Genomic DNA, 46181 nt, shown 5'->3' with positions numbered 1-46181 from the left:
AACACCGCGCTGTGCACGGTCGGCAAGACCGGCAACGATCTGCACTACCGTGGCTACGACATTCTCGACCTCGCAGAGGCTTGCGAATTCGAGGAGATCGCGTACCTGCTGGTGCACGGGAAGCTGCCGACCCAGGCCGAACTGACGGCCTACAAGACGAAGCTCAAGGGCCTGCGCGGGCTGCCCGCGAACGTCAAGGCCGCGCTCGAATGGATTCCCGCGGCCGCGCATCCGATGGACGTGATGCGCACCGGCGTGTCGGTGCTCGGCACCGTGCTGCCGGAGAAGGACGATCACAACCTGGCGGGTGCACGCGGCATCGCCGACAAGCTGATGGCCTCGCTCGGCTCGATGCTGCTGTACTGGTATCACTACGCGCACAACGGCAGGCGCATCGAGGTGGAGACCGACGACGACTCGATCGGCGGCCACTTCCTGCATCTGCTGCACGGCGCGGCGCCGTCGAAGTCGTGGGTCGACGCGATGCACGTGTCGCTGAACCTGTACGCCGAGCATGAATTCAACGCGTCGACCTTCACCGGCCGCGTGATCGCGGGCACGGGCTCGGACATCTACTCGGCGATCACCGGCGCGATCGGCGCGCTGCGCGGGCCGAAGCACGGCGGGGCGAACGAGGCCGCGTTCGAGATCCAGTCGCGCTACCAGAGCCCGGACGAGGCGGAAGCCGACATCCGCCGGCGCGTGGAGAACAAGGAAGTGGTGATCGGCTTCGGCCATCCGGTGTACACGATCTCGGATCCGCGCAACAAGGTCATCAAGGAAGTCGCGCACAAGCTCTCGAAGGAAGCGGGCAACACCAAGCTGTTCAGCATTGCCGGGCGGCTGGAGTCGGTGATGTGGGACGCGAAGAAGATGTTCCCGAATCTGGACTGGTTCAGCGCGGTGTCGTATCACATGATGGGCGTGCCGACGGCAATGTTCACGCCGCTCTTCGTGATCTCGCGCACGGCCGGCTGGAGCGCGCACATCATCGAGCAGCGCATCGACAACAAGATCATCCGGCCGAGCGCGAATTACACCGGACCGGACGACCTGCCGTTCGTGCCACTCGCGAAACGCGTCTGACGGCGATCCGACGGCGAGCGAAAGCGTTCTCACGTCGTTGCCCGCGTAATCGCAAAGTCGCGCGAGCAGGTCCGCGCCGTTGCTTCCCGGCGTTGCATCGCGGTCGCGTGATGTAATGAAGTTGGCCTTGACTCGCCGACACCCGACGCCTCGAGTCAAGGCCGCTCTTTACGGCGGTTCAGGCAGCGGCATGGGCAACCATGCAAACGAGTGGCTGCAAATCAGCGCGCTAAACTACTGAAACTATCCGACCACTATCCGATCGATCCGCCAGCGAAGCGCCGCCCACCAATGCACCGCTGAGTATGATCGGCGCCGGCATGTCCCGGCTCATTACTGTTCTGTTCCCTACGCCATGAATACAGCAAACCGCAAACGCCTACCCGGCACCCAACTCGATTTCTTCGACACGCGTGCCGCGGTCGATGCGATCGAGCCCGGCGCCTACGACAAGCTGCCGTACACGTCGCGCGTGCTGGCCGAAAATCTCGTGCGCCGCTGCGATCCGGCGACGCTGACCGCGTCGCTCAGGCAGATCATCGAGCGCAAGCGTGAACTGGATTTCCCATGGTTCCCGGCGCGCGTCGTGTGTCATGACATCCTCGGCCAGACCGCATTGGTCGACCTCGCGGGCTTGCGCGATGCGATTGCCGCGCAAGGCGGCGACCCGGCGCTGGTCAATCCGGTGGTGCCGACGCAACTGGTTGTCGATCACTCGCTCGCCGTCGAGTGCGGCGGCTTCGACCCGGATGCGTTCGCGAAGAACCGCGCGATCGAAGACCGCCGCAACGAAGACCGCTTCGACTTCATCAACTGGACCAAACGCGCGTTCAGAAACGTCGACGTGATTCCGCCGGGCAACGGCATCCTGCATCAGATCAATCTGGAACGGATGAGCCCGGTGGTGCAGGTGAAAGACGGCGTGGCCTTTCCCGATACGCTGGTCGGCACCGACTCGCATACGCCGATGGTGGACGCACTCGGCGTGATCGCGATCGGCGTGGGCGGTCTCGAAGCGGAAAGCGTGATGCTGGGCCGCGCGTCGTATATGCGCCTGCCGGACATCGTCGGCGTGGAGCTGACGGGCAAGCCGGGCGAGGGCATCACCGCGACCGACGTCGTGCTCTCCCTGACCGAATTCCTGCGCAAGGAAAAAGTGGTCGGCGCGTACCTCGAATTCTATGGCGAGGGCACGGCGCGGCTCACGCTCGGCGACCGCGCGACCATCGCCAACATGGCGCCCGAGTTCGGCGCGACGGCCGCGATGTTCTATATCGACGAGCAGACCATCAAGTACCTGAAGCTCACGGGCCGCGACGACGAACTCGTCAAGCTGGTGGAAACCTACGCGAAGCACACCGGCCTGTGGGCCGATACGCTGAAGCACGCGGAGTATGAACGCGTGCTGAAGTTCGACCTTTCCAGCGTGGTGCGCACGCTGGCCGGGCCGTCCAACCCGCATCGCCGTTTGCCGGTTGCGGAGCTGGCGGCGCGCGGCATCAGCGGCAAGGTGGAGAACGAGCCGGGCCGGATGCCGGACGGCGCGGTGATCATTGCCGCGATCACCAGCTGTACGAACACCAACAATCCGCGCAACATGATCGCCGCCGGCCTGCTCGCGCGCAACGCGAACCGGCGCGGACTGACCCGCAAGCCGTGGGCGAAGACCTCGCTCGCGCCGGGCTCGAAGGCGGTCACGTTGTACCTCGAAGAGGCCGGGCTGTTGCCGGAGCTGGAACAACTGGGCTTCGGCGTGGTCGCGTATGCGTGCACGTCGTGCAACGGCATGTCGGGCGCGCTGGACCCGGCGATCCAGAAGGAAGTGGTGGAGCGCGATCTGTATGCGACCGCCGTGCTGTCCGGCAATCGCAACTTCGACGGCCGCATCCATCCGTACGCGAAGCAGGCGTTTCTCGCGTCGCCGCCGCTCGTGGTGGCGTATGCGATTGCGGGCACGATCCGTTTCGACATCGAGAAGGACGTGCTCGGCGTCGACGCCGACGGCCATGCCGTCACGCTGAAGGACATCTGGCCGTCGGACGAGGAGATCGATGCGATCGTCGCGTCGAGCGTGAAGCCGGCGCAATTTCGCAAGGTGTACGAACCAATGTTCGCGGTGTCCGCGGATACGGGCGTGCAAGCCGATCCGTTGTACGACTGGCGCGAGATGAGCACTTACATTCGCCGTCCGCCGTATTGGGAAGGCGCGCTCGCTGGTGAGCGCACGCTCAAGGGGATGCGCCCGCTCGCGGTGCTGGGCGACAACATCACGACGGATCACCTGTCGCCGTCCAACGCGATTCTGCTGGACAGCGCGGCGGGCGAATACCTCGCGAAGATGGGCCTGCCGGAAGAGGACTTCAATTCCTACGCGACCCACCGCGGCGATCACCTGACCGCGCAGCGCGCGACCTTCGCGAACCCCACGCTGAAGAACGAGATGGTGTTCGAAGACGGCGAGGTGAAGGCCGGTTCGTTGGCGCGCATCGAGCCCGAGGGCAAGATCACGCGCATGTGGGAAGCGATCGAAACCTACATGGAGCGCAAGCAGCCGCTGATCGTGATCGCCGGGGCCGACTACGGCCAGGGGTCGTCGCGTGACTGGGCGGCTAAAGGCGTGCGCCTTGCCGGCACCGAAGCGATCGTCGCGGAAGGGTTCGAGCGCATTCACCGCACCAACCTGGTGGGGATGGGCGTGTTGCCGCTGGAGTTCAAGCCCGGCGTGAATCGCATCACGCTTGGCATCGACGGTACGGAAACCTTCGATGTGATCGGCGAGCGCAAGCCGCGCGCCGATCTGACGCTGGTGATCCAGCGCCGCAACGGCGAGCGCGTCGAGGTGCCGGTGACGTGCCGGCTCGACACCGCCGAAGAGGTCTCGATCTACGAGGCGGGCGGCGTGTTGCAACGCTTTGCGCAGGACTTTCTGGAGTCGACCAAGGCGGCTGCTTGACACCGGTCGAGGCCGGTTGAGACCGCTTGAAACCGGTTGAGGCTGACCGAATCAGCCCGGCTTGAGCAGGCCGCCCGAAACGCCGGCACAGGCGGTTCAGCGACGAACATAACGCAGCACGGGGCGGTGTGGCATTGCATGCCATACCGCCCGCTCACATCAGGACACGACTTTCATGGCTCACCAACCCCAGATCAGGATTCCGGCCACCTATATGCGTGGCGGGACCAGCAAGGGCGTGTTTTTCCGCCTGCAGGATTTGCCCGAAGCGGCCCAGATGCCGGGCGCCGCTCGCGATGCGCTGCTGATGCGCGTGATCGGCAGCCCCGACCCGTACGGCAAGCAGATCGACGGGATGGGCGGCGCGACGTCGAGCACCAGCAAGACGGTGATCGTTTCCGCAAGCAATCGGCCCGATCACGACGTGGACTATCTGTTCGGTCAGGTGTCGATCGATAAGGCGTTCGTCGACTGGAGCGGCAATTGCGGCAATCTCTCGGCCGCCGTCGGGCCGTTCGCGATCAGCGCGGGCCTCGTCGACGCGAGCCGCATTCCGCGCGACGGCGTGGCCATCGTGCGTGTCTGGCAAGCCAACATCGGCAAGACGATCATCGCGCGTGTGCCGATCACCGATGGCGCGGTGCAGGAAACCGGCGACTTCGAACTCGACGGCGTGACCTTTCCCGCAGCGGAAGTCCAGCTCGAATTCATGGACCCGGCGGCGGAAGAAGAGGGCGCCGGGGGCTCGATGTTCCCCACCGGCAAGCTCGTCGACGACCTCGAGGTGCCGGGCGTCGGCACGTTGAAGGCAACCATGATCAACGCGGGCATTCCGACCATCTTCGTCGACGCGCAGGCGCTCGGCTACACCGGCACGGAGTTACAGGACGCGATCAATAGCGACGAGAAAGCGCTGGCCAGGTTCGAGATCATTCGCGCGCATGGCGCGTTGCGCATGGGCCTCATCAAGCATCTCGACGAGATCGCGACGCGGCAGCACACGCCGAAGATCGCCTTCGTCGCCAAGCCGGCCGATTACGTCGCGTCGAGCGGCAAGCGCGTCGGCGCGGGCGACGTCGACCTGCTGGTGCGGGCGATGTCGATGGGCAAGCTGCATCACGCGATGATGGGCACAGCGGCGGTCGCGATCGGCACGGCCGCGGCGATTCCGGGAACGCTGGTGAATCTGGCGGCCGGTGGCGGCGAGCGCGAGGCGGTGCGCTTCGGGCATCCATCGGGGACGTTGCGCGTGGGCGCGCAAGCGAGCGAGAGCGGCGGCGAGTGGACCGTGACGAAGGCCATCATGAGCCGCAGCGCGCGGGTATTGATGGAGGGCTGGGTGCGGGTGCCGCAGGAACGGTGAGATGCCCGTCCGGATCAGCGGCACGGAAGGCTACGCGGACGAGGCGGAGCCGCTGATCGCGTCGTAGCAGGGCATTTCGAATCCGCTCAATGCTCCCCCATGCCCGCATCACCCGGCAAGATGCGGGCGCTGTCGCGCAGACACTCGACCGCCAATGCCACGGCGGCCCGCTCGACACTATCGGCACGCCAGTACATCGATACCGAGCCGGCGCCGGACAGCTCGATGCGCAGAATCCGCAATGTATTGAGCCGTTCGAAGCGCAGCGCCGCGCGATGCGACGCGACCCCGAGCAGATCGGTGTGATTCAGCAACGTGATGTTCAGCATCGACGAGTTGGACTCGACGAAATGGCTTGGGATCGATCGTCCCGCTTCCGCGAGCGCGGCGTCCATCGCGTTGCGCACCGGTGTGCCCTGCGGCCACACGATCCACGAATATGCCGCCACGTCGTCCCAGCTCAACGCATTACGCGCGACGAGCGGGTGCCCCGGCCGGGCGACGAAATGGATCGGTTCCAAGTAGAGCGTTTCCGCACACACTTGCGGGTCGTCGCAGGCCTGCGCCGAACGGCCGACCACGATATCCAGCTCGCCACGAATCAATTGCGGAAACAGCAGGTTCATCGTGCTTTCCTGGAGCCGCACCTGTGCGCGCGGCATCTGCTGCAATAGCCGCGACACCGCGAGCGGCACCGTATCGGCTGCCGCGACCCCCGATGTGCCGATCGTCACCAGTCCGCTGCCGCCGTCGCGCAGCGCCTGCATGTCGTCGCGCGCATTGTCCAGCCGCGCCTCGATTCGCCGCGCGTGCTCGATCAGCGCCTCGCCGTAAGCCGTAGGCCGCAACCCGCGTGCGTGACGCTCGAAGAGCGGCAAGCCCACGTCTTCCTCGAGTTCCTTCAGCCATTTCGACAGGCCGGGCTGCGTCGAGTTGAGCGCGGCCGCGGACTGGCTGAGGTTGCCCGTCGCCGCGAGGCTCAGCAGCACTTGCAAGTGCCGCAGACGCAGCCGGTAAGTCCAGTCCATGATTGCTTCCCTCGATAAGGTATGTCCAAAAAATTATAGGAGAGAACATTTCATTATTTTACCGGTTATGGCTGAATGCTCTATAAATGCATCACAACGATCCCGTTCGCACTGGCGGCCCCACTACCAGGCCCGCCGCCGGCGCTGCCCCAATACCGGAGACACGCATGAATGCACCCACTCAGCACGCGCAACGCTCGGCCTACTACGAAGCCATCGCGCGTCAGCGTCTGACGCCGCTGTGGGAATCGCTGCACAACCTGGTTCCCAAACAGCCCTGTCCGAAAGCCCAGCCCGCAATCTGGAAATACGCGCAGGTGCGCGACCTCGTGATGCAGGCGGGAGCCGTGATCAGTGCGGAAGAAGCGGTGCGGCGCGTGCTGGTCCTCGAAAACCCCGGTTTGCCCGGCAAATCGAGCATGACGCCGAGCCTGTACGCCGGCTTGCAGTTGATCCTGCCCGGCGAGATTGCGCCGAGCCACCGGCATACGCAGTCGGCGCTGCGCTTCATTGTCGAAGGACAGGGCGCATGGACGGCAGTCGACGGCGAGCGCACCACGATGCATCCGGGCGACTTCATCATCACGCCGTCGTGGACGTGGCATGACCACGGCAACCGGTCCATCGAAGAAGGTGGCGAGCCGGTCGTCTGGCTCGATGGCCTCGACATTCCGCTGGTCGCGAGTCTCGACGCGGGCTTTGCCGAGAACTATCCGCAGGCGACGCAACCGGTGTCGCGCCACGAAGGCGACAGCTTCGCCCGCTTCGGTCACAACATGGCGCCGGTCCGGCATCGCGTTACCGATCCGACTTCGCCGATCTTCAGTTATCCGTACGAACGCAGCCGGGAAGCGCTCGACGCGCTGTATCGGAACGGCGAGCTGGACGCGTGGGACGGCGTCAAGCTTCGCTACGTGAATCCCGCGACGGGCGGCTGGCCAATGCCGACCATGGCGACCTTTATGCAGTTTCTGCCTGCGGGCTTTGCGGGCCGCTCGTACCAGAGCACCGACGCGACCGTCTATTGCGTGGTCGAAGGGCGCGGCACCGTGCACATCGGCGAGAGCGAATTCGCGTTCGACGCGCACGACGTATTCGTCGCGCCGTCGTGGCAACCCGTGCGGCTGTTTGCGTCGCAGGACAGCGTTCTTTTTAGCTACTCGGACCGGCCTGTGCTCGCGGCGCTCAATCTGCTGCGGGAGCAACGCAACTGAGCGACGCAACTGAGCGGCGCAACTGAGCGACGTATCTGAGCGACGCAACCGGGCAGCGCATCCAGACAAGTCCATCAACCACGGCGCGCGGGAGCAGCGTAATGCTCCGCGCCCACGTTGGGCACGTCCTTCTCCACCAATTTTGTCAGCAAGCGAGATCCGAAACATGGCATTCGTCTTTACACCCGAGGCGCCCATCGCCGTTCCTGTCGCCGGTAGCGACGATCACTTCGCAGTCCGTCGTGTCTATTGCGTCGGTCGCAACTACGCAGCGCATGCGCGTGAGATGGGTTTCGATCCGGACCGCGAGCCGCCGTTCTTCTTCTGCAAGCCGGCCGACGCCGTCGTGCCGGTGGCGGATGGCCACACGCTGGAGCTCGCGTATCCGTCGCAAACCCAGAACTATCACTTCGAGGCGGAGCTGGTTGCGGTGATCGGCAAGGGCGGCTCGGATATCGCGCTCGACGATGCGCTCGACCACGTATGGGGCTATGCAGTCGGTCTCGACATGACCCGCCGCGACCTGCAGATGAAAATGCGCGAAATGGGGCGACCGTGGGAAATCGGCAAGGCGTTCGACCGCTCGGCGCCAATCGGTCCGATCCATCGCGCGAGCGAAGTCGGACACTTCGTGCAGGGCGGCGTGTGGCTGAACGTGAATGGCGAGACGAAGCAGAAGAGCGACGTGTCGCATCTGATCTGGTCGGTCGCGGAAACGGTCGCGGATCTGTCGAAGTTTTTCCGTCTCGAACCGGGCGACGTGATCTACACGGGCACACCGGAAGGCGTGGGTGCGGTCAAGCGTGGCGAGCTGATGACGGTCGGCGTGGAGCGGCTCGGTGAACTGAACGTGCGGGTGGTCTGAGTCGTCCGCCAATCAGCATCGACTCCGGCGGCAATACGAATCGGAAACAGGATTTAATCGTGCAGCTTTATAGTTTTTTCAACAGTTCGACGTCGTACCGCGTGCGCATCGCGCTGGCGCTCAAGGGTGTCGCCTATGACTGCGTGCCGGTCAACATCCGCATCGGCGAACAGCGCGACGCGCAGTACGTCGATGGCGTCAACCCGGGCGCCGCAGTGCCGGCGCTCGTGGACGGCGAGTTCAGGCTTGGCCAGTCGCTCGCCATCATCGACTATCTCGACGCCCAGTATCCGCAGCCGCGTCTGATTCCGTCGGGGTCCGTCGAGCGCGCACGCGTGCTCGAAGTGGCGGACCTGATTTCCTGCGACATCCATCCGGTCAACAATCTGCGCGTGCTGCGTTATCTGCAGGACGTGCTGAACGTGACGGCCGAGCAGAAGGATGCGTGGTATCGGCACTGGATCGCGCAAGGTATGACGGCCGTGGAGCGGCTGCTCACCCGTTCCGGCGATGCCGGGCCGTGGTGCTTCGGCACGCAGCCGACGCTCGCGGATTGCTGTCTCGTGCCGCAAATCGCGAACGCGCAGCGCATGGGTTGCGATCTGAGCCCGTATCCGCGCAGTCTCGCCATCTATGGTCATGCGCTCGAACATCCGGCGTTCGCAGCCGCACAGCCACAAGTTCAGCCGGATTACATCGCTTGACGCTTTGTAGCTTTGCATGGGACCGGAGTAAGAGCTTTGCATGGGACCAGAGTAAGGCGCTAAAGCGCCAACTCCGGCCGACCGCTGAGGGCCTGGAGTAAGCGCTGAAGCGCTAACTCCAGTCAGACCTCAGCATAGGACCAGAGTAACGCGCTGAAGCGCGAACTCTGGTCGACCGCTGAGGGCCTGGAGTAAGCGCTGAAGCGCCAACTCTGGTCGACAGGAGACAGACATGAGCAACACACATCCGCACCAACGACGCGTAATCGTAGTAGGCGGCGGCATCGGCGGCCTTGCCGCGGCGCTCGCGCTGGCCCGCCAGGGCATCGCGGTGCAATTGCTGGAACAGGCGGCGCAGATCGGCGAGATCGGCGCGGGCATCCAGCTTGCCGCCAATGCGTTCAATGCGCTCGACGCATTGGGTGTCGGCGAGGCGGCGCGCAGTCGCGCGGTGTTCACCGACTTCATGAAGATGATGGACGCGATCGACGGCCGCGAAATCGTCCGCATCGACGTCGGCGCACCGTATCGCGCGCACTTCGGCAATCCGTATGCCGTCATTCATCGCGCGGACATCCATCTGTCGATTCTCGAAGCGGTCCGCGAGCATCCGCTGATCCAGTTCCGCACCAACACCCAGGTGAAAACGATCGCGCAGGACGAAACCGGCGTGACCGTGATCGACCAGCACGGCGAGCGGTATCGCGCCGATGCGGTGGTCGGTTGCGACGGCGTGAAGTCGGCCGTGCGCGACGCACTGATCGGCGACGCTCACCGCGTCACCGGACATGTCGTCTATCGCGCCGTGGTCGAGGCGGACAACATGCCGCCGGACCTCAAGATCAACGCCCCCGTGGTGTGGGCTGGACCCCATTGCCACCTCGTGCATTACCCGCTGCGCGGCGGCCAGCAGTACAACCTGGTCGTCACGTTCCACAGCCGGGAACAGGAGGAATGGGGCGTGCGCGAAGGCAGCAAGGCCGAAGTGATGTCGTATTTCGAAGGCATTCATCCGCTGCCACATCAGATGCTGGACCGCCCGACTTCGTGGAAGCGCTGGGCGACCGCGGACCGCGATCCGGTCGAACGCTGGAGCTTCGGCCGGGCGACGGTGCTCGGCGATGCCGCGCATCCGATGACGCAATACCTCGCGCAAGGCGCATGTCAGGCGCTCGAGGATGCCGTGACGCTCGGCGCCGCGGTCGCCGCCACCGACGGCGACTTCGAAGCGGCGTTCGCGCTGTATGAGAAGGCGCGGATTCCGCGCACCGCCCGCGTGCTGTATTCGGCGCGCGAGATGGGCCGCATCTATCACGCGAAAGGGGTTGAGCGACTCGTGCGCAATTCCTTGTGGACCGGTCGCATGCAGGCGCAGTTTTACGACGCGTTGCACTGGTTGCACGGCTGGCGTGCGCAAGACTGCCTGAAAGACGCGCTGTAGCGCGCACGGCAGGCGTATCGCGAGATCAACGCGAGATCAACGCGAGATCAACGCGAGATCAATCCATAAACCCGGAGGAGACACCCATGACCGAGCAACACGCCCGCTCGCACCCGCCGCAGACCGCGCGGGTCCTCAATATCGCCGATGTGATCGACCGCAACGGCGTATCACGCTTTCAGGCGGTGATCGTCGTTCTGTGCTTTCTGATCGTCGCGATCGACGGTTTCGACACGGCCGCGATTGGCTTCATTGCGCCGGCCATTCGTGCGCAGTGGCAGCTTGCGCCATCACAACTCGCGCCCGTGTTCGGCGCGGGGTTGGCCGGACTGATGGCCGGCGCGCTGCTATTCGGGCCGTTCGCCGACCGGTTGGGCCGCAAGCGTCTGCTGCTGATTTGCGTGCTGGGTTTTGGCGTGGCGAGCGCCGCGTCCGCATGGGCGAACTCGCTGGGCGCGTTGATCGCGTTGCGCTTTCTGACGGGCATGGGTCTCGGCGCCGCGATGCCCAACGCGATCACACTGACTTCCGAATACTGTCCCGCCGCGCGCCGTTCGTTCCTCGTGACGACGATGTTCTGCGGCTTCACGGTCGGCTCCGCGCTCGGCGGACTCGTCGCGGCCGCGCTGATCGAACACTACGGCTGGCGCGCAGTGCTGCTGACGGGCGGCGTCGCACCGTTGCTGTTGCTGCCGGTGCTCGGCGGGTGGTTGCCGGAGTCGGTTCGCTATCTGGCTGCCACCGGCTGCCCGGCGCAGCAGATTGCGGCCATTTTGCGTCGTATCGCGCCGCAGGAGGATTTCACGCACGCGTCGTTTGTGACCTCGGACGCTAGCGCGGCCGGCTCGCCGATCGCGGGGCTGTTCCTGCCGAGTCTGCTGCGCGGCACGATCCTGCTGTGGCTGACGTTCTTCATGAGCCTGCTCGTGATCTATCTGTTGTCGAGCTGGCTGCCGACGCTGCTGCGCTCCACCGGTGTGACACTGCAAACGGCGGCGCTCGTGACCGCGATGTTTCAGGTGGGCGGCACGGTCGGCGCGATCGTGCTGGGCTGGCTGATGGACCGGGTGAATCCGCACCTTGTGCTGGCCGCGAGTTACACCCTGGCCGGGTTGTTTATCGCGGCTATCGGCAACCTCACGGCAACGCCGTGGCTGGCTGCGCTGGCCGTGTTCGGCGCGGGCTTCTGCGTGTCGGGGTCGCAGGTCGGCGCCAATGCGCTGTCGGCAGCCTTCTATCCGACCGATTGTCGCGCGACTGGCGTGAGTTGGGCCAATGGCGTTGGGCGTAGCGGATCGGTGGTGGGTTCGATTGCCGGCGGCGCGATGCTCACGGCCGGCATGACGATGCCGGCGCTGTTTATGACCGTCGGGGTGCCCGCTGTGATCGCCGGCGTGTCGATGCTGATGTTCGGTCTGTTCAGAGGCAGCCAGTCGCACGCTGGGCCGGCGACGCCGTTGATCGAACGGACGGCGTCGCGTTGATGACGCGGTGTCGTCAGTGGTGGAAATAGAAAAACAAAATTGCTCCATCATGGCTATCGTGTTCCGGTGCTGATCGTCTATTGCGCCGCTCGGTGATCGTTCCGGTTTGACCCGAGCCCGCGCGATATCGACTACTTGATCTTCGCGCACGGTACCGAACCGGGCATGCTGCGGCTACGAAAGCCGCGGCATCGCTGCTGCCAATGCTTCTTCAAACTGTTGCTGCGCGGAGTCGCTGCGCGCGCAGGATCGCCGCCCACCCATTGCACCACTGCCGAGCATGAAGGCCGACATGCAGGATTCGCCGGCGTCGCACGACTCGTCCGGCCGAATGCCCAATAGGTGCGCGCACAGCCCTATCTAACGAATCGGTTTTCAATTAAATAATGAATATGATTTGCGTCTTCTCTTTGCAAAATGTGCAAAATGATTTTTAACAATTAATGGTTTTAACTTTAATCCAACTCCCAAAAAGTATCCATTGCTTATAAAACATTGAAGTTCACCAGGTTGTGTGATAAATACGAGTTCCTCGGTATTTTTCTAGCTGCTTGAGTGATGCGGAAAAGCGCACCTCCCACTTCATGCTATTTGATTAGTTATGCGAATCGAATTGACGATTGTCAATTTTTAAATGCGATTCCAGTTGTGATTCTGGCCTCGTGTGCGGATGTGCTGGTTTGCCTTAATACTTTCTGGTGATAAAAATGATTAGAAAATTATTGATTGCATTCGGTAGTCTGGCCGTGCTCGGATATCTGGGTCTGTCGGGCTACGCGTATTTCCACGACACAAGCTATGCGGAACGGTCGATACCGCAGGCGTCAAATGTGGTGGAAGGTGGCCAGATCAGGAGATTGCTGGACGAGAAGGCCTGTTATTACTGTCACTCCCGGCAAACCGTGCTGCCCGCCTATGCACGCTTGCCGGGCATGAGCCAGTTGTCCCGCTACGATGTCGAACGGGGGCTGAAAAATTTCCAGATCGATGCGCTATTCGACAACCTGCGCGATGGGACGCCGCCTGCCGAAGCCGATCTCGCGAAGCTCGAGTTCGTGGCCAGCGACGGCTCGATGCCGCCCAGACTGTTCCGATCGGTGCACTGGAGCACCGGTCTGAGCGACAGCGACCGGCGCATGCTGCTGGACTGGATCGCCAGCCAGCGCAAGGCGTACTACGCAACGCCGGGTGTTGCGCCGGAGTTCAGCAACGAACCGGTCCAACCGTTACCGAAATCCATTCCCGTCGACGCTCGCAAGGTGTCGCTCGGTAGGGAGCTTTTTCATGATCCGCGTTTGTCGGCGGACAACACCATATCGTGCGCGAGTTGCCATGCGCTGTCGAAAGGCGGTGTCGATGGACGCAAGACCTCGCTCGGCGTGGGTGGGCAGGTGGGCCCGATCAACGCGCCCACGGTGTTCAACGCAGTCCTCAATCGTGCCCAGTTCTGGGACGGTCGTGCCGATGGATTGCAGGCTCAGGCTGGCGGGCCGCCGCTCAACCCGATCGAAATGGCGTCGACGTCATGGCAGCAGATCATCGATAAACTGAACCAGGACCCGTCGTTGACCCGCCAATTCGAAGGGGTGTATCCCGATGGTTACTCCGGCAAGAACATTACCAATGCAATTGCCGAGTTCGAGAAAACCCTGCTTACACCAAGCCGTTTCGATGCGTATCTGCGTGGCGACAAGACGGCGCTGAGTGCCGAGGAGTTGCACGGCTATCAGCTGTTCAAGGCGAATCGGTGTGCTACGTGTCACGTCGGGAAGAATCTCGGCGGCCAGTCATTCGAGCGTCTCGGCCTGCATGGCGACTATTTCGCCGATCGCGATACGCCTATGACCACGGTGGACAACGGCCGTGAAAACGTCAGCCACGATGCGCAGGATTTCCATCGCTTCAAGACGCCGACGCTGCGTAACATCGCTTTGACCGCGCCGTATCTGCACGACGGCAGTGTGACCGATCTAAGCCAGGCAGTGCGTATCATGTTGAAGTATCAGGTGGGGAAAGACGCGTCGGATGACGATGTGAAAGCGCTGGTGGCTTTCCTGAACTCGTTGACCGGGAAGTAGCGGCGGTTGGAAACGCGGCCGACGGAAAGCCGATGGCGGCCCAGTTGCCTCCTGGTCTGCAACAACTTATAGTCGCTCGGGTAAGTTCAGGTCGCGTGAAAGGAACGCGTTCGACGACCGTGGCTCATGCGCAGGCCGGGTAGAAGATCGGAGTGGAGGAGGCAACATGCAGGACAGGCTGGATGCGGCGGACGCGGTCAATCCTGCCGAGGCGGCACGTAGCGCGGCAAGGGCCAACCGCGCCGTGCTGGTAATCGCCATCGCCCAGCTGCTCGGCACCTCGTTGTGGTTCAGCGCGAACGGTGCGATGCGCGACTTGCAGATAGCGTGGCAGTTGAACGCGTCCGGGATCGGCTGGCTGACGAATGCGGTGCAGGCGGGTTTTATCGTCGGAACGCTGCTCTCCGCGACCACCGGGCTCGCGGATCGGGTTTCCGCCAGCAAGGTGTTCGGCGTTTGCGGCGTGCTCGGCGCGGCGCTGAACGCGCTCTTTGCACTGTGCAGTACAGGGCTCGCGTCGGCGATCGCATTCCGGTTCGGCGTGGGTGTCGCGCTTGCCGGGATCTATCCGCTCGGGATGAAGCTGCTGGTGTCATGGGACCCGCGCCGGGCCGCGCAGACGCTCGCGTTGCTGGTCGCCATGCTGACGCTCGGTACGGCATCGGTGCATGCGATTCGTGCATTGCTCTCGACCGTTCCCTGGCAAACCGTGGTGCTGGCTTCGTCGATGCTCGCGGTGATTGGCGCGCTGCTGGTCGTTTCGCTCGGCGAAGGGCCGCACGCGCGGCACGCCGGCAAGCGTCGCGCGGGATTGGCGGCGGGAGTAGGGCAGGTCCTGCGGATCCGCGAGTTTCGTGCGGCCGCGCTCGGCTATTTCGGGCATATGTGGGAGCTGTACGCGTTCTGGACGCTCACGCCGCTGCTGGTTCAGCGGGCGTTCGCGGGCGGCGCGCAGGAGCCGGCCAGTGGCATCGCGCTGTGGTCGTTCCTGATCATCGCGATCGGTGCGATTGGATGCCTGCTCGGCGGCAGGTTGAGCAAGTCGGTCGGCAGTGCGCGAACCGCCGCGCTCGCGCTGGCGACATCGGGCACGCTGTGCGCGGTCTATCCGCTTTCGTCGGCGCTTGGAACCGTGGGTCAGCTTGCGCTATTGCTCGTCTGGGGCATCAGCGTGATTGCCGATTCGCCACAATTCTCCGCGCTGTCGGTCAAGGCCTGTCCCGCCGACAAGATTGGCGGCGCGTTGACGCTTCAGAACTGCTTTGGCTTTTTCCTGTCGGCGTGCTCGATCCTGTGGTCGACGAGCGCCTACCATTCGCTCGATGTACGCGTCGCGTGGTTGCTGCTGCCTGGACCGATCATCGGTTTGCTCGCGATGAGGCCGCTATTCCGAAAGCGGCCGCTATGGTGATGCGTCGGGCGGCAGGGCAGTACGCATGCCACGCCGCAGGCGCCTCATTGGCGCGTCAGCGCGGTGGTGAAGCGCTGCTTACTTCGCGCCGTGCTTCGCCTGCCAGCGATGCATGAACGCGATCTCGTCCTGCTGAGCCTTGATGATGTTTCGGGCCAGCCGCTTCAACTCCGGGTCCTTGCCGTATTTCAGTTGCACCTGCGCCATGTCGATCGCCCCCTGATGATGCGGAATCATGTGAGCGACGAAGTCCTTGTCGGCGTCGCCGGTGTATTCAGGCTCGCTCATGCCGTGCATCATCCTGTCGTCGGCGGCTTTGAAGCCTTGCGTCGATTCGTCCGAACCCGCGTGCGCCGGGCCGGACATATGCATGCCGGGCATTGCGGCCGGTTGCTGGGCGTGCACCGGCATGGCTGCCATGGCAAGCGTCAAGCCGCTGAACGAACAAAGGAAACGCAACACGCGAAGGTTTGTCATCGTGGATTTTCCGTTGATAGAAGTGGATAAAAGCCTGGTTGGAGATTGAATGCAGGCTGTTTCGAATGAGCGTGCGCCCGGGAAGCCAAAGTTTAACCAGGCGCGGGCCATTCCCGACTGCATCGGATCTCAAGCGTGGGCCTTGCCATCGCGGTAAGGTCAAGCATGATTCACTAGGTAAAACCTTACCGGTTCTATGTGCGCCAGGTCACCGAGTCAAGGCAAACTTACTCGAAAGTTCCAGTGAGGCTGCTATTCTGGACCGTCTTCGTCGTACCCAAGCCGTGCCGTTGCGAATAACGTCTAAACAATCAGGAGTGCGGCATGTTGAGAAAGGTCGTCGATCGGGCGAAACAGTTCCGACGCAGCGAAGGGTTCAAGCATTCCATCGCCACACCTCGTCGGCTTTCGCTGCACGCAACGCAGCGTTTGAACGGAGGCGTGTTCGCCATCGAGATTCGGGAAAACTCCGGTTTCTTTTCCGTGATGCAGATGGTCCTGTTTATCTTGATGTATTGCGACGAAAAGAGTCTGGTCCCATGCATCAGCGCGCGCCGCGGACTTTACGGCGATCCCGAAGGAAAGCTGGACTGGTTCTCGACTTTCTTCGAGCCGGTGAGGACCCACACGACCGTTGAGGGCTCGCGCAGGGTGAGAACGTCGACGGTTCGCGACCTGGTTCAGTTGGGTTTTCGCCAGCGCTACGAAACCCGGCTTCGACTCCCCAGTGCAAGCGAACTCTTCTTCTCGCATTACCGTGTGGCCGCGCCGCTCGAGCGGGAAGTCGCCGCGATCTGCCACACGCTAGGGATCGGCAAGACGACGCTCGGCGTGCATTTCAGGGGCACCGACAAGAGGCTGGAAGCCGTTCCGGTTCCCTGGCAGGAGTTCTGCCGCCAAGTGGAAGCGACGCTCGCCGACCATCCGCAACTCAAGACCATTTTCGTCTCGAGCGATGAGCCGGCATTTCTCGACTACTTCACCGCGTGGCCGTTTCGCAAGCCGGTTAAAGTCGCGCCGGCAAAACTGCTCGCGCGTGCCGGGTTGCCGGTTCATTTCAGCGGCTATGCCGGACTCGAAATCGGCCGCGAGGCGCTCGTGTCCAGCCTGCTGCTCGCCAATTGCGGATTCCTCGTCAAGACGCCGTCGTATCTGTCCGCGTGGTCGAAGATATTCAATCCGTCGCTACCGGTGAAACTCGTGTCGCCTCCGCGCCTGGACGCATTCTGGTTCCCCGACAGCCGGCTCTGGCTTGAACAGGTGGAGCGAGAGAGGGCGGAACGGGAAAACGAAGAACGGGCAAAGGCAGCTTGAGGTCGGGCCTATTTGCTTATTTTTACTTATTGCCTGTTGCCTGGTGCGTAGTCAGCGGTTAGCAGCGCGCGGCCCCAAGGCGTCCGCTGACGCACGCCTATAATTAGAATTTGCGTCGCGGGTTCGACAGCGAGTTAGCAGAAGAGCCCGCAATCTGCCAACCGCATTGCCATTGCAAAGAGGCCGACAGCATGTATATCGCCATGAACCGTTTCAAAGTGACGCCCGGGTCCGAGGCCGCATTCGAGCATGTGTGGATTTCTCGCGACACCCATTTGAAAGAGGTTCCAGGCTTCATTGAATTTCATCTGCTGAAGGGGCCGCAAAAGGAAGATCACGTTCTGTATTCGAGTCATACGATCTGGCGCGAGCGCGCGGACTTCGAGGCGTGGACCAAATCCGACGCCTTTCGGGCCGCGCATCGCAGCGCCGGCAACGAAAACCGCGTGCTCTATCTCGGGCATCCGGAGTTCGAGGGCTTCGAAGTCATCCAGACCGTGAAGTAGTCCACGTCGCTGGCCATGCTGACGATTTCGGTCGACAACGCGTCGCTCGGCGCGACGTTCGACCGGCAAGCTCAGTCTTCACTGCGCGGCACGCTCTGCGGTGCGAGCCGGGTGACTCCGACGCGTGCTTGCGGCGCGCCCGCGCAACTCACAAAGGAATGGACCCATGAAAGCCATCAAGATTGGTTCGCCGGCCACCATCGCGAATCTCCAGGTCGTCGACCTGGCGGACCCCGGTCAGCCCGTGGCGGGGCAACTGCGTGTGCGTATTCACGCGAGCTCGCTGAACTTCCATGACTATGGCGTGGTGAGCGGCAATCTGCCTGCCGAAGCAGGCCGGATTCCGATGGCGGATGGCGCGGGCGTCGTCGAGGCGGTCGGCGAAGGCGTCACCGGATTCAAGGTCGGCGACCACGTGGTGTCATGCTTCTTCCCGTTCTGGGAAAGCGGCCCGCCGGCGGTCGGCGATTTCAAAACCACACCCGGCGATGGCGTCGACGGTTACGCTCGCGAGGTCGTCGTGTTGCCGAGCCACTACTTCACGCACGCACCGCGCGGCTACAGTCACGCCGAAGCCGCAACCCTGACCACGGCCGGGCTGACCGCGTGGCGCGCGCTCGTGGTCGACGGTCAACTGAAGGCGGGCAGCACGGTGCTCGTGCTCGGCACCGGCGGCGTGTCGATCTTCGGCTTGCAGATCGCGAAAGCGATGGGCGCCGCGGTGATCGCCACGTCGTCATCGGATGCGAAACTGGCCAGGCTTCGTACGCTCGGCGCCGACCACACCATCAACTATCGCGACAATCCAGAATGGGGCAAGCAGGTTCGCCGACTGACGGATGGGCGCGGCGTCGATCATGTGATCGAGGTGGGCGGCCCGGGTACGCTGCCGCAATCGATTACGGCATGCCGGATCGGCGGCCACATCGCGCTGATCGGCGTGCTGACCGGACGCGCGGGACCGGTGCCGACCGCCGCGCTGATGGCCAGACAGCAGCGCCTGCAGGGGCTGATCGTCGGCAGCCGGCACGATCAGCTGGAGATGATTCGGGCGTTGGAAGTCACGGGCATCAAGCCGGTGATCGACAGCACGTTCGATCTGGACAAACTTGGCGATGCGTTCCGGCACGAGGAGTCGGGTGCTCACTTCGGGAAGATTTGCGTAACGATGTGAGCGCACTGGCATGCGAGAGTGGGGGCGCCAGACGCAGCGCGATCACTTCTCAACCGTGTGCTGCGAGCGTGGCGAAGTCAACACTCGTCGCTTCGCAAGCTTGCGTGAAGCCCGTGTCGTAGCTCGTAAACAAGACGGTACGCGTGCCGGACAACGTCCTGAACAGATCGACCAGCGTCGCGCGCCCAGCGGCGTCGAGTCCGCCGAGCGGTTCGTCCGCAATGACGACGCGGGTCTCGCCGAGCGTGGCTGCCGTGAGGAAAAATTTCTTGCGCGTACCGAACGACATCTGCCCGAAGCGTTTTTCGAAATGCGGTGCGAGACCAAAGCGCTCTGCCAGATCCAGCGTATCGCTGCCGACCGTCGTCTGTCTCGCAGCGGCCACGTTCCGCAAATACTCGCGGCCGGTTTGATCCGGATGGGTCATGCAGTCTTCAGGCACGTACGTCAGCACGGACTTGGCGGCAAGCGGCGCAGTGCGCAACGAATGGCCGCCGAGCCACACGTCGCCAGCATCGGCTTCGATCGTGCCGGCGAGAATGCCGAGCAACGTCGATTTGCCGCTGCCGGACTCATCGTTCAACGCGACGCATCCTGACGCAACCTCGTAATGCAGTCCCTGGAAGATGATGCGTTCGCTGTACTGCTTGCTAAGGTTCTCGAATCGAAGCATGGGTCGTGGAGTGTAGCTCGGTGAAGAACGGCCGCTTTGGCAGGATGCGCGATGCGCGGTGGCGCCGGGCATCGTGTCCGTGCGTCACGGTCTCTTCAACAGGTTGGCATCGCGCAAGTGTAGCAGCGCAGCGCCATCCCCTTCACCGTCCCGCGTCCAGCAGGAACGTCACCATCCGCTCGCACACCCGGCCGAACATCTGCGTGCCGGTCACAGTCGGACATCCGCGTGCACGAGCCGCTTCGATCAACGGCGTGAGCGGCGGCTTCGTCACCACATCGCCGACGAACGTCGTGGCCGGCAATCGCGATACGTCGATCGGCAACGGATCGTCTGCGCGCATGCCGAGCGGCGACGCGTTGACCACCACGTCGTACGCGTCGGCCTTCGCAGCGATGTCCGCGCTGCGCGCTTCGCCGCGCCCGAGCGCATTCAGCCGGCCGATCAGCGAGGCCGTGCGCTCGACATCGTTGTCGCGCACGTCGAGTGAGCCGATGCCGTTTTGAACCAGCGCATGCCCGATCGCCGAGCCCGCACCGCCGGCGCCCACCAGCAACGCGCGTTTGCCGTGCAACGCGCAGCCGGCATCGACGAGCGCGGCGACAAAGCCGGTGCCGTCGAACATGCCGCCGTGCCAGCCGCCATCCGCCGTGCGACGCAGGGTGTTGACCGCGCCGAGAAAGGCCGCCTCTTCGGACAGCGTCGCGCAATACCCAGCCGCGCTGAACTTGTGCGGCACCGTGACGATCAGGCCGTCGACGTTGCGCATCGGTGTCACGCAAGAACGCGGGCAGGTCGGCGGGGGCCACGTGAGCGGGCACTACCAGCGCGTCGCGGCCCGCTGCGCGCAACGCGGCGGTCACGCCGGACGGCGAGCGCACCTGCGCGATCGGATCGCCGACGATGAAATACACCCGCGTCGCGCCGCTAAGCCCTTCGTCGAGCGAAACGGAAAATGGAAGTGCGTGAGCGCACGTCATGGACAAGTCTCCGGAGAAAGCGCAGTCCGTTGCATCGTGCACGATACGGGGCCATCCTGCTTGATCTGCGCGGGATGAGTGAGCAATAGAACGCCACGGCTTGAGCGCAGACCGCTGTTCGAGCGGCGTGTGCGGCAGGCCCGGCAGCAGATTTGCCAGCGCGGCATCGACGGGAAACGATGTGGCGATCGGCAGCGGCTCGCCGGCCGCGTCGATATGCGCGCCCGGCGCGATGGCGCCGATCCGTGGGATGACCCGCTGAAAAAACTCGCGCCTGCGCCGCTCGAAGCCGCGTCGGATATGGGCGTGGCCACGCTGAGCTCGCCGTATTTCAAACGCAGCCGGCGAGTGGCGTCGGTGACCGCCACGATTTCGCCGCGAAATCCGTTCGCGAGTTGGTCGTTCGATTGGGGCGCGTCGATTACATGAGCCACGCGTTGGCGCCAGGCCAGAAATTGCTCATTGGCCGCGAGTCCGCGCGTGCTGAAACGGCACGTCGAGATGGCGGAGCGCGAATCGGCGGCGTTCGCGGCCAGGTGTGGCTGCAGAATGCGCTGTGATGAATCCGTTTCCCCGGGATGCGGCCTGGGCGAACGGGCGGTGCGAATCTGCAGGCGGCCGATTATTTCACGAGCCGATCCGAAACTGAGACGGATGGTAAAGCCTTACAAAAAACTTGAGCTATCGTCACCCAATTAGATTGCAGATCGTTTTCGCGGACGGCGCAGCGAGGGTCGGATTCAGTTCGACTTGCGCTCCGGTACCGGAATCGTAACTGTGCGCAGACAAACATCGATCCGCTGTGCCTGGCGTGACCGGTGCGACGTGGAGGCGTAGACAGGCACTTCACGGGGAACCGAAGATGAGCGGCACGAGCAGGCAGCCGACCGCGCAAAGCGGCGGGCGGCACGCGAGCAGTCTGGCGGATAGCCAACTGGAGCATCTCGAGAACATGGTCGAGCATCTAACGCGTGGCGGCGCGGCGGATGTGCTGCACGGACTCGACCACGCGTATTGGGAAAAGCGTATTCGCGCATTGGAACAGACGCACGAGCTGATCGTCAGTCAGCAGCGGCGCATTGGCAGACTGCTGGAACGGCTCGCGAGCGAAGCGCGGGTCGAACTCAAGCGGCGCACTGCCGCCTGAGCGACTGGGCAGGTCGGGGAATGCGAGGAACCGCGGTAACAGCGCGCGAGAAGTACATCGATGCGGGTCAGCATCGGCAAAAATCCGTTAGAGCCTGAGAGAACGTGGCGATGATGCGAACGGGCACGCAGAGGCCCGTCGCTCATCTGCCGATTCGTATGAAGCTTGTCGGCGGCGTGATTCCATGCCGCTTCGCCGCGACTGCCTTGTTCCTGAGTGCCGGTCACCTCCACACGTCGATTGCGTATTCGTCCGCGTTGATCCGATCGCGATTTGCCGAGCGATGCGACGTTAGCCGCCATGTCTTTCCGCTCTGTCGTTCATTTCATGCGAGTCACCGGCAGGCATTTAAAAAACAACCGCCGATTGCAGTAATTCCGACCGCTTTTAAATAGGGCGCAGTTAAATGTAGGTGTGCAAAATACGCACTACATTTAGCGCTGTTAAACTGTGCGCCGGAGTAGAAATTGGCCTTTCCCATGATCTGGATCGCGCGCACCCGGCACTCCTGATCCGGGCGACCGCGGCTAAAAGGGACGCATGTCTGGTGTGCTCTTTCTTGCATGCACGCATGGTGTTTCGCATCAGCCGATTTTCTCGCCAAACTCCACCTTTCCGATTTTGACAAGCATCGGCGCCTGCCTGGCGCCCGTTTTTTTGGAAGTGACTCATGAAGCCGGCAAACAATTCGCTTGGGAAAAGACGCATACGCAAGATTGCCGTCGCTGCGGTTGCAGTGCTGGTCGCGGTGTTGCTGGCCTGGGGCGTGTGGCATTCCCAGCAGCGCGCGGCGCAAGATGCGCCGGCGCTGACCGGTGTCGCTAACCAGATGCGCCACGACACCTCGGCATGGACGCACGAAGAGAAAGACGCGTCACAGATGCTGCGCGATATTCACGACGCCAGGGTCGCCGCGATCGGTGTGAGCCCGAATGCGATTCTGGTGTCGCGGCATGACGGCTCGAAGTACTTCGTCACCGATCACAACGCGACGTTCTCGCATGCTTTGCTGCTCGGTGAACCGAAGACCGGCGAGGCCGCGCCGTATCAGCTCGTGTGGCTGCCCGATGCGGACATCACGACCGACGGCGCGCGCTGGACCCAGGAATTAGACCGGCTGCGCGATGCGATCAGCGTGCTGTTGCCGCTGTTGCTGATCGGCGGCATGGCGTGGTTCATGCGGCGCGAGATGAAGGGCGGCGCGCAGCTGCTCAGCGAAACGCCCGCGCTGCGCTTTGACGACGTGATCGGCGCAGGCGAAGCAAAGGCCGCGCTCGCAGACATCCGCGGCTATCTGTCCGATCCGAAGCAATTCACGTCGATGGGCGTGCGTGCGCCGTGCGGCATCCTGATGGTGGGCGGACCGGGCGTCGGCAAGACGCGCTTGGCCCAGGCGCTGGCCGGCGAATGCGGCGCAAGCTTCATCTCGATCACGGGCAGCTATTTCAGCGCGAAGTACTACGGGGTCGGCATCCAGAAGGTCAAGCATCTGTTCGAGCTGGCGCGCAAGAACGCGCCCACGGTGATCTTCATCGACGAAGCCGACGGTCTGGCGAAACGCACCGACACCGGCGGCGGTCCGGTCGAAGCCGAGAGCAATCGCATCATCAACCAGTTGCTCGCGGAAATGGATGGCTTCGCATCGAACGAAGGAGTCATCGTCGTCGCGGCGACCAATCATCCGGACAACCTCGACGAGGCGTTGCGCCGGCCGGGCCGCTTCGATCGCACCGTGCAGGTCCGCTTGCCCGATCGCGAAGACCGCGCGAAGATTTTCCGCTTCTACGCGCAGAAGCTGAAGTCGAAATCCGCGGACATCGACTATGACCAACTGGCGCGGCTGACCACGGGCCTGTCGCCCGCCACGGTCGCGATGGTGGTGAACCAGGCGGGGCTCGTCGCGCGCAAGGCCGGCGACACCGAAATCGCGTCGAAGCATTTCATGGAAGCGATCAAGATCGCGCGCATCGGCGACGTGAGCGGCGCCGAGCGCGCGCTCAGCGAAGACGAACGCACGCGCATCGCGGTGCATGAAGCTGGGCATGGGCTGATCGCCGCCCTGCTGGGCACCGGCGTGCTGGAAGAGGTCACGATCCTGCCGCGCGGCGGCGCATTGGGCGTCGCTCTGATCACCAAGGCGCAGGACAAGCACCTGTATCGCGAGACCGAGATCCGCAATGAAATCCAGGTGTTGCTCGGCGGCCGCAATGCAGAAATTCTTATGTTCTCCGAAGCATCGAGCGGCGCTGCGTCGGACTTGCAGGAAGCGTCGCGAATCAGTCTCGACATGGTGTCGAAATTCGGCTTCAACAGCGACGGCGATCTGTTCAGCCTCGCGGCACTGCCGTCGCAGTATGCGGGTCTGCAGATGAAGAGCGCGATCGAGCATGCGAACGTGCTCCTCAAGGAGTTGAACGAGCTGTGCTACGGCTTGTTGCATGCATACGAGCCAGTGCTGCGCGCGATTGCCGATGAGTTGCTGGAGCACGAAACCGTTCGCGGAGAAACGGTGTATCGGCTGATCAGCGAACACAAGGGCAGCCTCCAGATCGTTCACGAGCCGGCTGCGGCGTGACGGGGGCTCGCTGAACGCGGCCCGGCCGCGCTTGGATCATGGCTGATGCTGGTGCTTGATGCGCAGCTGTTGGTTCAAACGGCGTCCGAAGTGGCGCTGTCCTTGCGCATCGTGCGCTGATGGCGAGCCGTCGACACGGTCGGCGCCTGTGCTGAAACGGATGGCGCCGCGCCTGGCCGTGGTAGCTGAGACTTCAGCCGCAGCATCGGCTCCTCGATCAGCCGCCATGACAGAATCGCAAGCGTGAGCGAGATCGCAAACGACACCGCGACTCCCAGCGCGTGCGCCCACACTGGCACCGTGCCGCCGAAGAAAGCTTGCGCGCGATGGTTGCGGGTCAGGTCGGGGATCAGGTTGTGATAGAGGTAGAAGCCGTAGCTGATGCGCCCGAAGCCCGCGAGCCAACCCGTTTCGAGCAGACCGATCACCACGTCGTTGCGGCAACAGGCAATCGAACCGACGAGCGCCGCAATACAGACGCCGTACAGTGCGCTGATCGCCGTGAACAGCAGTGGATTAGCCAGTGTGCTCCAGCTACGCTCGGTCGCACACAAGCCGACGAGTGCGAGACTCAAGCCGAAGAGCGTCATACCGTGTCCGAGCCAGGCCCGCACGGCACTGCGATTTCGCGCGATCGTCGATGTGCCGACGCCACCCAGCGCCAGCAACCAGAAGTTGCTGAGCGGGTGCGTGTAAATGGTGATTTCTTCCCAATGCGCGGCGCGCATCGCCAGCAGGGCAACCAGGCCAAGCGCGACGATCGCCCAGCACACCGCGCGATGCCGCCGCACCGCGAGCAGCAGCAAGAGCGGCGCGACGACGAGATAGAACTGCTCTTCGATCGCGAGACTCCACAAGTGCGAGTACCGCCCCGGCCAGTAACGCAGCACCGAGCCGATCCAGATGTTCGACAGATACGCGAAATGAAACGGCATGCCGCTCACGAGTTCGGGGCTCGCGAGCCCGAACGCCATCAGCACGCACATCACCACCAGCATCAGGTAGTAGATCGGAAAGATGCGCAAGGTCCGGCGCAACAGGAAGCGTTTGAGTTCGGCGCCGAACCTGCCTTCGCCGGCTTCGATGCGCTCGCGCTGCGCGGCCAGAATGCCGATGATCAGAAAGCCGCTCAGCGCAAAGAAGATCCATACGCCGAGATGACCGATCTCGCCGATATCGCCGAACAGGCGGTGCTGAAAAAATACCATCAGGACCGCGATGGCGCGCAATCCATCGAAGCCGGCAATCCTGTTGCTCATGTGGTCGTCTTCCAGTGCGAAGGTGGCGCGCGGGCGCACTGCCCTTCAGGGCGGTGATGGAAGGACCGGAGCCTGTCGGTGACGGTGAAGTCGACCGCGGCGAAAAGAAGGCGTCGTCATGACGCTCAGCGGGTGGGCCGATCGCGGATCGGCTGGCAGCGTGCCCGGTCCACATAAGTGGCCGCAGCCGCGAAGAAAAGGAGTTCGCGCGCCACGCGCGAACTCCGGCGGCCGGGCGCGAAACCATCGTACGATAAAAAAAAGCGAAAAAAATAGTGGGTCACGTTCGGCGATTTTTTTCCGCGATGGTTACCGATCGCGTCCGCGGTTCGCGCGTGAAAGCCGCAAAATTTGCCGCATTTTGCGCAAATCGACGACGCAGTGGCTCAGTATTACCACATGCCGACAGCTGGGTTTCAGATTGCCAGCTAACCGTCAAAAACTAAAGCCGGTTGTCAGCGCGCGCCGACGGTGTGCACGCATCTGCCGGGAACGATCTATTGTCCAGTGATTCGTACGAGGAGAAGCGGTCCGTGACCGCTTTGCACGGCGCGTTCGTGCGCGTCATTCTGCGAGAGCCCGAATGGAAATTCGTCGAGGACGCTCGGTCGAAGTGGATTTCTTCCGCGGCGTCGTGCTGATCGTCATCGTGCTGGATCACATTCCCGGCAGCACGCTTTCGCATCTGATGTTGCATGCATACGCGCTGTGCGACGCGGCAGAAGTGTTCGTTTTTCTCGGCGGCTATGCATCGGCGGCAGCTTATACCGCGGTGCTCGCGAGGCGTGGCGAGAACGCGGCGAAGCTGCGCTTCGTCAGGCGCTCCTGGGAGATCTATCGCGCCTATCTGTTGACGGCGATGTTGATGCTCGTGGCCGGAGCCGTGCTCGCGCTGCTGCATCTGAATCAGCCGATGGTCGAACGCACCGGCTGGCTGCCGTTTGCGGTCCAGCCGCTGCGCGAAGCGTTCGATATCGCCGTGTTGCGGCAGCAACCGTATCTGTCGAGCGTGCTGCCCATGTACGCGATCTTCGCGCTGTGCGTGCCGTTCGCGGTGCCGCTTGCGCACCGTTCGGCGCTGCGGGCGCTGGGTGTGAGCGTCGCGATGTGGGTGCTGGCCCGGCCGTTGGCCGCGTTACTCAGCATTGACGGTATGGCCGACTGGGCCTTTAATCCGTTTGCATGGCAACTGATGTTCGTGCTCGGCATTCTGAGTCGGGTGCAACCCATCAGCGAGCGCTTTCACGCAAGCCGCACCGCGCGCTGGTTCACGCGGGCCGCGGTGGTCGCGGTGCTGGCGTTCGCTATCCTCAAGCTCTTCGTGCTGACGCAACCGTTGCCCGGCACGCTCAAGCAGAATCTTTCCGTGGACCGTGTGATCAACTTCGTCGTCATCGCCTGGCTGGCTGCGCAGTTCGTGCGTACGGGCGGCATCGCATGGCTCGCGCGGCGTTTGCCCGCCGTCGTGATGGTGGGCCGCACGGGGCTCGTGTGTTTCGTCGCCGGCACGCTGGTGTCGTTGATCGTCGATACGGCGACGCCGCATACCTCGCATGGGTTGAGCGGCGTGCTGATCGGACTCGGCGGCGACCTCGTCGCGATCGGCGCGATGCTGATGATCGCACGCGGCTGGCATGGCTGGAGAGGGCAGCAGTCGGGTACGCCCGCCAATGGCGCAGGTTACGGATGACGGCGCGGCGGCGCTGTGCGCGTTCGACGCGAGGTGCGCGCACGGCTGCGAGTGTCGTCGGCGTGGCGTCATTGCTCGCGGCTCACCTGGCTAATACTCAACCGAATCCGCAACAAGTGGTGCAAGACGCGCAATTGATGCAAGCGGCGCCCAAAGACGCGCCGTTTGCGGTGCGCTGCGCGGCGTTCGCCGGCGCGGTGCTGCCCCCTGAACTGATCGCATTACCGAGCGCCGGCGTACAGATCGACAGCGCGGCGCTGGTGCGCGCTACCGCGTCCGGCAACCAGCAAGGCGGCGAGTATTGCCGCATCACTGGCCGCATCAAGGCGCTCGAGGCGGCCACGCCCGATATCCGTTTCGATCTGAATCTGCCGCGCCGCTGGAATGGGCGCGCGTTGCAGATCGGCGGCGGCGGTTACAACGGCGTGGTGGTGAGCGGCACGGGGGTGATGCCGTTTTCGCCGGATCGGGCGCCGCTCGCGCAAGGCTATGCGACGTTCGGCGACGACTCCGGGCATATCGGGGATGCGTCGCTTGCTGTGTTCGGCCTCGTCGACGAAGCGGTGACCAATTTCGGCTATGCGCATCTGAAGAAGACCCACGACGCCGCGCTCGCACTGATCGCACGCGCCTATGACCGGCCGCCGCAGCGGATGTATTTTGCCGGCGGCTCGACGGGCGGGCGCGAAGGCTACACGGTGATGCAGCGCTTTCCCGACGACTACGACGGCGTGATCGCCAATTCGCCCGCACTCAATTTTTCCGGCCTGCGCCTGCTCGGCGTGAAGCTCGGCCAGGCGGAGTATGCAACGCCCGGCGGCTTCATTCCGCCGATGCTGCTGGAGCGCGTGTACGAGCGCACGCTCGCCGTCTGCGACGGGCTCGATGGCGCAATGGACGGCATCATCAGCGACGTGGCCGCGTGTCGCGAGCACGAAGCGCAGATCATCGACTCATTGCGTTGCACGGGCGGCGCGCCGTCACCTTCGCCGTCGCGCGACGAATGCCTGACCGATGCGCAACTCTCGACGCTGCTGGTCATGCGCGACGGCCTGTCGTTACCGTACCGGCTTGCATGGGACGTCGCCGGCTATCGCGGCTACAACGTCTTTCAGGGCACGCATCTGACGGGGCTGCTCGGGCTCGGCCATCAGCCGGAGCGCTTGCCGGTGCCGACGTTCTTTGCGAACGGCTATCTGTTCGCGCAGGGCGACGGCTACGTCCGCTACTTCGTTGCACGGGACGCGGGCTTCGATTCGCTCAGGTTCGACCCGCAATATCCGGGCAAATATCGCGCGCAACTGATCGCGCTTTCGCAGACGATCGGCGCGATGAACACCGACCTGTCGCGCTACATCGCCCGCGGCGGCAAACTCATCACCGTGCACGGACTCGCCGACGAGGTCATCAGCCCGAACCAGACGATCGCTTACCATCGGGCGTTGATCGATCGCTTCGGCGCTGAACGGGTGGATGGTTTCATGCGGCTCTACATGGTGCCGGGTTTTCAGCACGGCGGCGGCGCGTTCATTCCGGCGGTGGATTTGCTGGGCGCGCTCGATAGCTGGGTGACGCGTGGCGTGCCACCGGAGACCTTGATCGCGACCGATATCGCGGCGGCCACGAATGGACGCTCGCGTCCGCTGTGCCGCTATCCGCTGTTTCCACGATACGTCGGCAAGGGGAACGTGAACCTGGCAAGCAGCTTCGCGTGCGCTGAACCGTGACGCGAGTCGCGGCGAGTGGAATTGGTCCACGCCGGGAATTTCTGCAAAAGCGGCGCACTGCACGCTTTCACACTTTCCATTACATTGCGGATGCGGTCGCTCGTGCGCCCCGTTCCTTCCAATCAGATACCGGTGTCTGCCATCATCGAATCCATGCAGCCAATCGTCTCAGTCAAGAATCTGTCGAAAACCTATGCGAGTGGTTTTCAGGCACTGAAAAATATCAATCTGGCGATCAACCGCGGAGAAATTTTTGCATTGCTCGGCCCCAACGGCGCAGGCAAAACAACGCTGATCAGCATCATCTGCGGCATCGTCAATGCCAGCGAGGGCAGCGTGACGGTGGACGGCCACGAAATCGTGGCGGACTATCGCAGCGCCCGCTCGCTGATCGGCCTGGTCCCGCAAGAGTTGACCACCGACTCGTTCGAAACTGTCTGGGCAACCGTCTCGTTCAGCCGCGGGCTGTTCGGCAAGCCGAAAAACCCGGCTCACATCGAGAAGGTGCTGCGCGACCTGTCGCTGTGGGAAAAGCGCAATAGCAAGATCATTACGCTGTCGGGCGGCATGAAGCGGCGCGTGCTGATCGCCAAGGCGCTGGCGCACGAGCCGCGCGTGCTGTTTCTCGACGAACCGACCGCGGGCGTGGACGTCGAGTTGCGGCGCGATATGTGGAAGCTGGTGCGCTCGCTCACGCAGAGTGGCGTGACCATCATCCTCACCACCCACTACATCGACGAAGCCGAGGAGATGGCCGACCGCATCGGCGTGATCAGCGCGGGCGAGATCATGCTGGTCGAAGAGAAAACGGAGTTGATGCGCAAGCTCGGCAAGAAGCAGTTGACGCTGCAACTGGACAGTCCGCTCGAGCAGGTGCCAGCTGCGCTGGCCGGCTACGCGCTGGCGGTCGACAAGGGCGGCAGCGAGCTGATCTATACCTATGAAGGTGAGGGCGGTCGCACCGATATCATCGCGCTGCTCAAGGCGCTCGACGATGCCAGTATCCGCTTCACGGACCTGCACACGACGCAAAGTTCGCTCGAAGACATCTTCGTCAGTCTGCTCCGAGGTGATCAATGAATATTTACGCAATCCGCGCGATCTACAAGTTCGAGATGGCGCGCACGTGGCGCACGCTGATGCAAAGCATCATCGCGCCGGTGATTTCGACGTCGCTTTACTTCGTGGTGTTCGGCTCGGCAATCGGTTCGCGCATCAAGGAGGTGGACGGCATCAGCTACGGCGCGTTCATCGTGCCGGGATTGATCATGCTGCAGTTGCTGTCGCAAAGCATTGCGAACGCGTCGTTCGGCATTTACTTTCCACGCTTTACCGGCACGATCTTCGAATTGCTGTCGGCGCCGGTGTCGTACCTGGAGATCGTGGTCAGCTATGTGGGCGCGGCGGCCACCAAATCGATCCTGCTCGGGCTGATCATCCTCGCGACCGCCGGCCTGTTCGTGCCGTTGCAGGTGCTGCATCCGTTCTGGATGGTGCTGTTTCTGGTGCTCACGGCAATCACGTTCAGCCTGCTCGGGTTCATCATCGGCATCTGGGCGGATGGTTTCGAGAAGCTGCAACTCGTGCCGCTGCTGATCGTCACGCCGCTGACGTTTCTCGGCGGCAGTTTCTATTCGGTCAATATGCTGCCGCCGTTCTGGCGAGTCGTCACGCTGTTCAATCCGATCGTCTACCTGGTCAGCGGCTTTCGCTGGAGCTTCTTTGGGCTCGCCGACGTGAACGTCGGACTGAGCCTCGGCATGACGGTCGTGTTTCTCGCGGTGTTCCTGCTGATCGTCGGCTGGATCTTCAGGACCGGCTACCGGCTCAAGAGCTGATTGTGCGGCGGCGGACCGGCCGACGCCGATGAGCGCGAGCGGTCTGCCCGGGGGGCATCCAGATAGTGGGTAAGCCGCGCGGTGAGGCGGCATGGTTGCCGGCGGTAACAGTGATCGAAGCGATCATCGGCAGGTGGGCGAGCGCCAAGCCGCGAGTGGGCTGAACGGGCTGAGCGAACGAGGCGACCGCGTGCGCCGCCACCTCGTTCATCGGTCACTACGACACGTATGCGTGCGCGACGTTGATCAACTGCACGCGATTGCGCACGTTGAACAGTTGCCGCAGCCGACGCAGATGGTAGTCGACGTTATGCGGCGACAGCCCGAGGAAGTAAGCGATTTCCTTGTCGCGCTGGCCCTGCACGACCGCCTTCAGCACGGCATGCTGCAACTCGCTCAACGCGACGCGCTGCGGCTGCGCGGGTGCCATGCCGATCACACTTTTCGCGTGCGTCCACATGAACTCGTGAATCATGTGCGCGAACATCAGCGTTTCGGCGACGATCGATTCGGTCATCCAGCGCGGGTTGCCGATCTCCGAGTTGAAGCACAGGCTCGCGCTCAGTTCCGGCTCGGGCAGCGGCATCCGCGTAAGGATGCCGCTTTTGCGGCCGGCCGTTTCCAGCATGTCGATCAGCCCGCCGAGACGCTCGCTGCGCATCTGCGTGCGCGGCAGTTCGGCGCGCATGTCGGCGGTGTTCCACAAAAACGGCATGCCGGTTGGCGACGCCAGCGCGACGCGCGGATCGATTTCAAAATAGCGCTCGCGGAAATAGCGTGCGAGCCATGTCTGCGACTCGTAGCTGGTCAGCACGAACATCGTCATGTGATGCGACGACGTGCGCGTGGCCGTATAGCTGAACGAGTCGAAGCCAAGCTGCCTGATACGCTGTCGTACGAATTCGATGCGGTCCTGCGCGCTGCCGAAACGCACCAGCGGACTGATCACCGGCGCGGCGCGCCGTGCCGCGGGCGACGGCGTGCCGATCTCCTCCTCGGTGAAGAGGGTGAGAAAGCCCGCGGGCGCCGCACCGGTTGCGATGCGGGTCGAAGTTCTCGATGCTTCAGCCGCGTGGGCTGATTTCACGGGTTGCCGCGTGCCGGCCGGGTAGGCCGGTTGTGCGGACCCCGTTGAGTCGTATGCTGCCGACGCGTGCCCGGCTGCGCCTTGCGGCGAGCCATTCAGCCAATGCGGCAGCGTATCGGGTTCGTGTTCCATGAAACGGTAGCTCCGGCGTTTGAAACGCGTGAAAGACGACAACCTGAATGATTAGCTATTTACTGAAATTACGGTAGCCGGCTCCTTGCTATTACTTTTTCGATCCTGCGCTGACGACGGACCGGCAACGGGTACGGCGGAGTTCCTCCTTGCATACGGCACCTCCCGAGAATGAACGTGATGCCACGAATTCAGAAGCTGACGACGACGCTTGCCTACGATTGCTACATGGCGGGCCAGAAATGGTTGTCGAGCATGGCGCGCTCGTGACGGCACCTCGTTCTGTGCCCATATCTCGAACCAGACGAGCAGGAACTGCTGTGGGCGCCCGGCTTGCGCATGGGCGACGTCTGGTTCGTGCCGCGGGCGCCGATCTGGTGGCGCCTGCGTTCGATCAGCGACGCGCCGCTGTCGACCTTTCATTTGCACATGAGCGCAGCGTGATCGACAGCGTCGCCGCGCTGATCGAACTCGGCGGGACGCGTGAGCTCGCTCCCGGCGGCGCGACACAGTTTCACGATCCGCTTGTTGCCGCGCTGCCCGGCGGCTTGCATCGCGCTGCCAGAAATCCGGCCGATCTTGCCACCGATCTGTCAATCGATGAACTGGCCGCGCAGGGCGGCCCAAGCGGTTTTCATCTGGCGCGTGGGTGTCGCCGCGAGACGGGCGAGACCCCGCATCGGTTCGTCGCGCGCCTGCGGCTCGGCGAAGCGGCGCGGCTGCTGCGTGCCATCGATTGGACCGTGCTGCACAATACACAGTCCGATCGGTCCGCCCTTTCGTATGAATCTCTCACTTTGCGCAGTGTGCGGTGCATTGCGCGGCTTGCAAACTACGAACTTTCGTGGACTCAAACTGGCAAGAGCTGGCATGACCATGCCGATGCAGCGTTTCCGGCCCGTTGAGGCGAGCTAGCTCATCTGGCCTAACTGGCCTGACCGCATTGGAAGCAACTGTATCTGTTAAATCATTGCATGAAAAGAGAGGATTGAAATGTGCACCACCTAGCCCGACCAGCATCTGATCGACCGTTCCCTTCAACCCGCGACCTTGAAAATCCTGCGATGACCCGACTTCGAATCACCTCCTGCGGCCATGTTTTTATCGCCGAAACGCATCCGGACGCGCCGCAGACGGTGGCCGCGTTCCTGAAGCTTCTGCCGTACCGTCAAAAGATCATTCACGTGCGCTGGAGCGGCGAAGGCTGCTGGGTGCCGCTCGGCGACTTCAAGCTCGAGAACGACGGTGCGGTGGTCGGCTTCGAGAATCACACGAGCCATCCGTCGGTCGGCGACATTCTGTTCTACCCGGGCGGCTACAGCGAGACCGAGATCATTCTCGCGTACGGCTCCTGCTGCTTCGCGAGCAAGCTGGGGCAACTGGCGGGCAATCACTTCCTGAGCGTCGTCGAAGGCAAGGAAAAGCTGCGTGAGCTGGGCACCAAGGTGTTGTGGGAAGGTGCGCAAGACGTGCTGTTCGAGAAGATCTGAAGCGCGGTTGCGCCGTGCGCTGGCGCTGCGACGGATGGGCTGGCGTTCGGCTCGAATGCGACGGCCAGCGCGGCGGGTTTAGTGGCGGTGGGCGGCGGCTCGATCGCGAACCGCGCGGTGGTTGCGCCGTCCTATACGATCGGCGGCTCGACGTATAGCGACGTCGGCGCGGCGTTGGCGCGTGACGCAGAACAGCACCGATATCGCCGGCTTGCAAAGCACCGTCGGCAGTTTCAACGGAGCGGTGGCGTATGCGGTGCAATACGATAGCTCGGCCCATGACAAAGTCATGCTCGGCGGTACCGCGGCCAGCGCGCCGATAGTCCAGCTGACCAATCTTAAGGATGACGAAATATCGGCCACCAGCAGCGATGCCGTGACCGGCGCGCAACTGTGGAGCACCAACCAGCAGATCGGCAACCTGAGTCGGGTCGTGCAGAACTTTCAGGGTGGCGGCGACGCCTATGTCTGCGTCAACAGTGCCGCCAATGCGGCACAGGCAGCAGGACAGGCAGCGGTCACGAGCAGACTCATGCCCGCTGCCGGCACCCCGTCGCCTGCACGTGCGGGGTGCGGTGCGACTTTTATTTGAACAGCTTCAACGCTTGCGAGATCGTATTGATCACGCCCCATGCGAGCGGGAGCATCACGTACAGCCAGAAGACGGCGAGCTTCGCCTTGTTGGTCGGATGCACGGTTTGAACGGTCGACATGCGGGTCTCCTCAGGCGCCTTTGGCGAGTTCTGCGTCGGTCATGTGGTGCTTGTCGTCCACACGCTTGACCAGCAGGTTGCAGATAAAGCCGATCACCAGCAGCACGGCCATGATGTGAACGGTCATCGTGTAGGCATCCGCTTTGGCGACGCCTTGCGCGACTTCGTACGCGCGAATGTAATTCACCAGCACCGGACCAGCGACGCCCGCGGCGGCCCACGCCGTCAGCAGGCGGCCGTGGATGCCGCCGACGAATGCCGTGCCGAACATGTCCGCGAGATAGGCCGGCACCGTCGAGAAGCCGCCGCCGTACATCGTCAGGATCACGCAGTAGGCGAGCACGAACAGTGCGATCTGGCCGGACGCCGCGAAACCCGGCACCAGGTAGTACAGCACCGCGCCGAGCACGAAGAAGACGAAGTAGGTGTTCTTGCGGCCGAGCCAGTCCGAGGCCGATGCCCACACAAAACGGCCACCCATGTTGAACAGTGACAGCAGACCCACGAAGCCTGCTGCCGCGACCGGCGTCACCGTGTCCTTGAAGCTCTCCTGGATCATCACCGAGGCCTGGCCGAGAATGCCGATGCCGGCCGTCACGTTGAGGAACAGCACCAGCCAGATCAGATAGAACTGCGGCGTTTTCAATGCCTGGTCGATGTGCACGTGATTACGCGAAATCATCTTCTGACCGGTCGCGGCGGGAGTCCAGCCGGCCGGCTTCCAGTCGGCGGGCGGCACGCGGATCGCGAGTGCGCCGATCGACATCGAGATGAAGTACACGATGCCGAGCACCACGAAGGTTTCGGCCACGCCGACGCTGGTCGCGCTGTGGAAGTGATTCATCAAGGCCACCGACAAAGGCGCAGCGATCATCGCGCCGCCGCCGAAGCCCATGATCGCCATGCCAGTCGCCATCCCGCGGCGGTCCGGAAACCAGCGGATCAACGTCGATACCGGCGAAACGTAACCGAGCCCGAGCCCGATGCCGCCGATCACACCATAGCCGAGATAGAGCAGCACGATCTGATGCAGGTACACGCCGAGCGCGGAGATCAGGAAGCCGCCGCCGAAGCAGCATGCAGCGGTAAACATCGTGCGGCGCGGGCCGACATGTTCGAGCCATTTGCCGGCAAACGCCGCCGACAGACCGAGGAACACGATCGCGAGCGAAAAAATCCAGCCGAGTGCAGTCAGCGACCAGTCATCGGGACCGGACTGCGTAATGCCGATCACTTTGGTCAGCGGACCGTTGAACACGGAGAACGCGTACGCCTGGCCGATACACAGATGAACGGCGAGCGCGGCGGGTGGGACCATCCAGCGCGAGAATCCCGGCGTCGCGACCGTGGCCTGCTTGGAAAAGAAGGGGGCGGAGCCTGGCTGGTCGCCCGGCTCGATGATGCTACTCATTGTCGGTCTCCCGTAAGGAATTCTTTGTTATCGGCATTCTCGTACCCGTGCTTTAGTTGTAGCGGTGTAAAGCTTGCAGATTTGCGCTCAGGAATATATGTATTTTGCGTTCATATTGCACGGGTAAGTTCGCCGAGTTGTCGAACAATAGGGCGGGAAGCAGGCCTTGGCAATATGAGACGCAAACACATAAGGCATTTTCCGGATGAAATGCGACAGTAATCTGTCCAACGGCGCTGTCCAACGGCGACGCCGCATAAACGCAAAACGCAAACGCAAAACGGACCGGCGGTGGCACTGCGCCACGCCGGTCCGTCTTTGCGGTCACTGCTTCGCGACTTTTCAGGCGATGCCGCGTCCGGTTTTCATCCTGGCCGCCACCAGCACAGAAATCAGGCAGCCGATCGCGAGGTACGCGGCGACCGGGTGCCACGAGCCGCCGGCAAGGCCGACCAGCGCGACCGCGATGAACGGCGTAAAGCCTCCGCCGACCACGCTCGCCACCTGATAGCCGACGCCCGAGCCGCTATAGCGATACTCGGTACCGAACAGTTCGGTGAACATGGGTTGCTGTACGCTGACCACCATGTCGTGCGCGATGTTCGCGAGCATCACGGCGAACACCACGATCCACACCGTCGAGCGTGCTTCGAGCGCGAGGAAGAACGGCACTGCGCTGAACATGCCTACCAGCGCGCCGATAATGTACACGCGGCGGCGGCCGAAGCGATCCGCCAGCCAGGCGAAACACGGAATTGTCACACAGCTCAGCGCGCCGACCAGCAGGCCGATGGTCAGGAAGAATTCGCGCGGCATGTGCAGGTTCGCCGTCGAGTAGTTCAGCGCGAACGCCGTGACGATATACATCGTGAACAACTCGGCCAGACGCAGCGCGATGATCAGCAGAAACGCCTTCGGATGACGCAGCAGCGCTTCGACGATCGGCAGCCGCACGCTGCGTTCGCCATGCTGGCCGACCTTCTCGACGAATTCCTGCGACTCCTCCATGCTCGAGCGGATCCACAGTGCGATCAGCACCAGCACCACGCTGAACAGGAACGGCAGGCGCCAGCCCCAGCTGAGGAACGACGCGTTGTCCATCGAACGGCTGATCAGCGCGACCAGCCCGGTGGACAGCACGAGGCCCACGCCATAGCCGACCTGCACGCCGCTGCTGTAGAACGCTTTCTTCTTCTCCGGCGCGCTTTCGACCGCCATCAGCGCCGCGCCGCCCCATTCGCCGCCGACCGCGAAGCCCTGAATCGCGCGCAACGTCACGAGCAGCACCGGCGCCCACCAGCCGATCGCCGAGAAGGCCGGCAGCAGACCGATGGCGGCGGTCGACAGGCCCATCATCATCACCGTGAGGACCAGCATGCGTTTGCGTCCGAGGCGATCGCCATAGTGTCCGAACACGAAGCCGCCGAGCGGACGAAACAGAAAGCCGACGCCGAAGGTGGCGAAGGCGGCGAGCGTGCCCATCGCCGGGCTGACCTTCGGGAAGAACTCGGCGTTGAAGACCAGTGCGGCGACGATGCCGTATAGCAGAAAGTCGTACCAGTCGACCACGGCGCCGACAAAGCTGCCGAGCGCCGCCTTGCGCGCCTGGCTGCGCGCCGTGCGCTGGGTGGCCGTGGTGGCCGTCGGGATGATGATACTCATCAGGCTGTCTCCTTTGTCGACCGGAGTTAGTGCTTCAGCACTTACTCCGGTCCCATGCAAGTTAGTTGAGTTAGTGCTTCAGCACTTACTCCGGTCCCATGCAAGATAGTTGCGTTGAACTCTCGGACTGGGCGGGATCGAACCGCAGGGGCAGGGCAGTTGCCGGAATCGATCCGTGGCAGGATGTCCGGAAGATTAGTGATGTGAGGCGGATCTCACAATCCGCATCGGGGTCGAATTGCGCGAACATCGAACGCGACTGCGCGCATAGCGCGCGTTTTGCGCGTTTACACCGAGAAGCGGCGCCTTGATCGGTGCGGAGAAACGGTTCGAGTCGCCACGTGCTAACGTAAAGAGGTGATCCAAAAACAACATATCGCTGATATACTACATACGGAATATTGATTAATGCGGCGCTGCAGCATATGATTGAGTCATTCGTTCACTCAATCGTCCGGAGTTACAAATGGAATTTGTGCCTCTTTTGCTGCTCGCCATTGCAGTTGCGGGTTTGGGCTCTGCCGCCACCATTCTGCTGACGGACTGGATTCCTCAGGCGGTCGCGCAGCTTGCATCGCAACATGGCCGGTTCATCGGCCTCGGCGAGCAACTCGGCGGGGCGGCACCCGCGCCCTATCGCGCGCATGTTCAAGCAGAGGCGATGAATGTCGTCAGAACTTCAAACTGAAACAGTGGCAACCCCGCTGACCTTGTCACTGCAGCCGATCGGCGCGAGCGCCAGCTTGCGCGATCAGGCCTATGCGATGCTGCGCCAGGCGATTGCCGACGCGGATATATACCAGAATCGCGAAGAAATCCGCCTCGACGAACGCGTGCTGAGCGAATCGCTCGGCGTGAGCCGCACCCCGGTTCGCGAGGCAATGACCCTGCTCGAACAGGAAGGCTTTCTGCGCATGGTGCCGCGGCGCGGCATCTATATCGTGCGCAAGAGCAAGCGCGAGATCGTCGAGATGATCCAGATGTGGGCGGCGCTCGAAAGCATGGCGGCGCGGCTTGCCACGCTGCACGCGACGGACGAGGAGATCGCCCGCCTGCGCCACATGTTCGACAATTTCCGCGACGCGACGCCGGCCGAGCACATCGCCGAATATTCGGACGCCAATATCGCGTTCCATCAGGCGATCGTCGAGCTGTCGAAGTCGCAGATCATTCTCGACACGATCAAGAACATCTTCATTCATGTGCGTGCGATCAGGCGTATGACTATTTCGCAGAGCGATCGGGCGTCACGCTCGATCGTCGACCACTTGCGCATCATCGAGGCGTTGGAGAAGCGCGATACCGAATTGGCCGAGCGTCTCACGCGCCAGCATTCGCTGGATCTGGCAGCGTTCGTCGAGGCGAATTGTGATTTTCTTGATTGACGGGTGCTAGGGGTTGACTGAGGTTTCGAATAGGAAGGCCCGCGGTGTGAAAACGCCGCGGGCCTTTTGTTTGTGCGCGGTTGGCGGCCGTCGCCTGCGGTTGGTTGCTGTTGCTGTTGCCGATGCCGGACGTTGGCCGTGTTGGCATGCCACGGTCAGTGAGGGATAAACCTTGCTTGACGGTACGAAAAATATGGTATGTGATATATCAACGGTCGCGACTTAGAGCCCGACTCAGTATTTTTCCCGGTCTCGGCCTCGAATCGTCTCGGTCTTTGCGCGATGAAGCACCAACTGGTGGGGAACAGAAGCAGGAGGCTCGAGACCGCACAGTTTGTAAATCAAGCTTGATTGAATGTGATATATCACATACGGTATGTAGAAGGCTGGTGAAACATGGGTGAGAGCGGACGCAAGTTCAAACGGGTGCGTCCGTCGATTAACCGTTGCACAACCGATTGACCCGCATCTTTCATGGGACCGGAGTAAGTGCTTTGCGCCAACTCCGACCGACCGCCACTAGCGTGGCATGGGACCAGAGTAAGTGCTTTGCATGGGGGCCAGAGTAAGCGCTGAAGCGCTAACTCTGGCCGACAGCTAAAGCGCCAACTCCAGTCAAACCTCAGCATGGGACCAGAGTAAGTGCTGAAGCACTAACTCTGGTCGACCGCTGAGGGCCTGGAGTAAGCGCTAAAGCGCCAACTCCAGTCAAACCTCAGCATGGGACCAGAGTAAGCGCTAAAGCGCCAACTCTGGTCGACACCGGAGACGACCATGTCTGCAGTTGTTTCATCCCTGAACTCAACCATGGGCAGCACGACAGCCGACGACACGCTCAAGCAGAAGACGCGCAATGCCGGCGTCGTCTCGGGCGGCCATCTGGTTGCGAAGGCACTGAAAAACGAAGGGGTCGATACGATCTTCACGCTGTGCGGCGGCCACATCATCGATATCTACGACGGTTGTGTCGACGAAGGGATCCGCATCATCGACGTGCGCCACGAGCAGGTCGCCGCGCATGCGGCCGACGGCTACGCGCGCCAGACCGGCAAGCTCGGCTGCGTGGTCACGACCGCCGGCCCCGGCTGCACCAACGCGGTAACCGGCATCGCCACCGCGTTTCGCTCGGAGAGTCCGATCCTGCACATCGGCGGGCAGGGCGCGCTGACGCAGCACAAGATGGGCTCGCTGCAAGACCTGCCGCACGTCGACATCATGGCGCCGATCACCAAGTTCGCCGCTAGCGTGTCGAGTACCGAACGCGTCGCGGACATGATCTCGATGGCGGCGCGCGAGTGCTTCAACGGCGCGCCCGGTCCGGCTTACCTGGAAATTCCGCGCGACGTGCTGGACCGCGAAGTTGACGCGACGCGTGCGATCGTGCCGCAGCCGGGCCGCTATCGGGCGTCGACGAAATCGATCGGCGATCCGCGCGACATCGAAAAACTCGCGGACCTGCTCGTGAACGCCGAGCGGCCCGCGATCCTCTACGGGCAGCAGGTGTGGACCGCGCGTGGCCATGAAGAAGCGGTCGCGTTGCTGCGTGGCATCGACATGCCCGGCTATTTCAATGGTGCGAGCCGCGGGCTGTTGCCGCCGGGCGATCCGCACCATTTCGACCGCACGCGCTCGCAGGCTTTCGCGAATGCGGATGTGCTGATCGTGGTCGGCACCCCGTTCGATTTCCGCATGGGCTACGGCAGGCGCATCAGCAAAGAGTTGTCGCTTGTGCAAATCGACATGGACTACCGCACGGTCGGCAAGAACCGCGATATCGATCTCGGCCTGGTCGGCGACCCGGGCGCGATCCTGGCGGCGGTGCTACAGGCCGCGAGCGGTCGCCTGAAAGACGATAAGCGCCAGGCGCGCCGCAAATGGATGGCGCAATTGCAGGACGCCGAAGCGAGCGCGACCGAAAAACTGATGCCGCTCTTCAAATCGAATAGCACTCCGATTCATCCCTATCGCGTCGCTTACGAGCTCAACGAATTCCTCTCCGACGACACCATCTATATCGGCGACGGCGGCGACGTCGTGACGATCTCCGCGCAAGCGGTGCGGCCGCGTCGTCCGGGGCAATGGATGGACCCGGGCGCGCTTGGCTCGCTCGGCGTGGGCACTGGCTTCGCGCTCGCGGCGAAGCTCGCTCATCCGCACAAGGAAGTGCTGTGCTACTACGGCGACGGCTCGTTCGGCATGACCGCGTTCGACATGGAAACCGCCAATCGCTTCGGCGCGCCCTATCTGGCGGTGATCGGCAACAACTCGGCGATGAATCAGATCCGCTACGGCCAGCTAGCCAAATACGGCGAAGAGCGCGGCAACGTCGGCAATCTGCTGAGCGACGTGCCGTTCAGCAAATTCGCCGAAATGCTCGGCGGTCACGGCGAGGAAGTGCGCGATCCCGCGCAGATCGCGGGCGCGCTGCAGCGCGCCCGCGAAGCGATTCATCGCACCGGCCGTTCGGCGGTGGTCAACATCTGGGTCGACCCGCGCGAGTACGCACCCGGGACGAAGAACCAAACCATGTACAAATAAGCCGCACACTTCAGGAGATATGACATGAGCAAAGCACTCGACGGTGTGCGCATCCTCGATTTCACGCATGTGCAATCGGGGCCGACCTGCACGCAATTGCTGGCGTGGTTTGGCGCGGATGTGATCAAGGTGGAACGGGCCGGCGCCGGCGACATCACGCGCGAGCAGCTGCGCGATATTCCGGACGTGGACAGCCTCTACTTCACGATGCTCAATCACAACAAGCGCTCCGTCACGATCGACACGAAGAACCCGGAAGGCAAGCAGGTGCTCGAAGCGCTGATCCAGAAATGCGACGTGCTGGTGGAGAACTTCGCACCGGGCGCGCTGGACCGCATGGGCTTCACGTGGGACCGCATTCAGGAGCTGAACCCGCGCATGATCGTCGCGTCGGTGAAGGGCTTCGGCCCTGGGCCTTATGAGGACTGCAAGGTCTACGAGAACGTCGCGCAGTGCGCGGGCGGCGCGGCTTCGACGACCGGCTTCGACGACGGGCCGCCGGTCGTGACCGGCGCGCAGATCGGCGACAGCGGCACCGGCTTGCATCTGGCGCTCGGCATCGTCACGGCGCTGTATCAGCGCACGCATACCGGACGCGGCCAGCGCGTGCTCGCCGCGATGCAGGATGGCGTGCTCAATCTGTGCCGCGTAAAACTACGCGACCAGCAGCGGCTCGATCGCACCGGCACGATGAAAGAGTATCCGCAATATCCGAACGGAACGTTCGGTGAAGCGGTGCCGCGTGCTGGCAATGCGTCGGGCGGCGGTCAGCCGGGCTGGATCCTGAAGTGCAAGGGCTGGGAGACGGACCCGAACGCGTATATCTACTTCATCACGCAGGCGCCAGTCTGGACGAAGATCTGCAACGTGATCGGCAAGGAGGAGTGGGCCACGGACCCCGACTACGCGACAGCACCGGCGCGTCTGCCGCGCCTGAAGGAGATCTTTGCCGAGATCGAGCGATGGACCATGACCAAGACCAAATTCGAGGCCATGCAGATCCTCAACAAATACGACATTCCGTGCGGCCCGATTCTGTCGATGAGGGAGATAGCTGAAGAGCCTTCGCTGCGCAAAACCGGCACCATTGTTGAAGTGGATCATCCGGCGCGCGGTAAATATCTGACAGTTGGCAATCCTATCAAATTGTCCGACAGTCCGACCGAGGTCAAACGTTCACCGCTGCTTGGCGAACATACCGACGAAGTGATGGCAGAACTGGGCTATTCGCCGGAGCAGATCAGCGCATTGCGCATGGCTGGCGCGATCTAGGCGCGCCAGCGCGGTAGTCAAACCAGCGATCGTGGCGAAGCGCTGAAGGAGCGACGTATGGATACGTGGATGCGGTTCATGTCGAGTGACGGTGGCATCGTGTTCGGCCGTGTCGAAAGTGGCTATCTGCACGAGTACGAAAGTCTCGATCAGCCAGTGCCGACCGGCGCGGTGCTGTCGACGCGCGCGCTGACGCCGCTAGCGCCTTGCGCGCCGGGTAAGGTCATTGCATTGTGGAACAACTATCACGCGCTGGCCGCGAAGCTCGACAAACCGGTGCCCACGCATCCGCTCTTTCTGCTGAAGCCGGCGGACTCGGTGATCGGTGCGGGCGAGCCGATCCGCCGGCCACTCAGCTACACGGGCAAGATCGTCTACGAAGGCGAGCTCGGCATCGTCATCGGCCGGCGCTGCCGCGACGCGAGTGTGGCCGAAGCCGGCGATGCAATCTTCGGCTACACGATCGTCAACGATGTGACCGCCGCCGATCTGCTAAATGAGAGTCCGCACTTTCCGCAATGGTGTCGCGCGAAAGGGTTCGATACGTTCTGCTGCATCGGGCCGGCAATCGTCTCCGGTTTCGAATGGCGGCACGCGCGTCTCGTGACGACGCTCGATGGCGTCGAGCGGCAGAACTATCCGCTCGCCGATATGGTTTTCTCGCCCGCCGAACAGGTGAGCCTGATTTCGCAGGATCTGACGCTCGAACCCGGCGATGTGATCGCGTGCGGTACGTCGCTCGGCGTTGGATCGATCAGGGACGGCGCGACGGTGTCGATCACGATCGACGCGATCGGTACGCTGAGCAATACGTTGCGCGCCGCGCGAGCGGATACGGTTGCACAGGTCCGGTCGAACGAAACGACAAACGCTGTCTGAAAGGGGGCCGAGTTTCTCGCTTTGTCGGCCCGGCGTCATTGCATCGGAACTCGAAGGAGTACGCATGCTGCAAACGTCTGACAGTACTGCGTGGATGGGCATGTTCTTCGCGCTGGCAGTCGGCTTCGCCGTTGCATTGGTTTCTGCGTTGACGGTTGCGTTTGCCGCACTCGGCCGGAGGCAGCTTCAACGGCGCTCGATGCCTCGACGCTATTCGCACGCCGGTGCGTTGGCCGCCGTGCTCGCGGGACTGCTCGCTGCGTGCATGGGCGAGAGCGGCGACGTGGTCGGTGCTTCGATGGTCGGCGCCATTGTCGGTGCGTGGCTCGTACGTGGATGCGAGCTGGCGCGACGGCCGCGCGTGGTTGCGCTGCTGGGCAGCGGCATGGGCCTCGTTGCGATGTCGGGAGGCGTTGCTCGTTATCTGTCGACGGCGGCCAGCTCGAATGCCGAGCATATCGGGCTCTATGTTGGGCTCTATCTCGCGGTGTTTATCGGTGCACTGGTCTTCGCTGCGTGCGCGATCGTATTCTGCCAACTATGCGGTGCGTTGCAGTTCAAGCCGGTGGCAGGTCCGGGCCACCGCGTCGTCAATCTCTCTGCAATCCTGCTTTGTGGATGGCTCGGCTACGGCTTTGTGACCGGGCAGGCGCAGCCATTCGGCCTTGCGGCGCTACTGTCGATGAGCGCGCTGGCGTGCGCGATGGGTGTGCATCTGATGGTCAGCCGCGAGTATTCAATCTGTCACGCCGCAATCTGTCACGGCGTGAGCTGTCACGGCGACGCGCACATCCGCACTCATCTGGCGATCAGCCGGCGCGGCTTGCTCGCGCGCATCGAATGGCATGGCGGGGAAGAGCAGACATGGGCATTGCGCGACGCAGCGCCGGGCACCGTGCGCACGGCAACAGACCGATACCGTCGTGGCTGGCATAACAGCAGGAGCGTGGCTACGCGTCGACGCGAGTGTGTCCGGAGCGTGCGCAGCGTGCGCAATCGCCCGGTTCATTTAACGACCCGCCGTTGAACATGCATACACTGACCTTTGCAACGGCCGGCGCGGCGCGCGGCGGGATCATGAACCCGCCAGGGCGCTCAATTGCTGTGCGCCGCGAACTCGCTGTAGTACTGGTCCTTCTTGTGCAGAATCAGTTGCGCGAGAAAATCTGCATCGTATGCGCGGAGCAAATGACTGTGATACCGCTCGATGTACGCGGTGATACGTGCCGCTTCACTATTGAATTCCTTCAACACGTCGAGCGTGGCGTGGTCCCAGCGGAATCGCAGGCCGAGGTCGCTGAACGCGGCGTTGTACGCGCTCAGATGAGCGTCGTCGGGATGGTCCGCAGCGACGCGCGCAGTGCGCGTGCTCGTATGAGACGCAACCGGGGCGTGGTTCATGATCGGCCTCCTGGGCTGACAAGTGACAGAACTCGCTTGCAGCATAGAAGTACTGATCAATTTGTAATAGTTAAAGTTTTATTGGATTTTTATAGCCTATTGCTTATACACGCTCAATTCCTTGACGCGTGTGATTTTCTCGATCAGGTTCGCGCCTTCTTCCATCAGGAAGCGCTTGAAGGCGACCGCGACGGGCGGCAGGCGTTTGTTCTTGCGGTGCACGACGTACCAGTTGAGCATGACCGGAAAGCCCTCGACATCGAGCACGACCAGATGGCCCAGTTGCAATTCGAGGCTGATCGTATGCGCGGACAGGAACGCGATGCCCATGCCAGCGATCACTGCCTGCTTGATCGTCTCGGTGCTCTTGATCTCCATCGCGATCTTCAGGTTGGCGAGACGTCCGGCGAAGCCTTCTTCCATCGAATTCCACGTATCCGAACCGCGCTCGCGCACGATGAAGGCCTCGTTCGCGAGTTGATTCATCCGGATGTTGCGCTTGTGCGCAAGCGGATGCGTGGGCGCCGCCACGATCACGTACGGGTGCGGCGCGAACGGCTCATTGGTTGCGTCGGTCTCGTGCGGCGGGCGCACCATCACCGCGAGATCGGTCTGATTGGTGGCGAGCTGCTGCAGCAGTTGTTCGCGATTGTGCACGGCGAGATTGAGCTGGACGTCCGAGTATCGGCGCGTGAATTCAGCCAGCAGGCGCGGAAAGAAGTAATCGCCGGCGCTGATCACCGCGACATTCAGCTTGCCGCCGGAGACGCCTTTGAGCTGGCTCATCGCTTCGTCGACTTCGTGGAACTGCTGAATGATCGCGCGGCTGTAGTGCAGCATTTCGGTGCCCGCCGGCGTCAGATAAATTTTTTTGCCGAGTTGTTCGAACAGCGGCAGCCCCGCATGTTCTTCGAGCTGCCGGACCTGAGTGGAAACGGCGGGCTGTGTGAGATGCAATTCTTCCGCGGCACGCGAGAAGCTCAGGTGGCGCGCCACCGTTTCAAAGACCTTCAGTTGCCGCAGAGTCGCATTGCGCATCGTCATGGCCAATGTATAAGCAAATGTGAATCCACATAATAACAAACTTTAATTATTCGTAATTCAGCAATCACCCTAGGGAAGCGCTGATTAATGGACCAACTGACCGAGTTGCAGCCGAGAGGGCGTCGAATTTTCCGGATGACGAAGCGACTCGAAGCTGAACTCGGTGAATTGGCCGCGTAA

At 62.7% G+C, this 46181-nt stretch carries 39 protein-coding genes and 1 pseudogene; 29 read left to right on the top strand and 11 right to left on the bottom strand.

Annotated elements, in window-relative coordinates:
* The 3 genes from prpC to prpF all read left to right on the top strand — a co-directional run.
* Positions 1–1086, top strand: a 1086-nt coding sequence (prpC, locus tag BN2475_RS23870) for a bifunctional 2-methylcitrate synthase/citrate synthase (protein WP_094781950.1), incomplete at its 5' end; no start/stop codon positions are given.
* 355 nt (positions 1087–1441) lie between these two features.
* Positions 1442–4039, top strand: coding sequence for a Fe/S-dependent 2-methylisocitrate dehydratase AcnD (acnD, locus tag BN2475_RS23865; protein WP_094781949.1), 2598 nt, complete (start codon positions 1442–1444; stop codon positions 4037–4039).
* Between the two features lie 175 nt (positions 4040–4214).
* Positions 4215–5402 (top strand): 2-methylaconitate cis-trans isomerase PrpF, encoded by a 1188-nt coding sequence (prpF, locus tag BN2475_RS23860; protein WP_094781948.1) that lies wholly within the window; start codon positions 4215–4217, stop codon positions 5400–5402.
* A gap of 86 nt (positions 5403–5488) precedes the next feature.
* Here prpF and BN2475_RS23855 read toward each other — a convergent pair whose 3' ends face one another.
* Positions 5489–6430, bottom strand: a complete 942-nt coding sequence (locus BN2475_RS23855; RefSeq protein WP_094781947.1) for a LysR substrate-binding domain-containing protein — start codon at positions 6428–6430, stop codon at positions 5489–5491.
* Positions 6431–6597: 167 nt separating this feature from the next.
* Between BN2475_RS23855 and gtdA the strand changes: the two genes are divergently transcribed.
* The 7 genes from gtdA (at position 6598) to BN2475_RS23820 (ending at position 15627) form a co-directional block, all read left to right on the top strand.
* A complete protein-coding gene (gene gtdA / locus BN2475_RS23850) occupies positions 6598–7644 on the top strand; it encodes a gentisate 1,2-dioxygenase (RefSeq protein ID WP_094781946.1) in 1047 nt (348 codons plus the stop codon).
* 166 nt (positions 7645–7810) lie between these two features.
* Positions 7811–8509, top strand: coding sequence for a fumarylacetoacetate hydrolase family protein (locus BN2475_RS23845; RefSeq protein ID WP_094781945.1), 699 nt, complete (start codon positions 7811–7813; stop codon positions 8507–8509).
* A gap of 59 nt (positions 8510–8568) precedes the next feature.
* The gene (gene maiA / locus BN2475_RS23840; protein ID WP_094781944.1) at positions 8569–9213 is read left to right on the top strand and encodes a maleylacetoacetate isomerase; all 645 of its coding nucleotides are present in this window, start codon (positions 8569–8571) and stop codon (positions 9211–9213) included.
* A 232-nt stretch (positions 9214–9445) separates the two neighbouring features.
* Entirely contained in the window at positions 9446–10654 is a 1209-nt protein-coding gene (locus BN2475_RS23835; RefSeq protein ID WP_094781943.1) for a 3-hydroxybenzoate 6-monooxygenase, read from the top strand.
* Between the two features lie 86 nt (positions 10655–10740).
* Positions 10741–12138, top strand: a complete 1398-nt coding sequence (locus BN2475_RS23830; protein ID WP_094781942.1) for an MFS transporter — start codon at positions 10741–10743, stop codon at positions 12136–12138.
* A gap of 707 nt (positions 12139–12845) precedes the next feature.
* A complete protein-coding gene (locus BN2475_RS23825) occupies positions 12846–14216 on the top strand; it encodes a cytochrome c peroxidase (RefSeq protein ID WP_094781941.1) in 1371 nt (456 codons plus the stop codon).
* Between the two features lie 166 nt (positions 14217–14382).
* Complete coding sequence (locus BN2475_RS23820) at positions 14383–15627, top strand: MFS transporter (protein WP_094781940.1); 1245 nt, start codon at positions 14383–14385, stop codon at positions 15625–15627.
* 78 nt (positions 15628–15705) lie between these two features.
* Here the strand turns inward: BN2475_RS23820 and copM are convergent, their stop codons facing one another.
* Entirely contained in the window at positions 15706–16104 is a 399-nt protein-coding gene (copM, locus tag BN2475_RS23815; RefSeq protein WP_094781939.1) for a CopM family metallochaperone, read from the bottom strand.
* A 324-nt stretch (positions 16105–16428) separates the two neighbouring features.
* Between copM and BN2475_RS23810 the strand changes: the two genes are divergently transcribed.
* From BN2475_RS23810 to BN2475_RS23800, 3 genes are all read left to right on the top strand, one after another.
* On the top strand, positions 16429–17418 hold the full coding sequence (locus BN2475_RS23810) for an O-fucosyltransferase family protein (RefSeq protein WP_094781938.1): 990 nt from the start codon (positions 16429–16431) through the stop codon (positions 17416–17418).
* A gap of 191 nt (positions 17419–17609) precedes the next feature.
* Positions 17610–17924, top strand: coding sequence for a heme-degrading protein HmuQ (hmuQ, locus tag BN2475_RS23805; RefSeq protein WP_094781937.1), 315 nt, complete (start codon positions 17610–17612; stop codon positions 17922–17924).
* A gap of 166 nt (positions 17925–18090) precedes the next feature.
* Positions 18091–19098: a zinc-dependent alcohol dehydrogenase family protein gene (locus tag BN2475_RS23800; protein ID WP_094781936.1), complete on the top strand. Its 1008-nt coding sequence runs from the start codon at positions 18091–18093 to the stop codon at positions 19096–19098.
* Positions 19099–19147: 49 nt separating this feature from the next.
* Here BN2475_RS23800 and BN2475_RS23795 read toward each other — a convergent pair whose 3' ends face one another.
* Positions 19148–19771 carry an ABC transporter ATP-binding protein gene (locus BN2475_RS23795; protein ID WP_094781935.1) on the bottom strand — a complete coding sequence of 208 codons (624 nt, stop codon included), beginning with the start codon at positions 19769–19771 and terminating at the stop codon, positions 19148–19150.
* 142 nt (positions 19772–19913) lie between these two features.
* Positions 19914–20751: pseudogene (locus BN2475_RS23790) on the bottom strand (shikimate dehydrogenase family protein).
* 78 nt (positions 20752–20829) lie between these two features.
* Here BN2475_RS23790 and BN2475_RS35740 point away from each other — a divergent pair.
* From BN2475_RS35740 to BN2475_RS23765, 3 genes are all read left to right on the top strand, one after another.
* Entirely contained in the window at positions 20830–21180 is a 351-nt protein-coding gene (locus BN2475_RS35740; protein ID WP_245841538.1) for a hypothetical protein, read from the top strand.
* A 433-nt stretch (positions 21181–21613) separates the two neighbouring features.
* Positions 21614–21898 (top strand): hypothetical protein, encoded by a 285-nt coding sequence (locus BN2475_RS23770; RefSeq protein WP_094781934.1) that lies wholly within the window; start codon positions 21614–21616, stop codon positions 21896–21898.
* Between the two features lie 670 nt (positions 21899–22568).
* Complete coding sequence (locus BN2475_RS23765) at positions 22569–24473, top strand: ATP-dependent metallopeptidase FtsH/Yme1/Tma family protein (protein ID WP_094781933.1); 1905 nt, start codon at positions 22569–22571, stop codon at positions 24471–24473.
* A gap of 74 nt (positions 24474–24547) precedes the next feature.
* On the opposite strand, the gene BN2475_RS23760 is transcribed toward BN2475_RS23765, so the two are convergent.
* The gene (locus BN2475_RS23760; protein WP_094781952.1) at positions 24548–25732 is read right to left on the bottom strand and encodes an acyltransferase family protein; all 1185 of its coding nucleotides are present in this window, start codon (positions 25730–25732) and stop codon (positions 24548–24550) included.
* 583 nt (positions 25733–26315) lie between these two features.
* On the opposite strand from BN2475_RS23760, the gene BN2475_RS23755 reads away from it, so the two are divergent.
* From BN2475_RS23755 to BN2475_RS23740, 4 genes are all read left to right on the top strand, one after another.
* Positions 26316–27422 (top strand): OpgC domain-containing protein, encoded by a 1107-nt coding sequence (locus tag BN2475_RS23755; protein ID WP_094781932.1) that lies wholly within the window; start codon positions 26316–26318, stop codon positions 27420–27422.
* Positions 27423–27559: 137 nt separating this feature from the next.
* Complete coding sequence (locus BN2475_RS23750; RefSeq protein WP_245841536.1) at positions 27560–29149, top strand: tannase/feruloyl esterase family alpha/beta hydrolase; 1590 nt, start codon at positions 27560–27562, stop codon at positions 29147–29149.
* Positions 29150–29302: 153 nt separating this feature from the next.
* Entirely contained in the window at positions 29303–30229 is a 927-nt protein-coding gene (locus BN2475_RS23745; RefSeq protein WP_094781951.1) for an ABC transporter ATP-binding protein, read from the top strand.
* Positions 30226–30987: an ABC transporter permease gene (locus BN2475_RS23740; RefSeq protein WP_094781930.1), complete on the top strand. Its 762-nt coding sequence runs from the start codon at positions 30226–30228 to the stop codon at positions 30985–30987. Before BN2475_RS23745 ends, BN2475_RS23740 begins: the two co-directional genes overlap by 4 nt.
* Positions 30988–31204: 217 nt before the next feature.
* Here BN2475_RS23740 and BN2475_RS23735 read toward each other — a convergent pair whose 3' ends face one another.
* Entirely contained in the window at positions 31205–32206 is a 1002-nt protein-coding gene (locus tag BN2475_RS23735) for a helix-turn-helix transcriptional regulator (RefSeq protein ID WP_094781929.1), read from the bottom strand.
* 320 nt (positions 32207–32526) lie between these two features.
* Here BN2475_RS23735 and BN2475_RS23730 point away from each other — a divergent pair, with 320 nt between their 5' ends.
* The 3 genes from BN2475_RS23730 (at position 32527) to BN2475_RS23720 (ending at position 34288) form a co-directional block, all read left to right on the top strand.
* Positions 32527–33111 carry a helix-turn-helix transcriptional regulator gene (locus BN2475_RS23730; protein ID WP_245841534.1) on the top strand — a complete coding sequence of 195 codons (585 nt, stop codon included), beginning with the start codon at positions 32527–32529 and terminating at the stop codon, positions 33109–33111.
* Positions 33112–33270: 159 nt separating this feature from the next.
* Positions 33271–33696, top strand: coding sequence for a DUF3830 family protein (locus BN2475_RS23725; RefSeq protein ID WP_094781928.1), 426 nt, complete (start codon positions 33271–33273; stop codon positions 33694–33696).
* A gap of 181 nt (positions 33697–33877) precedes the next feature.
* The gene (locus BN2475_RS23720; protein ID WP_094781927.1) at positions 33878–34288 is read left to right on the top strand and encodes a hypothetical protein; all 411 of its coding nucleotides are present in this window, start codon (positions 33878–33880) and stop codon (positions 34286–34288) included.
* Here the strand turns inward: BN2475_RS23720 and BN2475_RS23715 are convergent.
* From BN2475_RS23715 to shiA, 3 genes are all read right to left on the bottom strand, one after another.
* Positions 34281–34409 (bottom strand): MFS transporter small subunit, encoded by a 129-nt coding sequence (locus BN2475_RS23715; protein WP_094781926.1) that lies wholly within the window; start codon positions 34407–34409, stop codon positions 34281–34283. The genes BN2475_RS23720 and BN2475_RS23715 overlap by 8 nt on opposite strands.
* A 10-nt stretch (positions 34410–34419) precedes the next feature.
* Positions 34420–35820, bottom strand: coding sequence for an L-lactate MFS transporter (locus tag BN2475_RS23710; RefSeq protein WP_094781925.1), 1401 nt, complete (start codon positions 35818–35820; stop codon positions 34420–34422).
* Between the two features lie 342 nt (positions 35821–36162).
* Positions 36163–37482 (bottom strand): shikimate transporter, encoded by a 1320-nt coding sequence (gene shiA / locus BN2475_RS23705; RefSeq protein ID WP_094781924.1) that lies wholly within the window; start codon positions 37480–37482, stop codon positions 36163–36165.
* Between the two features lie 466 nt (positions 37483–37948).
* On the opposite strand from shiA, the gene BN2475_RS23700 reads away from it, so the two are divergent.
* From BN2475_RS23700 to BN2475_RS23675, 6 genes are all read left to right on the top strand, one after another.
* Positions 37949–38170, top strand: a complete 222-nt coding sequence (locus tag BN2475_RS23700) for a hypothetical protein (protein WP_094781923.1) — start codon at positions 37949–37951, stop codon at positions 38168–38170.
* On the top strand, positions 38148–38867 hold the full coding sequence (locus tag BN2475_RS23695) for a GntR family transcriptional regulator (RefSeq protein WP_094781922.1): 720 nt from the start codon (positions 38148–38150) through the stop codon (positions 38865–38867). Before BN2475_RS23700 ends, BN2475_RS23695 begins: the two co-directional genes overlap by 23 nt.
* Positions 38868–39641: 774 nt before the next feature.
* The gene (locus BN2475_RS23690) at positions 39642–41405 is read left to right on the top strand and encodes a thiamine pyrophosphate-binding protein (protein ID WP_094781921.1); all 1764 of its coding nucleotides are present in this window, start codon (positions 39642–39644) and stop codon (positions 41403–41405) included.
* Between the two features lie 24 nt (positions 41406–41429).
* Positions 41430–42677, top strand: a complete 1248-nt coding sequence (frc, locus tag BN2475_RS23685) for a formyl-CoA transferase (protein WP_094781920.1) — start codon at positions 41430–41432, stop codon at positions 42675–42677.
* Between the two features lie 57 nt (positions 42678–42734).
* Positions 42735–43556: a fumarylacetoacetate hydrolase family protein gene (locus BN2475_RS23680; RefSeq protein WP_094781919.1), complete on the top strand. Its 822-nt coding sequence runs from the start codon at positions 42735–42737 to the stop codon at positions 43554–43556.
* Positions 43557–43620: 64 nt separating this feature from the next.
* On the top strand, positions 43621–44583 hold the full coding sequence (locus tag BN2475_RS23675) for an NAD(P)(+) transhydrogenase (Re/Si-specific) subunit beta (protein WP_245841531.1): 963 nt from the start codon (positions 43621–43623) through the stop codon (positions 44581–44583).
* 68 nt (positions 44584–44651) lie between these two features.
* Here the strand turns inward: BN2475_RS23675 and BN2475_RS23670 are convergent, their stop codons facing one another.
* Together BN2475_RS23670 and BN2475_RS23665 are read right to left on the bottom strand one after the other, a co-directional pair.
* Positions 44652–44957: a hypothetical protein gene (locus BN2475_RS23670; protein WP_094781917.1), complete on the bottom strand. Its 306-nt coding sequence runs from the start codon at positions 44955–44957 to the stop codon at positions 44652–44654.
* A 96-nt stretch (positions 44958–45053) separates the two neighbouring features.
* Positions 45054–46001 carry a LysR family transcriptional regulator gene (locus BN2475_RS23665; protein WP_094781916.1) on the bottom strand — a complete coding sequence of 316 codons (948 nt, stop codon included), beginning with the start codon at positions 45999–46001 and terminating at the stop codon, positions 45054–45056.
* Positions 46002–46181 lie beyond the last annotated feature (180 nt).

Source organism: Paraburkholderia ribeironis (assembly GCF_900019265.1).
GTDB lineage: Bacteria > Pseudomonadota > Gammaproteobacteria > Burkholderiales > Burkholderiaceae > Paraburkholderia > Paraburkholderia ribeironis.
The sequence above is the reverse complement of the archived record's forward strand: the minus strand, read 5'-3'. Positions and strand labels throughout refer to the sequence as shown.

Excerpts from the sequence above, each read along its gene's own strand:
- acnD (WP_094781949.1), top strand. The coding sequence starts at position 1,442 with ATGAATACAGCAAACCGCAAACGCCTACCCGGCACCCAACTCGATTTC.
- prpF (WP_094781948.1), top strand. The coding sequence starts at position 4,215 with ATGGCTCACCAACCCCAGATCAGGATTCCGGCCACCTATATGCGTGGC.
- BN2475_RS23855 (WP_094781947.1), bottom strand. The coding sequence starts at position 6,430 with ATGGACTGGACTTACCGGCTGCGTCTGCGGCACTTGCAAGTGCTGCTG.
- gtdA (WP_094781946.1), top strand. The coding sequence starts at position 6,598 with ATGAATGCACCCACTCAGCACGCGCAACGCTCGGCCTACTACGAAGCC.
- BN2475_RS23845 (WP_094781945.1), top strand. The coding sequence starts at position 7,811 with ATGGCATTCGTCTTTACACCCGAGGCGCCCATCGCCGTTCCTGTCGCC.
- BN2475_RS23835 (WP_094781943.1), top strand. The coding sequence starts at position 9,446 with ATGAGCAACACACATCCGCACCAACGACGCGTAATCGTAGTAGGCGGC.
- BN2475_RS23830 (WP_094781942.1), top strand. The coding sequence starts at position 10,741 with ATGACCGAGCAACACGCCCGCTCGCACCCGCCGCAGACCGCGCGGGTC.
- BN2475_RS23825 (WP_094781941.1), top strand. The coding sequence starts at position 12,846 with ATGATTAGAAAATTATTGATTGCATTCGGTAGTCTGGCCGTGCTCGGA.
- BN2475_RS23820 (WP_094781940.1), top strand. The coding sequence starts at position 14,383 with ATGCAGGACAGGCTGGATGCGGCGGACGCGGTCAATCCTGCCGAGGCG.
- copM (WP_094781939.1), bottom strand. The coding sequence starts at position 16,104 with ATGACAAACCTTCGCGTGTTGCGTTTCCTTTGTTCGTTCAGCGGCTTG.
- BN2475_RS23810 (WP_094781938.1), top strand. The coding sequence starts at position 16,429 with ATGTTGAGAAAGGTCGTCGATCGGGCGAAACAGTTCCGACGCAGCGAA.
- hmuQ (WP_094781937.1), top strand. The coding sequence starts at position 17,610 with ATGTATATCGCCATGAACCGTTTCAAAGTGACGCCCGGGTCCGAGGCC.
- BN2475_RS23800 (WP_094781936.1), top strand. The coding sequence starts at position 18,091 with ATGAAAGCCATCAAGATTGGTTCGCCGGCCACCATCGCGAATCTCCAG.
- BN2475_RS23795 (WP_094781935.1), bottom strand. The coding sequence starts at position 19,771 with ATGCTTCGATTCGAGAACCTTAGCAAGCAGTACAGCGAACGCATCATC.
- BN2475_RS23770 (WP_094781934.1), top strand. The coding sequence starts at position 21,614 with ATGAGCGGCACGAGCAGGCAGCCGACCGCGCAAAGCGGCGGGCGGCAC.
- BN2475_RS23765 (WP_094781933.1), top strand. The coding sequence starts at position 22,569 with ATGAAGCCGGCAAACAATTCGCTTGGGAAAAGACGCATACGCAAGATT.
- BN2475_RS23760 (WP_094781952.1), bottom strand. The coding sequence starts at position 25,732 with ATGAGCAACAGGATTGCCGGCTTCGATGGATTGCGCGCCATCGCGGTC.
- BN2475_RS23755 (WP_094781932.1), top strand. The coding sequence starts at position 26,316 with ATGGAAATTCGTCGAGGACGCTCGGTCGAAGTGGATTTCTTCCGCGGC.
- BN2475_RS23750 (WP_245841536.1), top strand. The coding sequence starts at position 27,560 with ATGCAAGCGGCGCCCAAAGACGCGCCGTTTGCGGTGCGCTGCGCGGCG.
- BN2475_RS23745 (WP_094781951.1), top strand. The coding sequence starts at position 29,303 with ATGCAGCCAATCGTCTCAGTCAAGAATCTGTCGAAAACCTATGCGAGT.
- BN2475_RS23740 (WP_094781930.1), top strand. The coding sequence starts at position 30,226 with ATGAATATTTACGCAATCCGCGCGATCTACAAGTTCGAGATGGCGCGC.
- BN2475_RS23735 (WP_094781929.1), bottom strand. The coding sequence starts at position 32,206 with ATGGAACACGAACCCGATACGCTGCCGCATTGGCTGAATGGCTCGCCG.
- BN2475_RS23725 (WP_094781928.1), top strand. The coding sequence starts at position 33,271 with ATGACCCGACTTCGAATCACCTCCTGCGGCCATGTTTTTATCGCCGAA.
- BN2475_RS23715 (WP_094781926.1), bottom strand. The coding sequence starts at position 34,409 with ATGTCGACCGTTCAAACCGTGCATCCGACCAACAAGGCGAAGCTCGCC.
- BN2475_RS23710 (WP_094781925.1), bottom strand. The coding sequence starts at position 35,820 with ATGAGTAGCATCATCGAGCCGGGCGACCAGCCAGGCTCCGCCCCCTTC.
- shiA (WP_094781924.1), bottom strand. The coding sequence starts at position 37,482 with ATGAGTATCATCATCCCGACGGCCACCACGGCCACCCAGCGCACGGCG.
- BN2475_RS23700 (WP_094781923.1), top strand. The coding sequence starts at position 37,949 with ATGGAATTTGTGCCTCTTTTGCTGCTCGCCATTGCAGTTGCGGGTTTG.
- BN2475_RS23695 (WP_094781922.1), top strand. The coding sequence starts at position 38,148 with ATGTCGTCAGAACTTCAAACTGAAACAGTGGCAACCCCGCTGACCTTG.
- BN2475_RS23690 (WP_094781921.1), top strand. The coding sequence starts at position 39,642 with ATGTCTGCAGTTGTTTCATCCCTGAACTCAACCATGGGCAGCACGACA.
- frc (WP_094781920.1), top strand. The coding sequence starts at position 41,430 with ATGAGCAAAGCACTCGACGGTGTGCGCATCCTCGATTTCACGCATGTG.
- BN2475_RS23680 (WP_094781919.1), top strand. The coding sequence starts at position 42,735 with ATGGATACGTGGATGCGGTTCATGTCGAGTGACGGTGGCATCGTGTTC.
- BN2475_RS23675 (WP_245841531.1), top strand. The coding sequence starts at position 43,621 with ATGCTGCAAACGTCTGACAGTACTGCGTGGATGGGCATGTTCTTCGCG.
- BN2475_RS23670 (WP_094781917.1), bottom strand. The coding sequence starts at position 44,957 with ATGAACCACGCCCCGGTTGCGTCTCATACGAGCACGCGCACTGCGCGC.
- BN2475_RS23665 (WP_094781916.1), bottom strand. The coding sequence starts at position 46,001 with ATGACGATGCGCAATGCGACTCTGCGGCAACTGAAGGTCTTTGAAACG.